We start from the raw sequence: 57,671 nt of genomic DNA on the forward strand, positions 1-57,671 counted from the left end.
GTCGTCCTCCATCTCGACCTGAATCTGGCGGAGGTGCAACTCGTGCGGCGCGCGTATGTCGGGGTGGGCGTTCAGGATGGACCGCAGAAGTGTCGAGCCCGACCGGGGCGCGGAGATGATGAACGTCGGCGTGACCAGAGTCGTTTTCATGTCATTGTCCTGATGTCCTGACGCGCCACCTCGATCAGCCGGGTCGTCGAGCGTCCCGGAACGTAGGGGACCGTGAGCGTCTGTCCTCCCCAGGAGGCCAGCAGGTGGGCCTCGGGAAGTTCGGACACCGTGTAGTCCCCGCCCTTGACCCAGATGTCCGGGCGCAGTGCCGTCAGTGGCGCCTCCGGGGTGTCCTCGTCGAACACCGTCACCGCGTCGACGCACTCCAGTGCCTCCAGCAGGGCGCGCCGGTCGGCGCAGCCGTTGACCGGACGGTCACGGCCCTTGAGCCGCCGGATCGAGGCGTCGGAGTTCAGGCAGACGACCAGGCAGTCGCCGAGGACGCGGGCGGCGCGCAGCATGGCGATATGGCCGAGGTGCAGGATGTCGAAGCAGCCTCCCGTCGCCACCACGGTTCCGCCGGTGGCGCGCGTGGCGGCCACGACCTCCTCGGCGAGGCGGGGCGGGGCGGGCGACCACGAGGCCCGGCGGCCCGGCATTCCGATCGCCTTGCCGGACGGTGTGGTGAAGGGGATTCGCACACGGGAGTCGGTCACGTAAGTGGCGTGCTCTCGTCCACCCACTGTCGGACGGTCCGTCGTTGGCTCGCCGGTCGGCGCCGTGGCCAGACCCGCGGCGCCGCCCGCCGCGACATGGGCACCGGCGTGGCCGACGGCGGCCGTCACCGCCTCGGACGGGAGCGCGCCGCCGCCGAGTTCCAGTGCGACCGAGGCAGCGAAGGCGTCTCCCGCGCCGCAGGTGTCGGTTTCGGGGTGCGCGGTGCCTGGGACGATGAGCGGAATGTCCTCCCCGAGCGACAGCAGGGCGCCGAGACGTCCCATCGTCACCGCGACGGCGGTCGACGACCAGTGCCGGATGAGCGCGGACGCACACCGCGCGGCCAGCGAGAGGACGTTGCCCTCGCCCGGCTTCTCTGCGGCCGTCACCGCCGGGTGCGCGGCGTGCAGGGCCTCCGTGAGGTTCGGCGTCGCGATACGGGTGCCTGCCACGGGTGCGCGATACCGGGTGAAATCCTTATTCTGGTGGCCTTGGGCCGCTTCTGGTCCGCCGCCGCGCCGGTCAAGAGTCGGCACCGACGGAAGCGTCGTCCTCGGGCATCGAAGTGGCCTCGGACGCGGGGACCGCCGTCGTCCACGGATCTCCCGCCGCCTGGCCGGAGAACCAGGCGATCGTCCGTCCCAACCCTTCGTTGGCGGGCACCCGCGGCCTCCAGTCCAGCAAAGAATCAATGATCGGTGTCTACAAGCGCTGCGTCCGGGTGGGAACGGCGCTGGCCGAACGCGGGCACGAGGTTCTGCTCGCACCCCATGGCATGAAGTTGCCCGCGGAGGAGCCGCCGGGTATCACCTTCGTGGAACTGCCGTTCACCCCACCGCAGGACAAGGACGATTGCTTCGGCCTCGCCGAGGAAGGGCCGAACAGGTTGCGAGATTCTTCGCGGCGGGAAAGACAATGGGCCTCGCGGCGTATGGGCGCGCGGCCCGGCTCCAGGTGCCCGAGCTGACGACGTTCGACGACGCCGAATACCGACCAGTCGTGGTGGACGACCCCGTGGTCGCAGGCCATGACCCGGCCGACATCCGCGCGCCCAGGGCCCGGCGGGAACCGTTCGTCCCCTTCACCGGTCGGACGCCCGGCCCATCGCCCGAGCACCTGGACGGGCTGGAGTTCCGCGATTTCCACCCCGACGAGGTCGCGACGCTGCTCCTGGACGGACGCATCGGTGCGATCGTGACCGGACGTTCCGAGGCCGGTCCGAGAGCCCTGTGCAACCGGTCGATCATCGCGAGGCCCGCGCCCGCGCAGCTGCGAACGCGGCTGAACTCGATCAAGGACAGGGAGCAGTGGCGCCCCTTCGGCCCGGTGGCGAGCGCCACCACGGACCGGCGCCTGTGGGACGACGTGGGCGAACTGAGCCGCTACATGCTCGGTGCCGCGCGGATGACGGAAACCGGCCTGGACACGGCCCCGGCCGTGGCGCACGTGGACGGGACGACCCGCCCCCAGGAACTGCGCCCCGGCGAGTCCCCCACCATTTCGGCCGTGCTGGACGCCATGGCGGCCCAAGGCGCCGCTCCCGTCCTCGTCAACACCTCCTTCAATGGCCGTGGCGAACCGATCGTCGACACCGCCGCCGACGCCCTGGCCGCATTCCACCGGCTCGACCTTGACTTCCTCATCCTGGAAGACCGAGTCCTGCGCAAGCTCAGTGCACCTTGATGCCGGGGTCAGTGAGGCCGGGCCGACCGGTTTCGACTCGACCGGCGAGGCGGCGCACGAAATCGCTGCCCGCGTCGCACGTGATGGTGAGGTCGTACCAATGTGACGTGCGCACCGGAAGCACCCAGTGACTCGTCCGCCCCTTCGGCCGGACGCGGAGCGTCCGTCCCCGGGAACTGTGCGAGTTGTAGCCGTCGTCAATGGCGAACCGGACGGTCCGGTCGCCCTTGTTGATCAGCGTCAGCCAAATCATGCCGTTCTTGGCGTGCGCCTCGACTTCGACCAGCGTGTCCGTCGTCCCGGCGAATCGGCGCAGAAAGCCGTTCGGGCCGTGCACCGACAGGTCGTAGCTCTCGCCATTCCATGAACCCGCCAATTCACGGCCGGACTCAACGGTGTAAGTGCGCGGATCCTGACCGGCGGCGGTGACGTAGAAGCAGGCGCCAACCTTCCCGCGGCTGGCGAACTTCAGGGTGATCCGCCCGTCCGCGACCTCACCGGCGACGCTCAGGTCGTACGGCAGCGGACGGGTGTGGCGCCGACCGCGCTCCTGCCTGAACGGCTGCCCCGTGGCCGGGATCGCCGGGACGAACGTCGAGTGCCGCTTGCGGTCCGGCGGCTCGTAGCCGTCGGTGTCGGGCAGCCTCGCCGGGCGCGCCTGCGGTCCGGCGAAGTCGAACGCGCTGGTCAGGTCGCCGCACACCGCGCGGCGCCACGGCGAGATGTTCGGCTCGCGCACCCCGAAGCGCCTCTCCATGAACTGGAGGATCGAGGTGTGGTCGAAGGTCTGCGAGCAGACCCAGCCGCCCTTGCTCCAGGGCGACACGACGAACGCCGGGACGCGCGGCCCGAGCCCGTACGGCCCGGCCACGTACCCGCCGCCGCCCGCGAAGTACTCGGTGGAGGTATCGGCGGTGGAGGCGCTCCCGGTCCCCGGCAACGGCGGATACGGCGGCACGACATGGTCGAAGAAGCCGTCGTTCTCGTCGTAGGTGATGATCAGGGCGGTCCTGCTCCAGACCTCGGGGTCGGCCGTCAGCGCGTCCAGGACCTTGGCGAGGTACCAGGCGCCGAAGTTGGACGGCCAGTTGGAGTGCTCGCTGTACGCCTCCGGCGCCGGAATCCAGGAGATCTGAGGCAGCCGCCCGTTCTTGACATCGCTCTCAAGAATGGAGAAGTAGCTCTCGCCGTCGACGGCCTTCGTGCCGGTGCGGGCCTTCTCGAACAGCGGGTCACCGGGCTTGGCGTTGCGGTAGTTGTTGAAGTACAGCAGCGAGTTGTCGCCGTAGTTGCCGATGAACGCGTCATCCGTCCAGCCCCAGCTTCCGGCGGCGTTCAGGCCATTCCCCTCGTCCTGGTAGACCTTCCAGGAGATGCCCGCCTTCTCCAGCCGCTCCGGATAGGTCGTCCAGCCGTAGCCCTTTTCCTCGTTGCCCAGGACCGGTCCACCGCCCGTGCCGTCGTTTCCGGCGTAACCGGTCAGCATGTAGTAGCGGTTGGGATCGGTGGCACCGAGGTACGAGCAGAAGTACCCGTCACAGATGGTGAACGCGTCGGCCAGCGCGAAATGGAACGGGATGTCGCCCCGATCCAGGTAGGCCATCGTGTACTTCGACTTCGCCGGGACCCACTTGTCGTACCTGCCGTTGTTGAACGCCTGCTGACCGTCGTTGCGGCCGTGCGGCAGCCCGTACAGGTACTGCATGCCCAGGTCGTCGACCTCGGGATGGAACGGCAGGACGTCCGTCGTCCCGTCCGCCTGGTGGTAGATCGGCTTCCCGTCGGGCCGCGTGACCGGCCGGGGGTCGCCCAGGCCGCGCACACCCGACAGCGTGCCGAAATAGTGGTCGAACGAGCGGTTCTCCTGCATCAGCACGACGATGTGCTCCACGTCGCGGATCGTGCCGGTCCGGCGATGCGCGGGAATCTCGGCCGCCCGCGCGATGCTCTGCGGCAGCGCGGCCAGCCCCGCCGTCCCCCCGGCCAACTGCAAGAATCGTCGGCGACTGACCTCGCTCATGCCTGCCTCCCGAATGCGAGACGGTCGGTGATCCTCAAACCCCGACAGATCGTCTTCGCCGCCGGTGGCGCACGCGTGTACGCGGCCGAAACTGCCGCCGAAGCTCTCGCGGCCCACGCCACCACGACGAGAGGTCACGGCATCGGCGACGCCGAACTCGCGTTGTCGAGCAGGAGCCGTGGTCGTCCCGGGCCGGATGCCGGGACGGCCCACGTCTGGTTCGTGCCGTCGCTGAGTTGGAGCGTGTAGCCGACGGTGTGGTCGTCCAGCCAGACGGGTTGATCGTCGACGTTGCGGGTCTCGGCGAGCGATGCCGTCCTCAGCGTGGCGAGGTCGAGCGTCGACAGGCGCCAGCCGCGCTTCGGGTCGCCGCCGATGGCGGACTTGAACGCCAGGCGGGTGCCGTCCGGCGACAGGGACGGGCACTCGACGTTGGGCGCGAGCGCCCGGACCGTCCGGGCCGCGAAGTCGCCTTCGACGAGGTAACGTCCGCCGCCCGTGGACAGCGTCGCGTAGAACCGGTTGTCGTCGGCGGCGAACGTGATGCCCCAGAAGTTGACGTCCCGGTTCCGGTACGGGACGCCCTCCCTGGTGATCGCGAAGTCCTCCAGGGACGTGACGAGGCGCCCGGTCCGCGTGTCGAGGACGCCCGCCCGCGTGGAGAACCCCGTGGTCGCGTAGCTGTGACCGTCGATGAAGAGCGTCCAGGCGACCATCCGTCCGGACGCCGACACCCGCAGCCGGTTCGGGAACCCGGTCAGCGGGACGCGCCGCCGCTGGCGCAGCCCGGCGTCCATGACGACCAGCGCGCCCGCGCTCAAAGCCCCGACCGGGCGCAGGCAGGCGACCGTCCCGGCGGCGGCGTAGGCCCGGTCGCACTCCACCGAGGTCACCCGCCGCGACCCGGGCGGGGACGTGTAGGACAGCCGCCCGTTGGTGAGGAACTGGAGCCGCCGACCGTCGGCCGTCCCACCGCCGGAGGCCCGGCCCTCGGCGGGCGCGGGCTCCGCGCCACGGAACACCGTGTACACGACAGCTACGGCCGAGAGAAGCACGGTAGAAACCAGCAGAACAATGACGCGGGAGCGCACGTTCACGGGGTAGCCCCTTCTGACGGACGGAGGACGACGGCGGTCCCGGCGAGCGAGACGACGCTGACGAAGGCGGCGGCCAGCAGCGCCGGACGTGTGCCCCACACCTGCCACGCCACCCCGAACAGCACCGACGAGAACAGGTACGCCAACGCCTGCCCGCTCTGCACCAGCGCGATGCCGGTCGTCCGCAGGCCCGCCGGGAGCAGCGGCCCGGCCAGCGCGATCAGCCCGCCGTCGGTCGCGGCGTAGAACGTCCCGTGCAGGACGACGGCGGCGCCGACGAGCCAGAGCCCCCCGGACCCGAGCCCCAGCAGCAGGTAGATCGCGGTAAGCGTCAGGTAGCCGCCGAGCACCACGGGCAGCCGTCCGACCCGGTCCGCGAGTATGCCGAAAGGCGTGGCAAGCAGCAGGTAGACGCCGCTGGTGGCGACCGCGAGCAGCGGGAACCAGCCGAGCGCGAGGTCCGCGCGCTCGGCGACCAGCAGGTAGGTGAAGCCGTCCCCGATCGTGGCGAGCCCGAGCAGGAATGAGGCGGGCACCAGCCGCCGGGCGGCGGGCCCGCGCAGCAGCTCCCGCCAGCGCAACTCCTCCCGCTTCGGTTTCGGCCCCGGCCTGTCGCGGACGAACAGCACGAGCACCATGACGCCGAGCAGCGCGACACAGAAACTCGTCATGATGACCGAGTCGAAGGACCCGGGCGCGGCGGCGAGGACGGCGAGCGCGACCAGCGGACCGGCGAACGCCCCGGCGGCGTCCATCGTCCGGTGCACGCCGAACGCGCGTCCGAGCCGGTCGGGCGGCGTGCAGAGGGTGATGAGCGCGTCTCGCGGGGCGGTGCGCAGGCCCTTGCCCGCGCGGTCCGCGGTGAGCGCGAGGCCGATCCCGGCGCCGGAGCCCGCCGCGGCGAGCAGCCCGAGCTTCGCGACCGCGGACGCGCCGTACCCGAGCAACGCCACCGGCTTGCGCCGGTCGACGAGGTCGGCCACGTACCCGCCGACGAGGCGGAGCAGGACGGTCGCCCCGGTGTAGAGCCCGTCGATCGCTCCGTAGGCGGCCGGGCTGAACTGGAGTCCGACGACCAGGTAGAGCGGCAGGATCGCGGTGACCATCTCGGCGGAGACGTCCGTGATCAGGCTGACCGCGCCGAGGGCGACCACGTTGGCGGCGACAGGCCCCGCGCGGCGCTGGCCCCTGGCTGGACGGGTGAGGGTGGAAAGGTACACGCCCGCTCCTTGGGGAGGGCCCGGCGCGCCCCCGCCACGCCGGGTCCCGGACATCAGTGGCAGTTGGTGGTGCCGCTGTCGGCGTAGGTCTTTCCGGCCTGCGGGACGAACTGCCAGTCGTAGCTGTTCGCGTGCAGCGTCAGCTTCAGGACGCCGTACGTGTCGCTGTTACGGGCCTGGCTGTTCGGCTGGATCGTGCCGAACGAGTAGTGGCTCGCCCCGCCCATCCCGGCGACGAACTCGCGGACACCCCGCGTGGAGTCGGCGACGCCGCTCGGGTTCATCGGCGCGAACCGCTCGTACTGGTGGTTGTGTCCGGTCAGGATGACGTCGGCGTTGTTGTCGTAGAGCGCCTGCACCAGCGGACCCACCGCGGTGTTGGGGGAGTGGTTGGCGCCGGACGTCCACCGCGGGTGGTGCCAGTAGGCGACGGTGCACGGCTTCGGATGAGCGGCGAGGTCGGCCCGCAGCCACTGCTCCTGCGCGCCGCCCGCCGCGCAGCCGCCGCTGATCGACCCGCAGTTGGAGTTGATGGCGACGACGTGCCAGTTGGCGCCGATGTCATAGGAGTAGTACCCCTTGGATGGGTCGCCCGCGGCGGCACCGAAGTACCCGTAGTAGCCGCTGGCGCCGGACGTGTTGTAGTCGTGGTTGCCGGGCGACGGCCGGGTGCGCGCCTTGTGCCGTCCCCACGTGGGGTTGTAGTAGGTGTTGAACTCGCTGGCCGTGCCGTTGTCGTAGACGTTGTCGCCGGTGGTGAAGACCGTCCCGTCGATGCCGTCGAGCAACGCCGCCGTCGCGGTGTCGCCGCTGCCGGAGTTGCTGATGTCACCGGCGCCGACCAGCACCGGATCGGCCGCCGCCGAGGCCGCGCCGGGCAGCGCGACCGCCGCGATCGAGGCGGCCCCGAGGACGCCCGCGAGGGCGATCCCGACCACGCTTCTGCTTGGAGCCATGTCCACTCCTTTACGGGGGAATTGGGCACTCCGGACGGTAATTCCACCGTTACAAGTTCTGGCGATGCCACGGCGAGCGCACACCATCTATCAGATGAATGACGCCAGAAAACAAAGATCCGTAAAGACCAAGAGTCACCAGTTTGGGACACCCCGCCACCGAATAACTTCCAAACCCGTAACGCGACCACCGCCGTACTCCAGCCAAGGGGACCGGTGGACGCGGTCAGCTGATCTGGGGTGGCCTACTCGGATGAGCTACCCTGACCGAAGATCAGTGGTCCACATGGACGAAGACACTTTGCTCGAACTCGTAGTCCTCTTGTCGTACCTCGCCGGGCTGGTGAGCACGAGCGCACCGAAACGACCTTCTCCCACGTCCCTGCGTCATGATCTTGGAGTGCGGCCATGACGAAACTTCTCAAGCAGCCCCCGAAGAGCGTCGTCCTAGTGTTGAACGCCCGTTTCGTTCCAGCGGACAGGGATCGCCCGTACCTGTACGGAGCCGTGCAGCACGCGATAAGGACTGCGGATTTACTGAACGCCGAAGGTATTCAGGTAGCTTTCCTTCTGTACCTGCGAGACGAAGAGCGGCAGCTCCCTCGATTAGAAAGGACCATGGTTCTCGGGCAGTTTCCCGCTCTGACGATGCGCTTCAATTTCAGGATGAGCGAGGATGTCCTCTCCAAGACCGCGAGCCTCGCGTCCATCCAGGACGCGGGGCTCGCTGCACTCATGGCACGAGAGACCTACCAGTGCCTGGAGATATCCGGGATTCAGGAGGCGGTTCTCGGCAACGCCGGAATCGCCGAGAACCGAATCCACCGGCTCCCGCAGCCGCTCCAGTCGGATGACACGTCGGCCTCGCTCCCGCCCGCCCGGGTGAAGGACTTCGTGGAAAGCCGCCGGAGTCCGGCCAGCGGGACATTCGCCATCACGGCGGTTTTCCCGCTTCGACTTCTTCAAAAACGTAGACCTGATGATCGAAGGGACGCGGATCGCCGTCGAGTCGGGAGACCTGGACGGAGTGATCGTCATAGGCGGCTCCACCGACGACCCGGACCGGCAACGGCTCCGCAGTTCGTTACCCGCCGAACTCGCGAAGTCGTACCTCTTTTTGGAGAAGCTTCCGCGACAGTTGCTCGTGAACGGGTTGTTTCCCTACCTCGTCAGCAACACAACCGCCACGATCTTCGTTTGCTCGTCCCGCTACGACCTCGTGCCGTACACGGTGCTGGAGGCGGCGCGATCGGGATTGTGCACCATAGTGCCAAGCGGCGGCCTTGTGGGCGCGTCAGAGTATCTGCCAACTGAGTATCAATTCCGTCCAACGCCGAGCGGGCTAGCTTCCAGGATCAGTGCTCTGACCAGCGATGACGATCTTTCTCTGAACTTCCGGCCGGTCGCTGAATCAATCCACAGAGACACTGGCGACGACGCCTTCATGAAAGCGTTCTTCGCCCACTGCCTCAGTGCTTGATGGCGTCCTGCGACGACTGGCATGCGATCGCTTCACTGCGGAGCCGCTGTGCGCCGTGCTCGGGCCATCGGCCCCGTGGACGGCGGGTGGCGAGGCCCAGGACGTCCAGGAGAAAGTTCTCACGGGGGGTGTAACGCGGGCTCTGGTCTGGACATCTGCTGGGGTGGAGGCCGAAGGAGGACCGTGTGGGCCAAGGCGCGAGCGACAGGCAGCGCTTGGAGGAGATGTACGCGGCGCACTTCGACGCTGTGGCGCGCTACGCGTCGCGCCGGACGAACTCGCCGGACGACGCCGTCGACGTTCTCGGCGAGACGTTCCTGACGGCCTGGCGCCGTCTGGACGACGTCCCTCAAGGCGACGAGGCCAGGCTGTGGCTCTACGCGGTGGCCCGCCGGGTGCTGGCCAACCATCGCCGGGGCGCCGCCCGGCGGGAGCTGCTGGTCACCAGGCTTCGCCGGGAGTTCGCCGAGGTGACCGGCGTGCAGCGGCCCTCGGACACCGGCGCGGTCCAGGCCGCCTTCGGGCAGCTGTCGGACGATGACCGGGAGCTGCTGTCGCTGACCGGCTGGGAGGGACTCTCGCCCGGCGAGATCGCGCAGGTCCTGGGCTGCAAGGCGGGTACGGCGCGCGCTCGCCTGCACCGGGCGCGCAAACGGTTCGCTCGCGCGCTGGCGCGTGAGGGCGTGGACGTGGAGCGGTACGGGACGCGGGCGGTGGCGATGGCGGAGGGAGTGCTCGGATGAGCATCGACGAGATCATGAAGCACATCGACCCGGTGCCCTCCGTCCCGCCGAGGGGCGCGGGCGCGCGGGAGCTGCTCGACGAGATCACCGCCGTCCCCCGGGACACCGCCGGACGGAGCCACCGGCGTGGGGTCCGGTTCCGCCAGTCGGCCGGGCCGCCGCGCCGGTGGTTCGCAGTGGCGGTGGCCGCGGGGCTGGCGGCGGTCGTGATTCCCGTGAGCTGGCTGTTGCCGGGTGTCTTCGGGGCAGCCCCGGCCGCCGCGCTCGACATCAGGATGGAGGGCGGTTACTACATCGTCACCGTGAAGGACGCCTTCGCCGATCCCGACCGTTATGAGGCGCAGCTCCGGAAGGCCGGTCTCGACGTCTCGCTGCGCGTCGTGCCCGTGTCGCCGAGCCTGGAGGGAACCATCTTCCAGCCGTACGACCCGCGCGAGAACGGGCTGAGCACCGCGCAGTTGTCCCGGCGCAAGGATGTCGTCCAGTCCATCGAGAAAGCGGGGGCGTGCGCGTCCTCCTACTACTGCACGATCGGGGTGAAGATTCCCGTCGGTTACCGCGCCTACAAGGGTCCGGAACATCGGGGGCCCGCCGTCATCAGCCTCGGGCGCGAGGCCCGTCCGGCAGAGCACTACACGGCCTTCGCCGGAATCAACAACCCTGGCGAGCCTCTTCAGTGCTTGCGGATCGTGGACAAGACCGTCGACGAGGTGCGTTCGATGATGCGCGCGCGGGGCGTCACCGCCGCCGACTTCGCCGTTCCGTTGCGCGGAACGCGCGCCTCGGTGCCGGGGTCCTGGTACGTCCACGAAGGCTGGCTGAGCCAGCCGGGTAAGGCGTTGCTCGTCGCCGCCGAGACCAAGATCGGCCCGCCGTATCCTCCGCTGGCCAAGGGGTGCCCTGGCGCGCCCTAGCCGCCCGGCCTCCCGGCCACTGACACCACAGGTTCCGCGCCATTCGGCCATCTCCGGGTGCCGTCATGCCCGAAAACGACAGAGGAAGAGATTCATGAAGCGCGTCCGACTACTTTTCGTGGCCATTCTGCTGCTTTCGGTGGCGGCCTGCGGGAACGGCTCCGGTTCGCCTGACGCCGCCACCGCCACGTCCGGCGCCCCGATGCCGCGCGGCTGAAATGGGCCAGATGCCTGCGTGAGCATGGCGTCAACATGCCGGACGACCCCAAGGACCTGCCTCCGGAGGGCATGGCGGTCTCCGACAAGGCGGACAAGGCGTGCGCGGCCCTCCAACCGCCGGGCAAGACGATCGACATGAACGACCCCGAGACCCGTGACCGGATGGCCCGGTTCGCCAAGTGCATGCGGGCCAACGGCTACGACATGCCGGACAACGCGCCGCCGAACATCCAGCAGAAGAACCCGCCGCTGTGGGAGAAGGCGTCGAAGGTCTGTGCCCCCATCCTCGATGGGAAGCGCGGGTGAGGCGTCGGCGGTTCGTGATCGCCGGGGCCGTGGCCGTCGCGGCCGTGGCGGCCGGGGGCGCGGTGCTGTCCGCACGCGACGGGACCGGAACGGCGGCCGCCGAGCGGCGGCCACTCGACACCGTCCAGGTCTCCCGTGGTGACCTGGTCGACACGAAGTCGGTCGACGGCACGCTCACCTACGCGGGCGAACGCGAGGTGACCGGGGCCGCCGCCGGGGTCGTCACGTCCATGCCACGGCCCGGCCAGGTGATCGAGCAGGGCGCGGCCCTCTACCGGGTGGCGCGCCGCCCGGTCGTGCTCATGTACGGAAAACTGCCCCTTTACCGGACGCTGCGCGCGGGCGTCACCGACGGCCCCGACGTCGAGCAGCTCGAACGGTCGCTGCGCGCGCTGGGCCATGCCGACGGCGTGACCGTCGACGACCATCTCTCCGCCTCCACCGCGCGGGCCGTGCGCGCCTGGCAGCATTCCGCGGGTTTGCCGGAGACCGGATCCGTCGACGCCGCGCAGCTGATCTTCCTGCCCACGGCGGTGCGGGTCACCGAGACCAAGACGGCCGTCGGCGACCGGATCGGCCCCGGCACCGCCGTGCTCGTCGTGACGGGCACCGAACATGTCGTCCACGTCGACCTGAAGGTGACCGACCAGCCCCTGGCCAGGCGGAACACCCGGGTGACCGTCGAACTGCCGAACGGCACCACGGTCCAGGGGAAGATCGCCTCCGTGGGCGCCGTCGCCCAGCGGAAGGGCTCCGGCCAGGGTTCACCGGGCGGCGAGAACACCGCCGAGCCCACCATCGACGTCGCGATCGCGCTGCCCAGGAGCACCGACACCGGCGGGCTCGACCGGATGCCGGTGACGGTGACGCTGGTGAGCGAACGCCACGCGGGGGTGCTGACCGTGCCGGTCGAGGCGCTCCTCGCGCTCCGCGAGGGCGGCCTCGGCGTGGAACTGGTCGCCCCGGACGGCGGCCGCCGCGTCGTCCGCGTCCGGACCGGTGCGTTCGGCGGCGGCCGGGTGGAGATCTCCGGGCCGGACGTGCGCGAGGGCGTGCGGGTCGGGGTGTCGAGATCACCGACGTCACGAAACGCTACAACGAGCAAGTGTGGGCTCTGCGGGGCATCGACCTCGGCATCGCGGCGGGTGAACTCGTCGCCATCGTGGGGCCGTCCGGTTCGGGAAAGTCGACGCTGCTGCATCTGATCGGCACGCTGGACCGCCCCTCGTCCGGGCGGGTGCGCATCGCCGGGTACGACACCGGACGCCTCTCCGACCGCGCGCTGTCGGCGTTGCGCGCCACGCACATCGGCTTCGTGTTCCAGCAGTTCCACTTGGACCCCGGCACGTCCGCGCTGGACAACGTCGCCGACGGGCTCCTGTACACGGCGTGCCCACCGTCCGAACGCCGCGAGCGGGCCCGCGCGGCCCTCCACCGCGTCGGGCTCGGGCACCGGCTGTCCCATCGTCCGCACCAACTGTCCGGGGGCGAGCGGCAGCGGGTCGCGATCGCCCGCGCCGTGCTCGGTGACCCGCCACTGCTGCTGGCGGACGAGCCGACCGGGAACCTCGACTCGACCTCCGGCGCCGAGGTGCTCGACCTGCTCGGCGACCTGCACGCCGCGGGCACCACCGTCGTCGTGATCACTCATGACGCCGAGATCGCCGGATGGTGCCCGCGGCGCGTCCACATGCGCGACGGCGCCGTCGTCACCGACGAACGCACCGGCCACGACCAGGGAGCCACCCGATGACGCTCAAGCCCGCCCGCCTGCGTCCCCGGGACGTCGTCCGGGTCGGCGCGGCGGGCCTGCGCGCCCGCCGTGCCCGGGTGGCGCTGTCGGCGCTCGGCGTCGCCCTCGGCATCGCCACGATGGTCGCGGTGATCGGGATCTCCGCGTCCGGCCAGGCCGGGCTGCTGCGCCGCCTGGACGCGCTCGGCACCAACCTGCTGCGTGTCCAGCCCGGCGAGTCGATCACCGGGGAGCGGGCGGTGCTGCCGCCCGACGCCGAGGCCAGGGCACGGCGGATCGGGGACGTCCTGTCGGCGAGCGCGACCGGCGAGGTCAGGGCGACCGTCCGCCGCACCGACCACATCCCCGTGGTGGAGACAAGCGGAATCACCGTGCAGGCCACCGGGCTCGGCCTCCTCCACACGCTGGACGGCTCCGTCCGGTCCGGGACGTGGCTCAACGACGGAACCGCCCGCTACCCGGCGGTGGTGCTCGGCGCCGTCGCCGCCGACCGGCTCGGCATCGACCACATCGGGCTGCGGGTGTTCGTCGGCGACCGCTGGTTCACCGTGACCGGCATCCTGCGGCCCCTGCCGCTGGCCCCCGAAATCGACCGGACGGCGCTCGTCGGGATCCCGGCCGCCCGAGCACATCTCGGTTTCGACGGCCACCCGACCACGCTGTACGAGCGATCGACCGAGGAGTCGGTGCGGACCGTCCGGCAACTCCTGCCCCGAACCATCAACCCCGAAAACCCGGAGAAAGTGGCGGTGTCGCGTCCCTCCGACGCCTTGGCCGCCCGCGCCGCCGCGGCGGGAACCTTCACCGGCCTCCTCCTGGGCCTGGGCGCCGTGGCCCTCCTGGTCGGCGGCGTCGGAATCGCCAACACCATGATCATCTCCGTGCTGGAGCGCCGCCGCGAGATCGGCCTGCGGCGGGCCCTCGGCGCCACCCGCGGCCAGATCCGCGTCCAGTTCCTGGCCGAATCGTTCCTGCTCTCGACCCTCGGCGGCGTCGCGGGCCTGGCCATCGGCGCCCTGGTCACCATGGCCTACGCCATCCTCCAGGACCACCCCCCGGTCCTCCCCATCTGGACGCTCGCCGGAACGGGAGCCGCGACCCTCCTCGTCGGCATGCTCGCGGGCTTCTACCCGGCCGTCCGAGCGTCCCGGCTGCCCCCGACAATCGCCCTCTCCGCCCCATAACGCCGAAGTTATCGGCGTCAGGCGGCGGCGCGCAGGGAGTCCAGGGCGGTGGACCAGGTGACGACCTGGTCCAGGACGGTGGTGAGCGCGGCGGACTGGTGTTCGGCGGGAGTGAACTCGGTGAAGCCGGTGAAGTCGTTGTGGAAACTCAGCGCGACCTGCGCGGACACGTCGGCGACCCGCAACGCTCCCAGGACGGGGCGCAGCGCCTCGACTGCACGAACACCTCCGTCGAAACCATAAGAGACGAAGGCGGCGGCCTTGTCGTTCCACTCGGCGTAGACGCGGTCCAGGGCGTTCTTCAACACCCCGGGGTAGGAGTGGTTGTACTCGGGGGTGACGAACACGAAACCGTCGTAACCGGCGACGGTCTCGGCCCACGACCTGGTGTGCCCGTGGGTGTACCGGCCAGTGGCGGGCGGCATCGGCTCGTCCAGGTGGGGCAGGTCGACTTCGGCGAGGTCGACCAGCTCGAAACTGGCGTCGGAGCGCTGGATGGCGTGCTTGAGAACCCAGTCGGCGACGGCCTCGCCGCGGCGGCCGGGACGGGTGCTGGCCAGAACGACAGCGATCTTGATCATGCGCGGATGCCTTTCGCGTGAAATAGGGGACGGGCGTCAGTGCTGCTCGTGCTCGGTGAACATCTCGACCAGGCGGGCGACGGGATCGGGGCCGAACAGCATGTCCAGCGAGGCGGCCGATGTGACCGCCGAAGTCTCGCTGCGCGGGAAAAGGTCCTTTTCGTAGGCCGCCAGGGCGGCTTCGGGGTCGCCGGGATGGTCGGCGATGGCCAGGCCGAGTTCGGCGCCGTCCAGCATGGCGAGGTTGGCGCCCTCCCCGGCGAACGGTGACATGACGTGCGCGGCGTCGCCGAGCAGGGTGACGCCGGGGACGCGGTCCCACCGGTGGCCGATCGGCAGGGCGTTGATGCGGCGCGGCACCGGGGGACCGTCGGCGTCGGTGATCAGGGCGTGGAAGGCGGGGGCCCAGTCCGCGAAGTGGGACAGTAGCGCGGCCTTCGCGGCCGGGACGTCGGTGAAGTCGATGCCGTCCAGCCAGGTCTCGGGGGCCCGCAACGCGGTGTGGACGTGCAGGCTGCCGTCGGTTTCGAGGTGGCCGAGGAACCCTCGTTCGCCGTCCAGGGCGATCAGGAAGCCGCTGCCCGCCAGCTCGGCGGACTTCGGGTGCCGGACGACGGCGTCCAGCAGATCGAGTTCGACGAAGGAGATGCCCGTGTAGGACGGGCGCGCGGAGGAGACCAGCGGCCGGATCTTCGACCAGGCGCCGTCGGCCCCGACGAGCAGATCGGTGGTGATGACGGAGCCGTCGGCGAAGGTCACCTCATGACGGCCACGCTGAGGATCGTCCAGCGGGCGAACACCGATGGCCTTGGCGTTCCACCGGACCGTGTCCTCGGGCAGGGAGTCCAGGAGCAGGTCACGCAGGTCGCCGCGGTCGACCTCGGGACGCTCACCGGTGCCGTCGTCCCGCTGCCGCAGCGCGACGGTCGCGTCGCGGTTCAGCAGCCGCAGCCCCTGCCCGCCCGGATGGATGATCTTTTCGAAGCCCTCGTGGAGGTCGGCGGCGCGCAACGCGACTTGCCCGGAGTCATCGTGGATGTCGAGCATGCCGCCCTGGGTGCGGACATGCCGCCCGGCTTCCAGGTCGAACACGTCCGCCCCGATGCCGCGCGTGCGCAGAACTCGGGCCAGCGTCAGGCCGCCCAAACCGGCGCCGATGATCGCGATGGGGTGATGCGTGGTGGTCATGACCACTCCTCAGAACAGAACGAGCATACAAGTGTTGTTGCTCCAAAAACATAACAGCTCTACTTTAGGAGTTGTTCCGGTCGGCGGTAGGCTGGACTCATGACCGACGCCACCGTGGGACGTAGAGAGCGCAAGAAGGCTCGTACCAGGCAGGCGATCGCCGACGCCGCGCTGGACCTGTTCCTGGAACGCGGCTTCGACCAGGTCACGGTCAAGGACGTCGCCGAGGCCGCCGACGTGTCGATGAGCGGCTTGTTCAAGCACTTCCCGACCAAGGAGTCGCTGGCCTTCGACGAGGATGACGACGTCCGGGCGGGCATCGTCTCCGCCGTCCGCAGCCGTCCAGAGGGAACACCCGTCCTGGAGGCCCTGCGAACCTGGCTACGCGACCACCTGTGCGACAGGTCCACCTCGCCGCGCGCCGCCGTGTTCCAGGAGCTGGTGGCGCGAACCCCCGCGCTGAACGAGTACGCGCGCCAGATGTGGCTACGCCATGAGCAAGCACTGGCCGAGGCGATCTACGAGGAGGGCCCGGACGCCCCCGGCGCCGACATCGCCGCCCGCACCGTGGCCCGATTCGTCCTGGACCGCACCCAACCCTGGCACTGCGAAGACCTCGACGCCGCCTTCACCCTGCTGGCCGAAGGCTGGCCCGCCCCAGAGCTCCGCGCCAGGGCCGACCACGCGCGAAACGACCCGACCCCCACACCTCCGGCGCACCCACCGGGACTTCGTGAACGCAAGAAGGCCCAGACCCGCCGAGCCATCACCCAGGCGGCCCTGGACCTGTTCACCACACGCGGCTACGACGAGGTCGGGGTCCGCGAGATCGCCGACGCCGCCGGGACCTCGATCGCGACCCTGTTCACCTACTTCCCGGACGGCAAGGCCAGCCTGGTCTTTCCCGGCGACCAGGCGGACCGTGCCGCCGCCCTGATCGACGTCGTCCGCCATCGCTCTCCGGACCAGAACATCGTCCGGGCACTCCACGACCACATGGCACAGCGCGGCCCGTTCAAGCCCGACCTCACCCCCGACGAACAACGGGTGATCGACCTAGCCCACGCCACCCCGGCCCTCAGCGACTACGCGCTAAGGGCTTGGACCGCAGCCCAACCCTCCCTGGCCGCAGCCATAACCCAGGAAGCCGGACTCGCGGCCGACGATGTCACCACCAGGCTCCTGACCCACTACATCCTTCAAATCCCCGACCTCGCCCGCGCCGCCACCGACCCCCGCCAGGCCTTGGACGTCATCACCAACCTCCTGGACAAGGGCTGGCCAACGTCCCTGACCAACGACCACCCCTGAACCGCCTACTCAGCCGACCGCTGCTGTCGGACACGCCATATTCGTCGCGTGTGCAGGCGTACTTCGAGCGCAGCGTCGGGCTTCGGGTGGACGTCCCGTCCGGGCCGCGGTCGGTGTGGACGCCCGATCGCCCCGGAGATCGTCTTCGGCGCGGTGGCCCGGCGTCGTCGGCCGGTCAGGGTGCTCGGCCGTGGTCGAGGTCGCGGAGGGCGGTAGTCGCATCGGGATGGTTTGGGGACCATTTCAGGGTCGCCCGCAGAAAATGCCGGGCTTCGGGGCGTTTTCCAGCCCGTAGAAAGTCCTTCGCCTGTAGATAGTTTCGTTCGGCCAGGAGGTCACGGATACGGGCGCTCGTGGGGTCGTGGTGCAGCGCGCACTTCAACCATTGCTCGTCGGTTTCGAAGCTCGTGATCCTTGGGTTGGCCATCGCGGCGGTGCAGTGCAGGTCGAGCATCTTCTCGAACACGTCCACATCGTGTCGATCCTTCTGCCAGGCCCGGTGGGACAGGGCGATCGCGTTCCGGTGATTTCCCTCGTCCAGCAGTTTCCGGGCCGCGGCGATCAGATCCTTCGCGGGCGTTGTCGCGGTGCTTTCCTGTCTTGGGGCGTCCAGGTCGTCCAGCATGGATCGGGCCTCGGTGATCAGTGCCCGCAGTTCGGTTCGCGCCACGCCGGTCCGGCCCTCGTTGATCAGACGACGAATCTCGTCAAGGGCGGCCTCCCGGGTGCCGTCGGGGAGTTGAGCGGCTTTCAGGACGGTCGCGTTGAGCGGCGGGGGCCGCGCCGCCGGCTCGCTTCGACGGGGGCCCGATTCCGGCGGATGGGCGTCGTACGGCGGCGGTGGGCGGTGGCCCAGCTCCTGCGCGTGGCGCAGGGCACCGCGGGCGAGGTCGTCGGAGGGGGCGGTGGACGTGGGACGCCCCAGCCCTTCGACGGCGTCGCGGATCGCCGGCATGCCGGTGCTGCCGCCGGTCAGCACCACCAGGTCGATCGCGTCCGCGTCCAGCTCCGCGCGGGTCAGCAGCGTGGCCACCCCGGCGAGCGTGCCGGCGGCCAGGGCCCTGACCTGCCGGTTGAACGATGACTGCTCGAACTCCACATGTCCTGTGCCGCCGGGGGTCGGAACCGGGTTCGGGAACAGCACGGACTCGGCGGCCCCCAGCCGCCACTTGACCTGTTCGGCGAGCCGCCGCAGCCACGACCAGTTCGTGCCTTCCCTCGGCGTGGCTCCGTAGCTGGCGAGTGCGGTCAGCCAACTGCCCAGGACCTGCGTGTCCAGGGTGTCGCCGCTCGGCGCCGCGTCGCCGTCGTAGCCGAGTACGCGGTAGGTGCCGCGTTCGGCCCGGACGAGGCCGAGCTCGTAGCCGCTGTGTCCCATGCCGTACACCAGATACGTGCCGCTCCCCTCACCGGCGGTCTGGCTGATGACCGACGCGGCCGAATCGGTGATCAGGCTGACGTCGGTCAGACCCGCCCGTGCCGCGGCGGCCAGCAGCGCGGCCCGCCGCGTGCTGGGGAATCGTGCCGGCACGCTGATCACCGTCTGGCCGACACTCTGGCCGGGCCCCCGGACGATCTCGGCGCGCACCAGGTCCAGCGCCTTCGCCACGACGTCCGTCGGCTCGACGTGGACGCCGTTCGGGGTGATCGGGGACGTGACGCCGAGCCTGCTCTTCAGGCTGGGGAACGACACCGGGACCGTACCTCCGGCGGCGGGCTCGCACAGAAGCCACGGCCATTCCGCGCCCGCCATCGACACGACTTTTGGGGCGGCACCCCGAGCGGCGTACGCGGCACGCAGTTTCGTACTTCCCAGGTCGATACCTATGTGGATGACCGCCACCGCCGTCCTCCTGCCCTACGAGTCGAGCAGCCTCAGCAACCCGGCATAGTCCTCCGCGTCGGGGATCTCGGGCACGTCCTGGTTCCGGATCGCGCTGACCAGGACCCGCAGGTACCGCACCTGCTCGTCGACCACGCTCCTTCTCCCTTCGCGGTGCGCGTTCTTGACACTCGCGATCGTCTGGTTGAGCCGTATCGCTTCGTCCCCGGTCGCCCGCTCGGCGGCGTGGTCGGCGAGCAGCAGCGCGGACGCGGGACCGGAGTTGAACAGATCCGACTCCAGCACGGACAGCATCCGCCGGCGTTCCGCCGGTTCGGCGAACAGAATCGTCTGCTGGGCGAGATCGAGGTCCGCCCGGATCTTCATCGCCTGCGGCGGGTCGAGATACTGTTCGTAGTCGCAGAGGAATTCCGTGGTCATTTCCTGCGCGAAGATCAGATCGGTGGAGTCGGCCGTGTCCCGGTTCTCGGGCGGGGGTGGCACGGGGGGCGTGCGCGGGGCGTCGAATCGCAGTTTCTCATGGAGCTCGAAGTCGGTTCCCGGCACCGTGATCGTCACGTGCAGGACCCGGTTCCGGTCGAACATGAACGCGACGTCGACCCGGGAGTGCACATCGATCTCCTGCGGCAGCTCGTACTCGATCACCCCCTGCTCGCGGTTCTCGCTGGCGCGCATGCTGTCACCTTCGTAGACCGGCACCCGGATCCGTTTGCCGTCCGTCAGAGCGAAGCTGTGCCGGATCGGCTCACCCATCGGATAAGCGGTGTTGCGTGGGATGATCGGCACGAACGTGTCCCGGTGTGAGCCCTTCACCGCGTTGATGCCGAGCGCCATGCCGGTGACGTCGTGGACGTGGGTGTCGCCCGCCGACCTCGCGTTCACCAGCGAGTGCTCGCATTCGGCGCAGGCGTCCGCCGACTCGTCGTTCACCGTGCCGCACGACTGGCACCGCACCCCGTGCAGGGTGTTCGCCAGGATCGCGGCGCCGATCGCGACGCACTCCATCGGATCGACGTCGCGGCGGACCTTGTCCTTGCCGAAGAACTCCTCGACGGTCTCGTACACCTTGGGGATGAGCGTCGCGCCGCCGACCAGCAGCACGTCGGTGATGTCGTACGAGGTGAGGTTCTGCTCGTCGAGGACCGTGCGGATCAGCTTGATGGTCCTGTCGACGCGCGGCTCGATCATCGCTTCGAACTCGGCCCTGGTCAGGGACATCGCCACATCGCCCCTGGTGCCCTCCGCGGTCTCGTACGCGTACTTGAGCAGGATGTCCGCCGAATCGTGCTCGCTGAGCCACCGCTTCGCCTCTTCCGCGGCCTCCTTGGCGCGGAACATGAACTCGGGGTCGCCGCTGGGGTCGGTCTCGGCGTTCGTCCGCACCCAGTCGATGATCCGCTCGACGATGAGCGCGTCGAAGTCGTCACCGCCGAGCCAGGTGTCGCCGTTGAACTCGATGACCTGGAAATGTGGCTGGCCCTGCCTGTCCCTGGTGGCGTTGAGGAGGGAGATGTCGAACGTGCCGCCGCCCAGGTCGTACACCAGCACGCGCCGCCGGTCCAGGTCGGTGGCCTCGTAGCCGAACGCGATGGCGGCCGCGGTCGGTTCGTCGATGATTCGCTTGACCACGAGCCCGGCTCGTTCGCCCGCCTCCTGGGTGGCCTTGCGCTGCGCCTCCTCGAAGTAGGCGGGCACGGTGATCACGGCGTGGGTGACGGGCGCGTTGAGCGTCTGCGCCGCGCCGCCCGCCAGGTACTCGAGGATGAACGCGGACACCGCGGCGGGGGCGTGGACCTCGTCGAGCAGCATCACATGCGCACGCGGATCGTCGTCGGGGCCGGGGACGATCCGGTAGCTGCGCTGACGCCGTGTCTCCTGGACCGCCGGGTCGGTGAAGTCGCGTCCCATCAGCCGCTTCACCGACAGGATCGTGTTCTCCGGATCGTTCATCGCCCAGCGGAGCGCGTTCCGGCCGACCAGGAGCTCGTCCCTCCCGTCCCGGCGGTGGACGCTCACCACGGACGGCACCTTCCGCTCGCCGCCGACGGTCAGCAACCGTGATCTCTTCCGCTCCGGGTCGTAGGTGGCGACGACGGAGTTCGTGGTGCCGAGGTCGATCCCGATCGCGGTCACGCTTGCGCTCCCTTCCCGGAGGAGACGACGACCGCCGCGGGACGCAGCTGGGTCCCCCGGTAGCGGACGCCGCGTTTGACGACCTTGACCACGGTGTCGGCCTCAAGGCCCGCGGCATCGGTCACGTCGACGACATGGTGGGTGTCCGGCGCCGCCCGTTCACCGCGCGCGCCGATCAGCTCGACGGCGCCGTGGGCGGCCAGCGCGCTGCTGAGCTGGGCCGTGATGGCGCGCACCTCGCTCGTCTCGCGGGCGCCCGCGTCAAGGTGCCGGTCGAGCAGGTCGAGCCGGTCGAGCGCCTCGACGAGGGTCTCGACCAGCGTCTCGGTGTCCAGGTCGAGCCGGGTGAGCTCGCTGAGGAGCCGCCGCTCGGTGCCGGCCAGATGTGGTTCCATATCGGCTCCTCGGCTCAGCGGTCGAACCGGATCAGCCCGTCGAGGAAGGACGGGGACGGGAAGGGGAACAGATCGTCCGGCACCGCCGCGGGGCGCGGCGATCCGGCTGGAAGCGTGCCGGGCGCCCCGGCTTCCTGGGCCGATTCCGCCAGTTCGCGGGTGATCTCCTCGTGTAGCCGGCCGATGGTCGCGTCATCGATGTCGTAGAGCAGAAGATCCATCAGCAGGCGGCTGGGCACGTCGCGCAACCGGCTCCATGCCTGCTGGGTGGTGGGGTTCATCATGCCCTCGGCCATCAGCGTGAACGCGGCGGCCTCGACGTCGGCCCGGGTCGATCGCGGCGTGATCCCGGCGTCGGCGAGGACGCGGTAGGGGAAACCGCCCGGCCAGGTGGTCAGCGGATCCTCGATCATGTGCCACTCCCTTCGTCGCGCAGCTCGGCGAGCGCGGCGAGCAACCCGGTGCGGTACCGCTCGTCCCGCGGCTCCGCGCGTACCGCCTCGACCAGGTGGTAGGCGCGACCGGCGAGGTCCCCCGGCCTCCGGAGGCGTTCGGCTTCACGGGCGTGCGCGCGCGCCTTGGCCGTCCCCGTCAGGTCCGCGGCCGGGTCGGCGGGCAGCTCCTGGATGCGCCGGTGCAGATCAATGCTCGGGAGACGGGCGAGCAGGATGTCGTCGGTCTCATCGAGCGTCACGTTGAGCACCTCGACCAGGTGATCGCTGATGCCCGCCAGGTCGAAGCCGGCGAAGATGACGTGCAGGGCCTCGATCAGCGGGCCGAGGCGATCGGCGGAGTTCCGGACCGGGCGCTCGCCGGAATCGCGGATCAGCGCCCAGGCCAGGTGGGACCGCGTCCACGGGGAGTCCGGGCCGAGCTCCAGGGCCCGGCGCAGATCGCGGACGGCACGCGCGAGGTCGACCGGTAGCCCGAACTGCTGGCACGTCGCGCCGTGCCAGATGGCGCGTGCTACCAGCAGATCTGCCAGCTTCGGCCGGAGCCTCCAGTTGATCGGCGCACCGAGCGCGGCCCCAGCCCTTTCCACCAGCTCGATCGCCTCGTCAAGGCCCGCGGAGCCCTGCTCGCCGGTCTCCGCGAGCGCGTCCACCCGGCCGACCAGCACCCGGATCACGGCATCCTGGGCGCGCACCCCCATCAGCGCGTTCGCCGCGACCTTGATCGCCTCGGCCAGCTCGGCCAGCGCGGGGTCGGGCCGGTGGCCCGCGAGCAGGTCTCGCGCGATCGACAACCGGGCCCGTACGGCGAGCTCGGCGGCGTCCCCCAGCAGGCGAACCCGGCGGTTGGGCAGGTACATGTACGCCGGATCGTTCTCGACGAACTCCCGGCAGTGCGCGCAGCCGTCGACGTCGCCGTGCCGCGCCGGCCCGCCGCAGTCGTCCGGTAGCTCCCGCCGCCGCTTGCGGTGGTAGTCGGGCAACGCGCGCAGGGCCGACTCGAACCGGTGGTGGTCCAGGCAGTTCGCGGCCGCCGACAGGTTGGAGAACGCGCAGCGCAGCCTGCGCAGCAGCCCCTGGCGCGGGTCGGCGTCGGCCAGTCCGGGCTGGTCCTCGGCCGCGACGAACTCACCGAACGTACGGGCGAGGCCGAACATCCGCAGGTACTCGCGGCCGCAGCTCAACCGGCCTTCGCCGCCGCGCAGCGGCAGCCCGCCCGCCTCCTTGAGGCATTGCGCCGCCTTGAGCTCGGCCTCGAAGAAGGACACCAGCTCCCGGTACCGCCCGGCCTCGGGCCGCCGTCCCGCGTCGGCGTGGCGCTCCGCGTGCGCGTTGAGGACGCCGATCAGGTACCGGCCGAGTTCGACGCGCACCAGCTGGCTGTCCGCCGGGGTCACCGTGTGGCGGTAGCACGACGCTCGGCCCTGCCGCCAGCCGATCCAGAACCCGTCGTTGGCGAGCGTCATCGCCAGACACGCCAGCGCGGTCCGCCATTCCTCCGCGGCCTGCTCCCACGCGCCTGTCTCCTCAAGGCCTTGGGCGTGCCAGAACGAGGCCACGCCGAGGCAGTGCGCGTCATCCTGATCGTCCAGACGGGTGGCGAGGCGGTCCCGCCACAGCCGGACGGCCTGGGCTTGGTCACCGGCGAGCAGGGTCAGCAGCGGGCCGTCGGCGGGCAGCCGTTCGCACAGACGGTCCAGCGTGTGCTCTTCGTCCGCCGGGTCCAGTCCGGCCAGCGCTCGGCGGAGCGCGGCCGGCTCGCGCAGCGGGTACATCCGCGTTTCGAGCAGGAGCCGCTTCGCGGGCGTGCGCAGCTGGTCCCAGGCGACGCGTTCCCGCCAGCTGATGTCGCCACTCTCCATGAGGGTGAACGCGGCGTCGGCGACCACCTCGGTAGGCGACGCCGGGGTGATGCCGGCCTCGCGCAGCGCGAGATACGGGAAGGTGGACTCGCGCAGCGCCACCGGGTCGGCGGCGAGGGTCGCGTCGGCGAGCCCCTCCAGGAACGGCACCTCGGCGAGCAGTCGGCGGAGCCGCTCCGTACGCCGCCGGATGTCGGCGCCGACGACGGCGTCGATCCCGGTGGCCTGCTCGTACGCGGCCACGGCCGCCGACCAGTGACCGGTGACGTCCAGGTGACGGCCGTGTGTGTACGCGGCACGGCCCGCGGCGTCGGCATGGTCGCCGCAGGAGCGGTACTGGGCGGCCGCCTCGGCCCAGGACCCGCGCTGTTCGGCGCGGCGGCCGCGCGCGTACGCGGCCAGGATCGGGGCGTCCAGGTAGCCACCGCAGCGCTTCGATTCCTGTACGGCCAGGGCCCATTCCCGATTCGCGAGCAGCATGCGCAGCCGAGCGTAGCTCGCCCGGACCGGCGCGTCGGAGAACTCGCCCGGCAGCCTGCCGTACAGCTCGGCGGCGCGGGGCCAGTCCAGATCGAGCTCTGCCATGCGCGCCCTGGCGTGGACGATGCGCCACGACGCGTCCCGGTGGTCGTCCGGCAGCGCGGCGTACGTGTCGATGGCCCCGGCCCAGTCTCCGTCCAGCTCCTGCTTACGGCCGGTCGCGTAGCGGTGTGCCGAACCGAGGTCGCCAGCCAAGGCGTAGCACTCCGCCGCCCGCGCCCAGTCGTCGTCGGCTTCGGCCAGCCGGCCTCGCGCCGTCCAGCGCAGCATGCCCACCGACCCGCCACGGTCGTCGTCGCGCAGCGCGCCGAGCAAGGTGAGCACGGCGCGCCAGTCCGTCCGCCCCTCCCGCAGCTTGGCCCGGGCGTACTGCCGCCGCCGCCCGACCTCTCCGCCGGCGAAACAGTCGGGGAGGCCGCCGAACCGGTCGATGACACCGGTCCAGTCGGCGCGGTCGTCGGCGATCCTGCCATCCGCGTAACGCTTGCGCGCGCCCGTGTCGCGGACGTCTTCCGGCAGGCCGGCGTACTGCCGCCGCGCCGCCACCCAGTCGTCGGCGTCCTCGGCGACCCGACCGGCGGCGTAGCCGGTGAGGTGATCGGCGATGCCGAGTTCCGCCGCGGCGCGGAGATGTCCTTCGGCCGCCGCCCAGTCGCCTTCGTCGGCGGTGACGTTGCCGCGTGCGTACGCCTCCCGGGCCGGTGCGTCGGCGAATCCGCCGCAGCGTTCGTACGCGCGGACGGCGTCGGCCCAGCGCGCCTCGGCTTCCGCGGACCGGCCGGCCAGGTAGCCGGCCCGGGCGGCGGTGTCGCGGTAGCCGCCCGGCCGGACGGCGAGGATCTTCTCCCCCTCGGTGAGCGCGGCCTCCCACTGCCCGGCTTCGTGATACGCGCACAGGTTCGCGTAGTGCTCGGCCAGCGCGACCTCCTCACGCGCGGTGGCCAGCGCCGCCGTGACGTCGACGACGCCGGGCGGCTGCTCACCGTCGAGCCGTTCGTACCGGTCGACGGCGGAGACCCAATGCCCGTCCGCCGCCGCCCTCCGTGCCTGCTCCACCTTCTCGCTGACCGTGCGCGCCGCCGCGATCTCCATCCTCAGCAGGCTGAGCACCGGCTCGGGCAGCATGTCGCGCACGCGGCGGCCGTCCGGCAGATCGCCGTCGAGACGCTCCTGCGCGCGGACGTGGTCGGCCTCGGCCAGCGCCTCGCAGAGGCGTTCGACCTCCGGCCATGCCTGCTCGAGCTCGGCCTCGGCGATCAGTCCCGCCGACTCCTCCGTAGTCGGCCGGGTGGCCTTCGCGATCGACTCCACCTGATCCCACTCGCGCCTGAGCCGCAGGAACCGTGCGGCCGCCAGCGCGGTGGCGGGCTTGACATTGCCGCTGGCGTCGTTGACCTGACGGAGCGCGTCCTCGCCCGCCTTCAGGGGATCGGCCGACTCGTCGTCGTCGCGTACCTCACGCACCTTGAACAGCCAGCCGTGGGCGCACGCCTCGTTCAGGAACAGCATCGGCGTGGCCCACTCGATCGCGGTGTGCCCCGGCACGGGGTTGAGATGGTGCCGGGCCAGCGTCACCGCCTCGTCCACCGGCTTGTTCTCGCAGACACGGGCGAGCAGCTTCGGGCCGAAGGCGCTCGCCGCGCGGTCGGTGACCAGGCCGTGCATGGCGACGACGGCCGGGATCCCCCTGCCGATCATCGCCTGTGCCAGCCCGGCGAACGGTTCGCGTTCGGAGTTGCGCGCGCTGAAGCACAGGTTCAGCACGACCAGCCGCAGGTGCGGCGCTCGGATGAACATGCCGCTCAGGACATCGCCCGGGACCGCGTCGGCCGTGCCGTCCTCGGCCTCCAGCAGGACCATGCCGTCATTGCCGTCCGCGGCCCCTCGGCCGTGGGCGATCAGCAGCACCGCGGTCGGTTGGGCGGCACGGCTCAGCCAGTCCTCGATCTTCGCGAGAGTGGCGTTGTACATGGTCTCGACGCGAAGGGCGATGACAGGCACCTCGCGCAGCTCCGCCAGCTCCGCCGTGGCGTCGATCCGCGGCAGACCGTCCTCGGCCGGAGTCGCGACGGCGATGAGCAGATTCAGTTTCTCCGGGACGCAGTCGCCGGTGGGCAGCCGGTGGCCGAAGGGCCCGCCGGGCAGCGACCGCACGATGGAGAGGTTCCCGTCGGGACCAAAGGTCTGTAGCGAGTGCTCCGGCGGCGCGCGCATCGTTTCGACCGGCAGCGCGTGGAGGTCCGACGGCAGGTCGAAGCGCAGCCGCAAACCGCGGCCGTGCCGGTCCGCCTCGGCGCGGGCCCCGACCACGCAGGCGGCGAGTTCGTCGCCGATCAGCGCGTCGAACACCGACCGACCGAGTACGCGCATGCCCTCCAGGGTGTTCGTCGAGCCGGACGGCGCGTTGCCGCTTTCGATTTCCAGGAGGCGGTCGAACCTCGCGCGCAGCTCCGCGGCCGGGCCGATCCTGTTCGCGCGCGCTCCCTGCGCCGTGCCGTTGGCCAGGATGAGGTAGCGTTCCGCACCGATCCGGCGAACGCGGACACGGAGTTCCTCGTTGTCCCGCACGGCGCTCACGCCTCCGCACCCGGTTCCGGCGTGTCTGGTTCCTGCCCGGGAAGCTCGGCCAGCCGGGCCGCCAGCTCACCGCGTGTATCCTCCAGCTCCTCACGGAACTTGTCCGTCTTGTGCTTGTCGTGGCCGATCTCGAACTGGTCGACGGATCCGACCAGCAACCGGATGCCGTCCTCAAGGCTGCTGTCGTACGCCATTTCGCGGAGCAACCTGCCGAAATTGAGCCGCGGCCGCGGCAGCTCCGGACTCAGTGCCACCGCCCGCCGCATGTCCTCATGCGCACTCTCGGCGTCGCCGCCGCGATTGAAGCTCCGCACGCCCCGGCGGTCGAGCAGGTCGCTGAGCCTGGTGGTCACCCGCTCGCGTTCGCCGGTGTCCCTGGCGGGCACGGCCACGAGCACCGCCTCCAGCACCGCGATGGCATCCGTCAGGTCACGGCGGCCGGCGAGGGCGCGGGCCCGGCCGAGAGCATCATCGACCGCCTCCCGCGTGACGGCGCGGCTGTCGCCGAACCGCTTGGACAATGTGATGGCGCCACGCCAGCACGTTCTGGCGTCGGCGAGGTCCATCTCCGCCTTCGTGATATGGCCGCGCGCGATACCGAGCAGCAGTTCCGCGGCCAGTTCCGCGCCCGCCTTGGCGAGTTCCTCGCGCTTGTCGGTGAAGGTACAGAACGCGGGGTTGAGGTCGTCGAACTCCGCGCAGCCCGCCTCGCACAGCAGCGGCTCGGAGATCATCGCCGGATGGGTCCGGCCGCCGGTCCGCGCGCACGACGGGCAGCGCATGTCCAGTGCCGCCAGCGCGGCGGCCCACGGCCGGTCGGTGGCGACCCGCGCCTCGGCGAGACCGATCTGCGAGAACTGCCGGAACAGGGCCACCGTTTCGGCGTCGGCGGGCCGCGCGCGAAGGTGATCGCCGAGCCGCCGGTGCAGGCCGAGTTCGGTGACGCGCAGCGGCCCGCACACGATCGGGGCGCCATCGGGGTCGGCTGCCGGGAGGCCGCCGGCCCGGGCCAGTAACGCCGCGGCGGTACGTTCGCGGCGCAGCAGTAGCGCCAGCTCATCGGTGGGGAGCCGCTGCTCCAGAAGGTCGTCCAGCGCGGTCCGCGCCTTGTCGGTCATGGCCGCCGACACGACACCGCCGTACCGCCGGTGCGCCCGGTGCCGCCAGCCGACCCAGAAGTCCTCATCGTGCAGCAGGCGAACCCATGCGCCGATGCAGGCGGACCAGGCGGCGTCGTCCGCCTGTTCCGCCGCGCCGAGCGTGTGCAAGCGCAGCACCGCCTCGGCGTGGGCGACACGGTGATCGGCCGGCATCCGCACCGCGACATCCAGCATCTGCGCGACCGCGTCGTCGCGGCGGCCGCCCAGCGCGCAGGCCACCGCCCTGACCAGCGCCAGATCGGCGGTCAGGCCCTCGACGTCGCCGGGGAACAGGTCCGCGGCCGCGCCCCAGTCGCCGCGGCGCGCGGCGGTGAGGGCATCCGCGGTGTGCCGTAGCTCGCGTTCCCGCGTGTCCCCGGCGGCGGCGCGCGGGGCGGTCGGCTCGGCGCCGGGCAGGTGGCCGAGGACGGTGACCGCCGCGGCACTGTCCGGGAGCCCGGCGCCGATGGCCGACGCCCGTTCGGTGTCGCCGCTCCGCAGCAGCAGCGCGGCGGTCAGCAACCGGGCGTCGTCGTCGGTGACGTGCCGGTCGGCCGCCGCGAGCAGATCGGACAGCGCCAGGTCGAACTCGCGCCGTCGCAGCCGGACGTACGCGCGTTGCAGGTATGCCCGGCCGTGTTCGCCGTCCCGTTCCAGCGCGGCGCTCAGCAGCCATTCCGCGCGCTCGTACCCGGCATGGTGCGCGGCGGCGCAGCCCGCCCAGTAGAAGCCGTCAGGCCAGGCCGGGCACAACCGTTGCGCCCGGTCGAATCGCAGGTCCGCGCGCCGGATGTCGCCGCCGGCCAGGTGGACGCGGCCGAGCCCGATGTGCGCGGCGACCGCGAGGCGCGTGGCCGTCTCCCCGGCACCGGTCACGTCGCCGAGGCGGTCCAGCGCGGCCGTGAACGCCGACGTCGCGGCGGGCAGGTCGCCGTCCGACAGTGCCCGTTCGCCATCGGTGTTCGCCGCCCGGACCACGTCAACGGCGGTGGGCGGCGGCTCGTCCCGCGCTTCGCGCATGGCGCCGGCTCAGTGTTCGGGTTCGTCGGGTTCGTCGGGTTCGGGCCGCCACCTCTGGCCGGCGCGGTCGTAGCGCAGCGGGCCGGTCTCGTGCGCGCCGAGTTCGAGCCCGATGAGCTGGGAGATCGCCTCGGGTGGCAGATCGGCTTCGAGGATCACCTTCAGCCCGCTCTCCGCATCCTGCAGAATCAGTGGCACGCGGCCGTTGCTCCCGGCCCCCTTCTTTCCGGCCGTGGCCAACGTCTTGGCCTTGGCGTACAGGTCGCCGGCCACTTCGGAGCTGATACTGGACAGAAAGGCATGAAGGGGCAGTGCGGCGAGCATCAGCCAGGTGATTTCGTCCGGTCCGCGATGGGCATGCCGCGTACGTCTTTCCGTGGCGAAGCCGATCCGCCGGAACTCGGCTTCCAATCCGGCGGCCAGATCGGTGTCCACGCTGTAATCGAAGATCAGTTCGGCGTGCGGCACCGGATTTCCCATCGTCACGATTCCCTTCTCATCATCACTCGCCTTTTATCCTGCGCTGGCGTCCGTGTGCTTGTAGGCTCGACTATGCACAGCGCGGCCGACGTGAACGAGTTTCCTGGAAGTGGCGCTCTGTGTCGTAGACTACTCGTCGCAGCGAGATTCGGTGGATCCTTTGGTAGACACGACCGATGAAAGCTCTACTGACCTTCCGGGTGTGGCGAAACTCGGCGGCGGCGCGGCCAAAATCGCGGCCGAGAAGTTGATCATTGTCGCGGCGGAGCTGGCGAAATCCGGTGTCACCACAGCCGAACGCCGAATCCGCGACATCGACGCGGTTGTCGACTCCCTGCCGTTCCCGGTGGTCGAGCGCCTTGTCGCACCGGACCGGGTGCTGGCCGAACTGGACGACGTCCAGGCACGACCGGTGCGCGAGCTGCACTCCCTGCGCAACCAGACCGCGCTGCTGCCCCTCGTGCTGACGTGGTTGTCGATCGGGTTCGCGGTGATGATCCACGGCACCTCGCTGCTGGTGCCCGTCTACAGCACGGTCGCCGTCGTGGACGCCGTGCTCATCGGCACGGTCGTGGCGCTGACCCGGGCGGTGCACTCCAAGGAGCAGGCCGCCGCCGCCGAGTACTACCGCATCGCCGAGCAGGTCGACGCGGCGATGAAGGCGCTCGCCATCGCCATGGCCGGCCACGCGGCGAGTACGCCGGAGAACCCCGAAGACTGGGCCGTCGCGGCACGCGAGGTGCTGGAGGAGACTCGGAAGCAGACCGCCGAGCTGTTCGAGTCGACCACGGCCGCGGTCGACAAGGCGAGCGAGAATCTCGCGTCGGTGCACACCGAGACCGAGAAGCTCGTCGGACTGTTAGCGGAACAGAGCGGGAAGACACTGGACTCGCTACGGCAGGCCAACGAGCAGATGGTCGCGCGGGTGGCCAAGGAAGCGGTCGACGTCCTGAACTCCGCCGTCGCCGAAGACCGGGCGCTGGTCAGCGAACATCTGGCGCCCCTGATCGAACAGTTCCAGGCCAACGTGGAGTCCTTCACCCGCGGCTTCGACGCCTACCAGGAGGACATCTCCGCGTTCGTCGCCGTCACCTCGGACGTCGGGGTGGCCACGAAGGCGCTGGGTGAGAGCGCCGCGTCCTACACCGACACCGCCGAGTCGATCGACACGCACCTGCGCAGCATCGAGAGCTCACAGCAGGCGTTCATCGAGAACGTGACAGAGAGCGCGCGCAACATGGGCACCGCCGCCGGCGCGATGGAGACCATGAGCAAGCTGCTCAGCGACCGGTTGCGGGCCGACCTGGAGACGATCACCCGGCAGTTGACGTCGTCGAGCGCAGGGCTGGCCGCCGTCGACACGAACCTCGTCCAGACGACCGACGCCCTGGGCATGGCCGCCGACCGGTTGCAGGCCGCGGCCGCCGCCATCGGCGGCGCGAGCGCAGAGGGCCGCCGATGGTTCCGGCGGCGTTGACGACATGCGCGGCCTGAGATCACGCCAGACGGGCGAAATGATGTTCGGCAGTGCGGGATGGCTGTTCGCCGACCTGATGCTGGCGCTCGTGGTGATGCTGGTGCTGGCCACTGGGATCGCTCTGCCCGACGAGCCGGACCACCCGCGGCCGAAGCCGACGCCCACGCCGACGCCCACGCCCACCCTCACACCGGCACGGCCGCCACGGCTGCTCCCGACTCCCGTCAAGCGCGACGTATCGGTGGACGCCGACGCCCTGCTCCGCAATGACAAAGGCGCGGTGGACGCATTGCGGAAAAGGGTGCGCGACATGCTCGACAAGCCCCTGGGCGGGCGCCGCGCCGGCATCGTTCTCACCTTCGGGCCGGGATCCGGCGACATTGCTCGCGGTGTCAAGATCGCGAAGAGCTTCAACGAGAAGGTCCTGGGGGCCCTTGGCGGCGGGCAGTTCACCCGTGATACGGCGTACCGCAGCTATTTCCAGGGCGGCGACAAGGTCACCTTTGAGATCTTCGTTTTCGAGAGCTGAGCCGCCCCTCAACCGCGCCTGCGCTGCGGCCGGCGTGATCGGTGTTGCTTCTTCGGGGTGAACCGGGCCTCGGCGCGGGTGCCACCGGCGACGAACAACTCGCCGTCGCGACGTTCCGCCGCCGCGACGAGGAAATGGAACGCCTGCTCGCGTCCGGGCGTGGTGCCGTCGGCGTCGTAGTCGCCGGTGCGGTCGTCGCCGTCCCGTTCGACCAGCACCCGGTGCGGTGCGACGGTCGGGTCCGTGGGCGGCCCGTCGTGATCCCAGGCCACCAGCGCCGCGGTGCACCCCTCTGGCCACGTCCACGTGAGCCGGAGCGTGTCTCCCTGCTTCCGCGCCGCGACCTCGCCGATCTCCTCGCGCGCGGCGTAGCGGCGGACCGCACCGAGATGGCCGGTGCCGTGCCTGACCACCACCTGCGCGAAGTAGTAGAGACCCTGCCTCGGCAGGGCGAAGCCGCGGGCCTCGGTCTCGGTCAGCAGTGACCCGTACGCGGCCAGCTCGGTGATCGGGCGCTGCTCGCCGGGCTGGAGGTCGAGCCGATCCTGCGTCCACAGCACCCGGGCCGTTCCCGGCTCCGCGCCCTGGGGCAGCAGGTCGACGAACCGGTAGCACAGGCCGAGGTTCCGGGTGACCGTGCGGACGTGGACGGGCCCCGGCGACGCGGGCAGGCGGCCGGGAACCAGCGTCACCGCCGTCCCCGCGGACAGCTCGTCGGTGCCCGCGTAGTGGGCCCGTACGGTGTAGGTGTACGACTCCTCGTTCGTGACGGTGACGTCGCGCAGCCGACCCGGCTCCGTCACGTGGACGTCCGTGGTCTCACCGCCCGCAGTGCGCCGTACAGTCACGCCGGTGGCGTTGGCGGGCAGCCGCCACTCCAGCTCCACCACGCCGTCGTCGACGCGCTGCGCCGTGATCTCGACCCGACCCGTACGGAACACCGGCCGCCGCGAGGTGGCGGCCTGTTCGGAGACGGTCCCCGTCGGACGGCGGGCGAACACGGCGTAGTACAGCGGGACACCCGTCTCCGGGCGAGTGTCCTCATAGACGGTCTGGCGAACCGTCGCGACCCGCGTGCCGTCCGATACCGAGGCCGGTGGCACGGCGCCTTCCTTCCGCACGACGACGTAGCGGACATCGTCGGAGACCGACGGCTCCCACGCCAGCCGTACGCCCCTGCCGACCGGCTCGGCACTCAGCTCGCACGGTGGCTCCGGAGGCAGCGCGGCGAGGCCGCGCCGGGCGCGGGCGTGGTCCGCGCAGTGAGTCAGCGCCAGGGTGTAGTAGTCCACCTGCTGTCGTGTGCTTGTGTCGTGCCGGTTCGCGGCGTCGCACAGGCTGTCGGCCTTACCGATGTTGTCCTTCGATTCCTGGATCACGGACTCGCGGTCCGGGACGGTCGGGCGCGTGCTGTTCGCCTTGTTGAGCGCCGCCTGGTAGTTCCGCTGCCGGACCAGCGAGCGCAGCTGGCGCGCCGTCGCGTCGTTCTCGGCGTCCCGCTCGCCGCGGAGCCGCTCGACCCGTGTCCGGCAGTGCCGGATCGACACGGCCAGCGGCTCGTCCTCGCCGTCGGACGGCCAGGCCCGCGCGGCCTCGGTGAGCTTCTCCTCTGCGCCGTCGAGGTCGTCCCGGTCGAGCGACTCCGCGCACTCGCGGATGAGCAGCCTCGCCCAGTCGTGGTCGCCGACCACGAAGCCGCACGTGGCGCAGGCGCCGTGCCCCGGCACCGTCGTGCCGCACCCCGGGCAGACGATCCGCAGCCGGGCGCCGCAGACCGCGCAGAACTCGTTCGCCTGGACGTTGCGCGCCTGGCACGCCCCGCAGCTCACGTGCTCGTCCGGCGTGCTCCATGGCGCCTCCGGCGGCAGCGCCACCGTCCACCCCTGGTCTTCGAAATGCTTCAGCAACATCGCGCGGGCGATTTTGGAGTCGGCGCCCTTGGCCGCCGCCTCCGCGATGAACTGCTCGACCTGGCTGGTCTCCAGCCGCCTGGTCTGGCTGAGCGCCGTCCTGTATCTCGCGATCAGGTTGGTCACGGGCGTCAGGGCGAGCGTGTTGTCGTACCGGGCCCGGTTCTCAGCCGTGCTGAAGACCTGAAGTGCGTGGCCGGCGAGCGCCTGTTTCGCGTGCAGCCGCGGGTCGTGCTTGTTCATGTCCCGCTGCGTTTGGTCGTACAACGCCCTCGCGGCGTCGTACAGCCGTTCGCGCGTGGCCCTCTCGACACTTCCCGAGCTCACGGTCGCCAGCAAGGTGTAGAGGGACGCCTCACCGAGGGAGTCGAGCAGGTCGCGGATCTCGTTCGTCAGGGATGAGGCGAGCTGATCGGGTACGGCCCGCAGCTCGGCGAAGCTGTGCTGAGGCGCGGTCTCGATCCGCTCCGCCACCGTGACGTCGGCCATCAGGTCGGCGTAGTCGCGGCGCAGGACGTCGGCTTCGGCCTCCCAGAGGAACCCCTTGATCATCATGATCCGCAGGTCGCCCTCGAAGGCGGCGAGCCGGTCCGAGCTTTCGGCGGCCCGTCGTTCGCGCGCGTCCTTGCGCTCCCGCTCTCGCCGCGCGGGGTCGCTCATCGTGGATCTGATGTCCGTGAGGCGGTGGCGCGCGTCCTCCGCCGTCAGTACCTTCCGGCTCCCCTGCACGCCGTTGAGGACGGCTCTGCTCCACTCCGCCCGCCGGGCCCGCAAGCGCGATTCGAACGCCGCCTGGTCCCACTCGTCGTCCGGGTCGATACCCAGCAGCAAGAAGTAGTTCGGACGGTTCTCGCCGCGCATCAGCAGTTCACCTCACGCCTCGTCCCTGGTCAGCGAGCCGATCTTGCCGCCGTGGCCCTGGGTCAGCTCGCGTGCGATCGTGCTGAACGACTCGGTGAGCCCGGTCAGATCGGTGCACAGGTTCCGCCCCGACGCCGACGCGATGCGACGTGGGGAGCCCTCATCGGCGTCGTCGAGGCCGACGGAGATCATCTCGATGCCGGCGGCACGACACCGGGCGGCCCGCGCGATCACGTGTGCCTGCCGGCTCCATTCGCCGTTGGCCAGCACGACGGCGTAGCGGGGGCCGGGCCCGTCTCCGAGCAGGTCGTGCAGCTCGTCGAACGGGTGTCCGGCGTTCCCCACACCGGTGGCACAGGCATGCAGGTCGTCGATCGCCCGTCCGATGTGCTCCGCGTTCCGGGTGGCCTTCTGCTTGACCTGCACGGTGTCGGAGAAGCCGATCAGGCCGACCGAGGTCGCGGCCAGGTCGCACTGCTCGACGAAGGCGTGCGCGGCGCGCCGTGCCTCGGCCAGCGGGGACCCGGCCATGGCGCCGGACAGGTCGATCGCCAGATACACCGTGACGCCGCCGGGTCGGCCGATGTTCGCGGGCCTGGCCAGAAAGCGATCAGGTATGTCCGCCGGTGCCTCGTCGACGGTGACCAGCAGCGGCCTGCCCGTCCCGCGGTCCTTCCCCGAGACGTGCGCGACACCGTTGTGATCATAGGCGTACTCGATGTCCACGACCGTTTCGCCGGCACCGGGCCCGAATCCGGTGAAGACGTGACGACCCAGGTAGACGCAGTCGCGCGGATCGTCGGTCTCACCCTGGGTCAGGAAGACCTCGAGCAGGTTCTCATCGGTCTTGTGTAGGACGAACTGGTGCGCCCTGCTCTCCCGCGCGGGGATCGGCACGTTCCTTCCGATCAGCACGCTGTTGACGTGGCGGGAGCGGTCGGTGCTCTCGACGATCACGCCGAGGCTGTGCGCGATCACATCGTGGACGAGCCGTGCCCCCCGCGATGGCCGCTCGGTACGGGCGGCGACCTGTCCGGACCGCGTGCGCCGCGACCCCGCCGCCGCGAGGGCGGCACCGATCGCGACCGCCTGGTCGGGATGCGCGCCGCCGAGGGGTGCGCGCCCGGAGACGCGGGCGATGCGCTCCCGGATCATCGGCATGCGGGTCGAGCCGCCGACCGGGATGATGCCGTCGATCCGTTCCCAGCCGAGCCCGGCGTCCGCGACCGCCTGCCGGGTGAGCCGTTCGGTACGGTCGAGCAGGTCACGGGTCAGGTCCTCGAACACCTGCCGCGTCATCTCGTAGCGTGCGTCGTGCCCGGCGAAATCGACCCGGATGTCTCCGTGTCGCCGCTGGGAAAGCGTGTGCTTGAGCTGCTCCGCGCGCACCAGCAGGGTGAGCGCGTCGTCCGGGCCGACCTCGGAGCCGAACTCGTTGGTGAAGCGCTCGCGCACGTGGGCGACGATCCGGTCGTCCCAGTCCCGGCCGCCGAGCCGGGGGTCGCCGTGGGTGCCGACCACGGTGATGCCGTCCCCGGTGACGCGCACGACGGAGACGTCGAACGTGCCGCCCCCGAGGTCGTACGCCAGCATCGTCCGCTCCTCGCCGCCACGGTCGCCGTAGGCGAGCGCCGCGGCGGTCGGTTCGCTGATGACCTGCGAGACCTCCAGCCCGGCGCGCTCGCCCGCGGTGATCGTGGCGGCGCGCTGCGGGTGGGTGAAGCACGCGGGAACCGTGATCACCGCTTCCGTCACGGGCGCCCCGGTGAACGCCTCCGCCTGTGCCTTGAGGCCGGCCAGGAGGATCGCCGACAGGTCGGTGGCGGTGAACTCCCCGCCGGTGAACGACAGGAGGAATCGCGGGTCGCCCATATGCCGTTTGAAACCGGCCGCGACCTCGGTTTCTCCGTCGACCTGCCCGGTCATCGCCGCCGCGCCGATCGACGGCGGATCCGTGGCGAAGCTGATTACCGATGGGACGAGCGGGCTGCCGGTTTCATCCGGGATGACTTCCGGCCTGCCATTGACGTCGACGCGGGCGACGGCGGAATAGGTGGTGCCAAGATCAATACCGATCGCCACGGTCACCGAAGCCTCCACAGGTCCGCCAGTCAGCGATCTCCCCACCGCATGGGACGCGTTCAGAGTAATCTACCGGTCACAATGGAGTGAGTTCAGTCGTTCGCTTGGTCAGCGGGAGGTTAGGCGTGCCGTCCGAGGATAAGCAGTGCCCGGCGGAAGCGAACATGGCCGAAACCGGTCAGGAAGGAGGGCCGGCGCCAATCGACGACGAACCGGACGCCGGACCGGACATTTTCGAGGACGGCGCCGCGATCAGCGAAAAGCGGCACCTCATCTCGCTCACCGAGCGGCTGACCGCCGAAATCGCCGACCTCCGGGCGGAGTTCGCCGCCAAGATCCGTTACGACGAGGTGAAGGAACGGCAGATCGCGAGTATGCACGAGGAATTGCAGGATCTGCGCGCGGGCCTGCATCTCCGGCTGCTCCAGCCGTTGTTCACCGACCTCATCTCCATGTACGACGATCTCTGCGGCGTGGAGGCCTCCGGCACCGCGGCGCCGGAGCTCGCGTCGTTCAAGGACGACGTGCTCGAGACGCTGGCACGTAACGGCGTGTCCAAGTTCTCCGTCGACTCGCACGAGGTCGACCGGGCGCGACAGCGGGTCATTCGCACGGCCCCGACCAGTGACGAGAAACTCGACCGGACCATCCGGGGCAGGCTCCGAGCCGGTTTCGAGTACGAGGCCGGGAAAGTGCTGCGACCGGAATGGGTGGTCGCCTACCGATACGCGCCAAATGCGGAGGAACCGGACGCGGCTCCGACCACCAGAGGGGAACCCGGTAATGAGTGACTCCACGATATTCGGTATCGACCTCGGCACCACCCACTCGTGCATCGCCTACATCGACGAAGCATCCGGCAAGCCGATCGTCGTCGCGAACGCGGAAGGCGATCTGACCACACCGTCGGTGGTGCTTTTCGACGACACGGAGACCCGGGTCGTCGGGAAGGAAGCGAAGAACGCCGCCGTCATGTACGCCGATCGGGTCGTCTCGATGGTCAAACGGCAGATGGGCGTGGCCAATTGGCGGTTCCCCATCTTCGAGCAGGATTACACGGCCGAAGAGATCTCCTCCTACATCCTTCGCAAGCTCGCCGCCGACGCCGAAGCCCTGCTCGCGGCGGAGGTCGAGAAGGTCGTGATCACTTGCCCGGCCTATTTTGGGATCTCCGAGCGCGAGGCGACCGCCAAGGCCGGCAAGATCGCGGGGCTGGACGTCCAGGCGGTGCTCAACGAGCCGACCGCGGCGGCGATCGCGTTCGGAATGCACAACGACAGCGACCAGACGGTCCTGGTGTACGACCTGGGCGGCGGCACGTTCGACGTGACGATGATCGAGGTCAGGGACGGCTCGGTCCGCGTCGTCGCCACCGGCGGCGACCACCGGCTGGGCGGGCGCGACTGGGACGAGGCCGTGGTGAACTACCTCGCCGAACGGTGGCAGCAGGACACCGATTCCGCGGAGGACCCGAGAGACTCCGAGGAGACCCTGCAAGACCTGTGGCAGCACGCGGAGGACGGCAAACGGTCGCTCAGCGCTCGGGCGGAGGCCAGGATCATGGCCAGTCACGCCGGTCACCGCGTCGCGGTCCCCTTGACGCGGGAGAAGTTCGATGAGCTGACCGCACACCTGCTCGAACGCACCGTGGAGTACACCAGGACGGTCATCGGCGTGGCCGCGGAGCGCGGCATCGGCTCGTTCGACAAGCTGCTCCTGGTCGGCGGGTCGACCAAGATGCCCCAGGTCGCCGCCCGCCTCAACGAGGTGTTCGGAGTGACGCCGCAGTCGTACGACCCGGACCAGTCGGTGGCGAAGGGGGCGGCGGTCTACGGGCAGAAGCTCATGATCGGCGAGCGGATCAAGGTCGAGATCGCCAAGATCATGGGTGCGCCGGACGCCGGGGCCGATGACGAACAGGTGCCCAGCGAGGTGAAGAAGCAGGCCGTCGGGGAGGTCGCCGCGCAGGCCGGGCTGCGCGACGAGGACGTGGAGAAGTTCGACAAGATGGAGGTGACCAACGTGGCCAGCCACAGCTTCGGCATCGTCGTGCTCAGCGACAGCGAGGGCAGGGATCAGGAGGTCATCTCCAACCTGGTGGTGGCGCAGGACCCGGTGCCGGCCAGCAAGACCCGGACGTACGCCACGGTCACAGCCGGCCAGTCGAGGGTCGACATCCGTGTCATGGAGAACTCCAGCGGTGACGTCACCGTGCCGCTCGCCGAGGGCCGGCCGATCGGCAAGGCGACACTGAAGCTGAGCAGGGGCCTGCCCGGCGGCTCCCCGGTCGACATCACCTTCGAGCTGGAGGCCGACGGGCGCCTCAAGGTCACGGGCCAGGACGTGGCCGACCCGAGTACGGAGATCTCCGCGGTCATCAAGACCGACCGTGGCCTGTCAGAGGAGGAGCTGCGCCTGGCCACGGCACGCGCCCAGGGAATCAGGGTGAACGGCTAGCCCGGCCACCGTGCCGGCACGTACCCCGGCAAGCGCACCCGCGAGCAACGGCCCACAGAAGCACAGTCATCCGCCCCGCTACTGCGCCACGTCCCAGAAAGTCACTGCCTCTCACTCCCGCCATGGAACACCCATTCCAGGGCCGCATCGCTCTACGCTTCGGGTCCAACATCGCTTTGTCCGTGAGACCACAACCTGAATACGCGGCCCCATTGATTACCCCGAAAAGAGGCCCCCCGAGGGGTCTGGGGGAGACCCCAGATCGGGGGGTTTGGGGGGTCGTCCCCCCAAGGGAAAGGCAGAACGCCGGGAAGCAGCCCCAAAGGGCTGCGAACAGGAGGAGGCGAGTGCGCCGTCAGGGACTTGAACCCCGAACCCGCGGATTAAGAGTCCGCTGCTCTGCCAATTGAGCTAACGGCGCGTGTCGGTGGGCCTCTGGCCCTTGCGACAGGAAGAACAGTATCAGGAGCGTCGGACCTGTGCGAATCGGTTTAGTCGCGGGCCGGGAGGACGCTGACCATGCCGCGCCAGAGGGCGATGGCGGTGGCTCGGGAGCTGACGCCGAGCTTGGAGTAGATGCGGTTGACGTGGTTCTTGACGGTCTTCTCGCTGAGGAAGAGCTGGCGGGCGATCTCGCCGTTGGAGCGGCCGGTGGCGATGAGGTCCATGACCTCGGACTCGCGGGCGGACAGGCCGAGGGAGGTGCGGGACGCGTCGCGGACGCTGCGGATGAGGTCGGGGACGGTGAAGGCGCCGGGGACGAGGTGCCCGCAGGCGCCGGCGCGGAGGGCGTCCTGGACGGCGGGGTGGTCGTGTCCGGCGAGGACGAAGACGCGGGACGTGTGGCTGAGCGGGGTGGCGTGCCCGGCGGACGCGGCGTCCAGCAGCACGATGTCGGGGCGCAGGCGTGCGGCCAGGGAGAGAGCAGCGGTGGGGTCCGGGGTCTGGCCGATGACGTGGAGCTCGTCGCTGGCGTCGAGCAGGGAGGTCACGTCAGCGCGGACCTGGGGGTCACCGTCCACCACGAGGACACGCAGTGGGGCGGTCTCGTCGACAGTCATCCGTTGCCCTTGGGTTGGCATGTATAGGGTCGGAGCATAACGGGCCGATCTTCTGGAGTCGATGCGTCCGCCACGTGAAAGGGCCCCGGCCAGATGACCGGGGCCCTTGCGACGAGGGTGAGTGACGGGACTTGAACCCGCGACATCTTGGACCACAACCAAGTGCTCTACCAGCTGAGCTACACCCACCGTGGCCGGGGTCGAGACCCGGCTTTCTGTAGTGTAGCGGTTCCGTGAGGCTGGGTCAGCCTGAGGTGATCCGGGCGGCGACGGCGCGCGCGGTCTCGGAGTCGGGGCCGGGCTGCGGGACGAAGACGGCCGCGCGGTAGTAGCGCAGTTCCTGGATGCTCTCGGTGATGTCGGCGAGGGCACGGTGGCCGCCCTTCTTCTCGGGGCTGGCGAAGTAGGCGCGCGGGTACCAGCGGCGGGCGAGTTCCTTGATGGACGAGACGTCCACCATGCGGTAGTGCAGGTGGGCGTCGAGCGCGGGCATGTCGCGGGCGAGGAACGAGCGGTCGGTGGCGATGGAGTTGCCGCACAGGGGCGTCTTGTTGGCGTCCTTGACGTGGCCCTTGATGTAGTTGAGGACGACGTCCTCGGCCTCGGCGAGAGTGATCCCGGACGGGAGCGCTTCGAGGAGGCCGGAGGTCGTGTGCATGTCCCGGACGACCTGTGTCATCTGCGCGAGCGCCTCGGGCGGGGGCTTGATGACGACGTCGACGCCCTCGTCGAGGATGGTGAGTTCGCTGTCGGTGACCAGGGCGGCTATCTCGATCAGCGCGTCGTTGCGGAGGTCGAGCCCGGTCATTTCACAGTCGATCCAGCACAACCGCTCGTTCATGTGTTCACCCTACGACCATGTACGGCCGCGTGGGTCACCAAGTTGGAACGAATTAACTGGTCACACGGCGGGCGATGTGCTTGGGGACGGCGATTCCCGGACGCAGGACGGGGTCGGGCGAGGGAGTGCCGATCGTCTGCCGGACGGGCAGCGTACCGGCCCAGACATCGAGCGCGTAGTCCTCGTCATCGTCACTGGGGCCGCCCTGGCGGATCTTGACGGACGCCTCGTCCAGGGAAAGGGCCAGGACGGAGGTCGCGGCCATTTCCTTGCGGGTGGGTTGGCGGGCCGTGTCCCATTGGCCGGGGGTCAGGTTCTCGACGACGGCGCGGAGACCGGCCAGCTTCTCGTCGGGGTCGTCCACCAGGCGGGGCGTGCCGAAGATGACGGCGCTGCGGTAGTTGATGGAGTGGTGGAACAGCGACCGGGCGATGATGAGGCCGTCCAGGTGGGTGACGGTGACGCAGACGTCCTGGGACGGCCCGTCCCGCAGGCTGGTCGCTCCGGTGGAGCCGTGGATGTAGAGCGTGTCGTCCAGGCGTCCGTAGGCGGTGGGCAGGACGCGCGGGGTGCCGTCCACGACGATTCCGAGGTGGCAGATCATGCCGTCGTCGAGGATCTCGTGGAGGGCGGCGCGGTCGTCGGAGCCGCGTTCGGGGTGCCTGCCGAGCCGGGTCCTGGGCGTCGAGGAGAGTGTGGTCATGGCCGTTTACGCTAGAAAGGGAAGTGGCCTGGTCGGAAGAGCCACTCACGGCACATAGCGGGAGACCACTTTGTCGATCGACCTGCCCCTCGCCGTCGACCGGGACGGGGACGAGCCGTTGAGCGCCCAGATCGTCCGCCAGTTGCGGGCGGCGATGGGGGAGGGGCGGCTGGCGGCGGGGGAGCGGCTGCCCGCGAGCAGGGCGCTCGCGGAGCTGCTCGGTGTCAGCCGGACGGTGGTGACGGGGGCGTACGAGCAGCTGTACGCGGAGGGCTGGCTGGAGGGCCGCCACGGGTCGGGGACGTTCGTGACCGACGGCGTCGCCGCCCCGCGCCCGGCCAGGCCGCGACCGGTGGAGGCGCGGCCGGCCGCGCCGACGGCCCCGCACGTGATCGACCTGAAGCCGGGGCTGGCCTGGGTCGGGGCGCTCGACACCCCGGCGTGGCGGCGGGCGTGGCGGCTCGCGTCCCGGCTGCCGCCCCAGCAGCGCCAGGATCCGCACGGCCTGCCGGGGCTGCGGGTCGCGCTGGCCGACTACGTCCGGCGCAGCCGGGGCGTGGTGTGTCCGGTGGACGGGCTCCTGATCACGCGCGGCGCGACGAACGGGCTCGACCTGCTGGCCGCGACGGTGCTGCGTCCGGGCGACCGGGTCGGGGTGGAGGAGCCCGGCTACCGGCGTGCGCACGTGGTCCTGGCGGGACGGGGCGCCACGGTGGTGCCGTGCCCGGTCGACGAGCAGGGCCTGGTCGTCGACGGCCTGCCGGACGATCTGCGGCTGGTCTACACGACGCCGTCGCACCAGTACCCGATGGGCGGCGTGCTTCCCGTCCCGAGGCGGCGGGCGCTGGTGGCGTGGGCGCGGCGCTCCGGGGCGATCATCGCGGAGGACGACTACGACGGCGAGTTCCGCTACGACGTGGCGCCGCTGCCCGCGCTCTACGGCCTGGACCCGGACGTGGTCGTCCTGCTCGGCACGACGGCGAAGATCCTCACGGCGGACATGGGGGTCGGCTGGCTGGTGGCGCGGCCCGAGCTGGTGGCGGAGGTCGCGGCGCGCCGGGAGAGCCTCAACGACCGGACGGCGGTCGTCCCGCAGGACGCGCTGCGGCGCCTGCTCGAACGCGGCGATCTCGACCGTCATGTGCGGCGGATGCGCGGGGAGTACGCGCGGCGCCGGGACGTGGTCGTCCGGGCGCTGGACGGGCTGCCCCTGCGCGGCGACACGGCGGGGCTGCATCTCGTCGTGGACGTCCCGGCGGCGGTGGCCGAACAAGTCGTGCGGGTGGCGGCGGAACGCGGCGTCCTGGTGGAGACCCTGGACCGGCACCACATGGGGCCGTGCCGGGAGTCGGGCCTGGTCATCGGGTACGGCACGGCAGCGAGCGCGGCGGAGCTCCGGACCGGCTGCGAGATCGTCCGGACGGTCGTACGGGAGACGGTACGGGAGGTCGCCGAGTCAGTTGGACATCGCTGACCGGCCGACCGAGACGGGTTCGGCGACGGGCTGGATCCGTGCGGGGGGCGGCGGCGCGTCACCCTGCGGCGAGCGCACGGGTTCGGCGTTGCGCGGGACGCGGCGCGACGCGGGCGCGGCGTCCGGGTGGAGCGTGCGGGGTTTCGGGAAGGGCGCGACCGGGGTGTCCGGCCCGGTGATGCGGCGGATGTCGATGCCGCCCGGGTCGGGACGGTCGACGAGCGGCACCTGCGACGCCCCGTAGTGCCCGCCGCGCGCCCACTCCTTGCGGCTACGGCTCGTGTGGTAGGACTGCGGCGACGGCAGCGGCGGCCCGGCGGGCCAGCGGCGCGCGACGCCCCAGGCGTCCAGCCACTGGACGATCGCCTCGATGCCGGTGAGCGGCGCCCCCGTGAACGGCACCCGGGACTGCCCCACCACCATGATCTGCATGCAGACCCGGCCCTCGCGGCCGACGCGGTCACCGAGCAGCCGGGCGGCGCGGGTGGCGGGCAGCAGCTGGACGATCTCGCCGGTGCCGGGATGCCAGACCAGGTGCGACGGCCGATCCTCCTTGATCAGGTCGGCGGCCACCGAGCGGGCGGAGACGGTGCGCGGATCGTATTCGTCGGCACACCACACGGCTCGTGGAGCGCCCCCTCCCAGAGCCCCGCCGTCCTGTCTCGCCGGCATGCGACCGGCTCTCGGCAGCCATGCGTCTGCCACGGTGCGTCCCCCCAATCGGGCGGTCTAGCCCCCGAATGGTCTAGTCCTCGTCGCTGGCCCGGCGGGACCGCAAGAGTCCAGCTCGCCGTCATGGGCCGGTTATGACGGCTATTGACCTCCGCGCCGGGTAGAGACCACTCTGCTCGGGTGTCGTCGCAGATGCGTACCCCGGGTGTCTCTCGAATCCACCTGGCATCCCCCTTTTCCTGAGAGATTCTCGGGGCACCGTCCGGCCGGTACTGGCCTTCCCCATGTTTCCGCAGGTCAGAGCCTACTCTGGAGACCAGGTGAAGCCTTCCTGTAAGTCGGCCGGAAGTGGCCGATGTGTCACAGACAGCACGAACCAGCACGTGACAGGACAGAACAAGGGGTGCGGTCCGAATCGGACCGCACCCCTCGTCAAGGACGCGCGAAGCCGCAGCTCAGCAGTAGTAGGCCACCGACCCGGACCGACCGGGCGACACGGAGACGGATCCGCTCTGACGGCCCAGGCAGATGGTCGGCTCGTCGCGCGACACTGTCACCGTGGCGGTCTGCCCCGCGGCGAGATGCCCGGCCCCACCCGCCTGGACGGGCCCGGACGTGCCGGTCACACGCCAGTTCACGGGGCCGCCGACCGCCGTGATCGTGATCGGGCAGGAGTCGCTCCGGCCCATGTCGCACCCGCTCACGCTGAGGCTGCCGGGCTTCGGCGGTTGGGGCGTGTCGGTGTCGGGCGGCGGCGCCTTGGTGGTCGGCGACTTCGACGGCGACTTGGACGGTGACTTCGACGGCGTCTTCGACTGGGACGGCGTCGGCAGGCTGACCGTGGGCGACGGGTCGGTCGGCGACGCCTCCGCGCCGCTCGAACTCGCTCCGCTGCCCGGCGCCGTCGGGTCGTTCGCCGCGCTGTTCGAGGCGTCGCCGCCGCCGAGCCACGACATCGCCCCGACGAACAGCGCCACCGCGCCGACGGCCACGACGACCGCGCCGATCAGCGGGCCGCGGCGGCGCGGGGAGCGGTCGCGGGAGCGCGCGGGCGACGGCTCGTAGGGGAGCGGCCACCCGTACTCGTCGAATGGCTCGGTCCACGCGGCGATGGCGCGGCGGTTCCCCGCGCGGTCCTCGGCGGTGGCGGCGGTCAGCACGTCCAGCCGCAGGTCGGCGGGGATCGCCGCGATCGGCAGGACGGACAGCAGCCGGTCGGCGGGCAGCGGCGGCGTCTCGCGCTCGCCGCACACCGGGCAGCTCGCGACATGCCGGACGAGCGACGCCGACGTCTGCGGGGACAGCGGCCACGACTCGGTCAGCGCGGAGACGCTCGGGCAGTCCTTCCAGTGGTTCTGCGCGATGAGGGCGGCGTGCAGCGCGGCGGCGAGGTCCTCGCGGGCACGCTCCACCAGCGCGAGCGTCTCTTCCAGCGGCATGCCGAAGACGCCGGACAGGTCGACCTCGTCCAGCTCGTGCCGCACCGACAGGTCGATCGCCTCGCGCTGCCGCCCGTTCAGCGCGGCGAGCGCGCTGTGCGCGAGCAGCCGCCGCTCCTCGCGGCGGGCGAGCTGCTCGTCGGTCAGCTCGTCGTCGGCCTCGGGCGCCTCCTGCCCGGTGTGCCGGTTCGGGCTGTCGCGGCGGCGCATGCACTCCTTGCGGGCGATCGCGTACAGCCAGCCGCGCAGCCGGTCCGGCTCGGTGAGCCGGTCGACGTGCTCGCGGGCGGCGATCACGACGTTGCGCAGCGCCCCGGCGGCCTCCACCCGGTCGCGGAGCAGCCCATGGCAGTAGTCGTAGAGGAACGGCGCGTAGGTGTCGTAGACCTCGGTCAGCGCGATGACGTCCCCGGCCCGCAGCGCGTTCGCGAGCCTGAGGTCGTCGTCCCGGCCGGGCCCTGGCTCTCCGGCCACGGGAACCCTCCCAGTCGAACTCGGTGTTTTCGATCATGCCCCCGTGGGCGCCGACGACGGTCGGCCCACTCTTGGTTGCCTGATCTTGCCACCAAGCCGCTGAGATTTCTCCCTTATGAGTGGATATCAGTGACCATGGCGGTACACGCCGTGGCCGTCTCTCCTAGTGAGACGGGCCCTCCGGACCGAAAATGTGATCTGGGACACGTCTAATTCGGCTCTCCGTTGTTGGGGGTCCCGCTTCCCGGGCACCGCCAGGTGACGTCCGCCGTCTGCTCGCCGGGAAGGAAGGTCACGCGCCCGGACCCGGAATCCGGGCCGTCGCAGTCAGTGGGAAGGGTGACCACCGCGGTGACCGTCCCGCCATTGGGAATCATGCCGCCACTGTTGCCGTAGAGGGGCGGCGGGACCGACACCAACCAGGCTTCGACCGGCCCGCCGACCGCCCTCACCTGGAACCGGCAGGTGTCGCCGGGGCCGAGCTCCCGGCACCGTGAGAAGTCCACCTTCAGGGTTCCGGGCCCGGTCTGCTGCGGCTGCGAGGTGCTGGGCGTCGGCGCCTTCGTGCGGTGTGTCGGCGTCGTCGGCGTCGCCGGGGACGACGTGCTCCGCGACGGCGTCGGGCTGCCGCTCTTCGAGGACGTCGGCGACTGCGACGGCACCTCGGTCTCGCCGCTCGGCAGGCCCGACTCGGGTGCGGGCAACGACGGGTCGCCCTGCGTGCCCTCCGCGATCGGCGAGGTCGCGGGCGAGTCGGACATGACGTAGTACGCCCCCGCCACGATCACGATGACGGCGGCGACGGCGGCCAGGACCGGGAACACCGCCCGCGAGGCGCCCCGTCCGGACGAGGCGAGCGAGGCCGTCGAGTCGACGATGACGGGCCAGCCCCAGGTGTCGAACGGCTCGGCCCGCCGCGCGATCCCCGCGCGGTCGGACGCGAGCGAGGGGTCCGTCGCGGTGACCATGACCAGCCCGCGCAGGTCGGTCGGCATCATCGCGACCGGCAGCACCTGGAGCAGCCGCGCCGCCGACAGCGTGCGGTCGCGCCGCGCGATGCAGGTCGGGCATGTCTCGATGTGGTGGACGAGCTTGCGGATCGTCGGCCCCGGCAGCGGCCAGCCGCCGTCGTCGGCGAGCGCGGAGACGCTCGGGCAGTCGCGCCCGTTGCGCGCGATGGAGGCGGCGGCGAGCGCGTCGTCGAGCCGGACGCGGGCCTCGCTCGTCAGATCCGTCGCGGCCTCGGCGTTCATCCCGAGGACGCCGCCGATCTCCACGACGTCCAGGCCGTGCCGCATCATGAGATCGAGGGACTCACGTTCACGTCCGCGAAGGCCGGCCAGGGCACCGTGCACGAATTGGCGGGTTTCGCGCCGCTGCGCCAGCTCCGCCTCGTCGAGGAAACCGTCCTCGACTTCGGGGGCCTCATGGCGTTCGGTCGGACGGCGCGGGCTGCGCAGCCGTCGCGTGCATTCGTTGCGGACGAGCGCGTACAACCAACTGCGGAACCGGTCCGGTTCGCGGAGGAGGGACACGTGCGCGTAGGCGGCGATGAGCGCGTCGTGCAACGCCCCGGCCGCCTGTTCCTGATCGCGCAACAGCGCGTGACAGTAGTCGTACATACGTGCCGCGTAACGATCCATGACCTGGATGAGGGCGCTTGGATCGCCTGCGGCCAGCGACCGGGCCAGGCGCTCGTCGTCGGCACGATCGAGATTGGGCCATCCGGACACAAGGTCCTCCTGCGGGCTGAGTCAGAATCCTCGCGCGTCAGGGACGGGCTTGAAGATCCGATGGGGAGCAACGCGCTTCCCGGCCGCGGCTTCTGGCCTGCGGCCCGAGAACCGTCCCATCCGGTGCGCCGCGGATCTCGTGCCCGCCGGCCCTCCGGGAATGAGGACGGTTCGCTCTCCCCGTGTACGGGACCGGGGGGAAGCGGGTCGGAGGCCCGACGGCCCCGCTCCCCGTCGGGCCTCCACCTAGATTGACGATCGACCGCCGCGCCCGGTTGACACGGATCGAAGGGAAAAATCAGGAACTACCTGGCGCGGTCGGATGATCACAAAATCGGACGTTCGGGGCATTCTCCCTGGATCTCACTGGATGCGGCGCGACAGCATCCGCAGGAAGATCCTCTGGATCTCGCCGGGGGTCATGGCGATCTGCACGCTGCCACCCGTGACCTGGGCGATCTGCTCCAGCTCACCCCGGTCCACGCCCTTGCCGAACCCGATCATGTTGACCTGGATCGGCTTGTTCGGGTCCTGCGCCTCCTTGAGCTGCTTCAGGGTCGCCTGGAGCGTCGGGCCGCCCGGGTCGTCGTTCTTCCCGTCCGTCAGCAGCAGGATCGAGTTGCCGAACTCCGGTTTGTAGGTGTCGTTCATCATCCGGTACGCGGCCAGCATCGTCCGGTACAGGCCCGTGTCGCCGTTCGGCTTCGGCCGCATCTGGTTCAGCGTCGACAGGACGAGCTGACGCCGCGTGTTCGACCCGACGCGCTCGCCGAGCGGCCCCATCGGCACGACTTCCTTGTACGGTTCGTCGCCGTTCATGTTCGTCGAGAACAGCCATTGACCGAGCTCGGTGTCGTTCGACATCATGCTCAGCCCTCCCTGCGACACCTGCGCGATGGCCTGCAACCGGTTCACGTTCGGCCCGACCTGTTCGGCCATCGACCCGGACACGTCGATCAGCGTGAGCATGCGCAGGCCGAGCGTCAGCTTCGACCAGGCCTGCATGGTCCTCGACACGTCCGCGCCCTTCGGCGCCGGAAGCCGCCGTGGCCGGGCCGGGTTGACCCCGGTCTTCTCGCCGAAACCGTTCGGCGCCTTGCCGTCCGGTGTGCGGAACCCCTGCGCGAGGACGTCGCCGCGCGTGGCCTCGGTCGTCATCGCCTTCTCCAGCAGGCGCGCACCCGCTTGCTTGGACGCGTCCTCGGTGGCGACGGTGAACGGGTAGTCCATCGACAGCGTGCCTTCGAGCGGATACAGCGCGACCGCGGGTTCCTCCGGCCCGCCCCGGTTGTAGCTCCACAGCGCCTGCTCGGACGACAGCGAGATCGGCTGCTTCCCGGTGCGGTCCCGGCGGAACTGCGCGAACTCGTCCTTCACCGAGGAGACGGTGCTCTCCCGGACGGTGCGGACGATGCCGGTGAAGATCGCGTCCCGGTTCGGGTCGTTGGCCAGCAGCGTGCTGGTGATCATCAGCGAGCCCATGCCCGCCGCGTTCCGCGTCGGGTCGGGCACGATCAGCCGCACCGTCCCCGCCGGGATCATCTGGTTCTTGGTCACCGCCCCGCCCGCGACGCCGCCCGCCGCCTTGAGCAGGTTGTCCCAGGACGGGGTGGCGGTGATGCCCTGCTGCTTCAGCTGTGACGCCAGCGTCCGCGGCAGCCCGACGACGATCGGGCTGGACGCGACCGACGTCCCGGCGGACAGGGCGGCGCCGTCGTTCCCGCCGCCGCCGCTCGGCCGGGCCATCGAGAGCCAGAGCGAGGAGTCGGGGATCCACACGTCGGGACGCTCGTTGGACGAGTTCGCGACGCTCTGCCCCGACAGCAGCGTCGACACCGCCGACGGCTCCGCGCTCTTCACCGTGGCCTTGACGCACCTGCCGTCCGCCACGCGCCTGCTGTCGTTGAAGCGTACGGCGGCCTTCCGCACGACCGGCGCGATGTCCGGCGCCGCCGCGACGGTCAGGTTGATCGCGTCGCTGCCCGCGCAGCCGCCCCCGCTCTCCGCGAAGGCGTACACGCCGACGCCGAGGAGCACCGCCAGCCCCACGGCCCCCGCCATCGGCCCGATCAGCGCGGTCACGCTGCGCTTGCGCCTGCGCCGCCCGTACTCGTAACCACCGGACCCGCCCGAACCGCCACCATGACCGCCCGACCCGCCGCTGCCACCGCCACCGCTGCCGCCACCGCCGTACGCCCCGTAGCCACCGGACCCACCGATGGGGTCGTACTCGCCATAGGTCGTCGGAGCGGGCGGCGGCGGACGCTCGGGCGGCGGCGGACCCTGCCGTCCCGCGGGCGCCGCCGTCTCTTCGCTTCCCGGCCCGTAGATCGGATACCCGCCAGGCTCGTATCCACCAGGTTCGTATCCACCGGGCTCGTACCCGCCGGAGCCGTACACGGGCTGCTCGCCCGACGCCATCGGCGTGAACCACTCCGGTGTCGCACCGGACGGCGCGGACGGATACGGGGCCGGGTTCGGCGGGGACGGGCCCGTCGGCGGCTGGCTCGGCGGGGGTTGCGGGCCCTGGCCGTCCCTCGTCCCGAACCAGTCGGAGGACCCGTCGTTGGCGGGGCCGAAGACGGGCGTGGACGGGTCGTGGCCCCCCTCGTCCGCCCCCTCGGGGAAGCCGTCGCGACGTCCGCTCATGCCCCTGCCCTCGATTCACCCGAAACCAGCCGATATTTCTCGGCACTGTAGTAGTACGAGTAGAGGTTACAAAGAACTCAAAGGTGATAATGACGCAGGTCATCAGCGCTTTGCGGGACGATCACGGCACCGTGGCCGCTCCGTTATTCGATCAAGGAAGGTCCGGTCCGGCACGACCCGGCCGCTGCGGGAGACTTGGGGGATGGCCAGCCTGGTTCCCGTCTCCGACCCCGCCGATCCGCGCCTCGCCGACTATGTGCGGCTCCGCGACGTGAACCTGCGCAGAAGCCTGGAGGCCGAACACGGCCTCTTCCTCGCCGAGGGGGAGAAGGTGATCCGCCGCGCGGTCGCCGCCGGTCACCCCGTCCGGTCCCTGCTGATGGCCAAGCGCTGGTCCGAGCCGCTCGCCGACGTCCTGGACGGCCTGGACGCGCCCGTCTACATCGCCGACGAGGCCGTACTGGAGTCGATCACCGGGTTCCCGGTGCACCGCGGCGCGCTGGCGTCCCTCGAACGCCTCCCGCTCCCCACCGTGGACGCCGTCCTCACCGGTGCCCGCCGCGTCATCGTCTGCGAGGACATCGTCGACCACACCAACGTAGACGTCCCTGTGCAACACACACAGACACCTCGGCGCATCCTCGTCCTAGAGGATCTTGTCGACCACGCGAACGTGGGCTCTATATATAGGTGTGCCGCAGCGCTCGGGATAGACGCGATCATCCTGTCCCCGAGGTGCGCCGATCCCCTCTACCGCCGCGCGGTCAAGGTGTCCATGGGCGCGGTCTTCGCGATCCCCTACGCCCGCATGACCAACCGGCACGATGACCTGGCCAAACTCCGCACCGCTGGCTTCACCCTCCTGGCCCTCACTCCCGACCAGACGGCCACACCTATATATAGGGCATCGAGGGGCGACCGCGTTGCCCTCATGCTGGGCTCGGAGGGCGACGGCCTCTCGTCCCACTGGCTAGGCGAGGCGGACGAGGCTGTGTGCATCCCCATGAGTCCAGACGCCATGTCCGCCGGAGTCGACTCCCTCAACGTCACCGCAGCAGCCGCCATCGCCTGCCACACCCTTATGCGATAGCAGCGGCGACGCCGGATTAGTCTCCGCTATGTCACCATGCCACGAACACGTGCTGTGAGCTGTCGACCGAGACCAAGGCCCGTCGAGAACGCAGGGTGCTGCCATCTGGCAGGGGCACCACTCGTCTGGGAACCGGTGATGGAAACCGAGGGGGCCGACCGTTCCTGTCGCTCAAGTAGCCGTCGCGTTGGGTGACGATGACCCTGACGAAGGTTCAGGATCAGGCCGGGGTCGACTCCCTCAACGCCGCAGCCGCCGCCCATCGCCTGCCACCTCCTGTGTGCTACCGACCCTACCTTTAGGAAAACTGTGCACTGGGCAACTTCTTGTCATACGATTACTTGGTGGCCAAGCTTAGAAGTGTATGGATTGAAGATTTCCGTGCCTACCGTGAAGCACTAATCCCTCTTGAGTCGTCGGGGCTTATCTTGGTGGCGGGTCCTAACAATGCTGGAAAAAGCGCTCTACTGTCAGCTCTTGATGTAGTTGGTGTTGGCGCGACACCACCAAACTTGCCGCACGGCCTTAAGGGGAGTCCAAAGGTGCGCGCTCGATTTGAGCTGAGCCAAAAAGAGCGGTTGGGCTTGCTGGGGCTTCCATTTGTTCGAGACCTCTCCTCGCCTCATACTCAGCGGTTGCTGACCGGGGTTGTCCGGTGGATTGAATGGGAATATTCTTACGTTGATGGTGTCATGGTCGAAACGACTTTGCGCGTGGCCTGGCCAATTGAAGAGGAAGACGAAAGCGTAGTAGTCGCCGCTGTGCAACCCGAAGGGAAGCACCTAGTAACTGTTGTTGCGGCCAATGAAAAACTCCACAAATGGAGTGCGACGGACGGCTATGCGGAACTGGCGAAGTTGCCGATCGGATCGTCTGGTAATTCTCTCCTAGAGGCTCTAAAAAATAGTAGGGGAGGCTTGGCGACTGCCGCACAAGTCTTGTTTGATTTTCGAGCGGCATATTTTCATTTCACTCCTTTGCGGCAAAGCCCATATCGAATTGGACAAACTACAGGGATAGCGCCGAATCTGGCAAACGACGGAACCAACTTGCAAGCAGTACTCTTGCATATGAGCACCAATTGGCCAGAAAAATGGAGGGAATTGAATAGACTCCTGGAGAGCATTGTCCCGGGTATTGGTCAGCTCATGACCCCCATCAATGGCAACAACTTCGAAGTGTTGAGTAAATTCGAATACAGGCGGGGCGATCCAGACAGACTTGTTCAAGATTTTTACCTCAATCTAAAAGATCTCGGCACCGGAGTTGAACAACTTCTCATGACTCTGGTGGTTGGCCTGACCCAAGACGCACGAGTTGTGCTGATTGAGGAGCCCGAGACGGGGCTTCATCCCGCTGCTCAGCGAGCATTGCTGGCACAGTTGCGTCAATGGTCGAGGAATCGCCTGTTTGTTGCTTCGACACATTCTCCAGCTATGCTCGACTGGTCCGGAAGTGGAGCCAGAGTGTTTTCAGTTAGCAGAAGCGGCTATAGGTCGACAATTAGCGAAGTAACGACTGAACGTGTCAGCCTGCTTAAAGACCTTGGAGTGAGACTAAGTGATGTCCTATCGGCAGACCGAATTCTTATCGTCGAAGGCCCAAGTGAACAAGCCGTTTTGGATATATGGTTCCCAGACGTTGTCCGTAGTCCAAGGGTGGCGCTAATATCAGGTGAGGGTGGAGACAACGCACGTCATACCGGCATGCTTCAAAGCTGGCTGAATCTAGCTGATCAACTTGAGCAACGAAAGCTGCTTTATGTTCGTGATCGCGACGAGTTGCCGAAGAGACTACTCGAAAAGCTTGAGGAAGCCACAAGTGTCTGCGTACTTCCGGTACGCGAGCTAGAGAATCTCCTGCTAAACTTTGATGCCATCGCGATAGTAATGAATAGTCGGCGGGGAAAGAACGAGCCGAGGCTGAACGCTGAGTCGCTTGCTCAAGATTCCCGAGAAGTTGCCAACGGCCTTAAACAGGCAATTATTCTCAAACGCACAATTTGGGATCTTGAACCCCTGCGTTACGTGGACAACCGCCTGAAAGCTAAACTGGCGAAAGAGAATGCGGATAGCGGGACTCTGATTTCCTTTGTGCTAGATCGACTTCCTAGTGAGCCTCAATTGCGCCAGCGTATCCTTGAATCCTGGAAACGCAATAGTGATGACCTTGAGGCTAATTGGGAGCGCGATTGGCTAAATCTCGTCCCTGGCGCCGATTTGCTTGAAAAGCTTTGGGTGAAGCATTTGGGCTGCAAGTACAACAAGCAAATAGACTGTGAATCTATTGCGCGTGTCATGAAACCACCCCAGGTCTTGGTGGAAACCCTCAAGAATTTTATGGCGGACTGAGCATCACCTCTCTATCGGTTGACGCAGGGACTCTCAACAGTGGCAGAAGCCCGTCGGCAGTGCCCGAAATTTTCAGTGCCTGAATTGAAGTTTCTTCGACCGGACCTGTCGATCTGGCACTAAGAGTAGTCGCCTCTATCATCCGTCCTTTTTCTCCCATTGGGCGCATTCTGCCCATTCCATCCATTTACTGGCAAAGCAAGGCAAGGCGTCACATATGCCCTGTAGTCAGAGGCGTAGTCGTGGAGATTCGAGTGTGGCGTACTTGAGTCGATCTTCAATGAAGTGGCATGATCTAACAGGTCGACAATGGTTTTCATCTCCAGGATGGGGGATTTGTGAAGGTTGCGTTCGTGGGTAAGGGCGGTAGCGGGAAGACCACCACGTCATCGCTGTTCATTCGGCATCTGGTGGCGGAGGGGTTGCCTGTGGTCGCGATCGATGCGGACATCAATCAGCACCTCGGCGCGGCCCTGGGGCTTAGCGATGAGGCTGTGGCGAGCGTCCCGGCGCTGGGGGCCCACCTCGACGTGATCAAGGAGTACCTCAGGGGTGAGAACCCTCGGATCCCATCCGCAGCGCAGATGGTGAAGACCACGCCACCAGGGCGCGGTTCCAGGCTCCTACGGATCGGTGATGACGATCCGGTCCATGCCTTCTCGCGTCGACTCGGCGACGTGACCTTCATGGCCGCTGGCCAGTTCGATGACAAGGACCTTGGGGTGTCTTGCTATCACGGCAAGACCGGAGCGGTTGAGCTGTACCTCAATCACCTCGTCGACGGCCCTGGAGAGTACGTCGTAGTGGACATGACGGCAGGGGCGGACACGTTCGCGTCGGGACTCTTCACGCGCTTCGACATGATGTTCCTCGTCGTAGAGCCGACCAGGAAGGGCGTTGCTGTCTACCAGCAGTACACCGACCATGCACGAGATTATGGGGTCAATATCTCAGTCGTGGGAAACAAGGTTCAGACGGCTGATGACGAGACGTTCCTACGCGATCAGGTGGGGGACGACCTCTTGACCTGCATGGGGCACCAGTCGGCAATTCGAGCGATGGAGCAGGGGTTCCCGTTCAATCTCGATGCGCTCGACGACGCTGCCCGTCAAGTTCTGCGGCGGCTTCAAGAGGAGGTAGACGCTCAACCCAAGGATTGGGAGAAGTTCTCCCGGCAAGCCGTTGAGTTCCACATCAAAAACGCGGAGAGTTGGGGGAATCGCAGCGTTGGAGTGGATCTGTCACAGCAGATCGACCCTGATTTCGCAATGGGTCCGGGTGCACTCACCGTAGCCTGAGACCACAGAAGCGAGTAGCAGGGTAGGCCGTTAGTCATCGGCCTACCCTGCTACATTCCGGGTGAAGGTTCGGTATCAGACGGACGGGACGGGCAAGATGCTGCCCGTGCGGGCTCCGTTTCTCCTGCCCCAATTCGTTGAAGTCTGCGGGTCAGACAGTTATCGGCTGGTTGGTGCGGCCTCGGCGCTGACTGCCAGAGCGGTCAGATGCTCGGCGAGCTTGCGTGCCTCAGCCGGAGCGAGCGGGTATTCCTCGGGCCGGTCCTCGTGGGACAGGACGACTTGCGGGCCGGTGCCAGGATCTTGGCGCAGTGCTAAGAGCAAGTCCCCCGGGCGTGACTCGCCGGAGGGGACGGGTCCGGCAGGCTGAACGGTGAAGACTGTTCCGGCGTGCTCGTCCGGGTCAGTATGGCCACCTCCGCACCACAGCGGACAGCGTTCGGCATCGTGTGAGAAAGCCTTCAGATATCCGCCGATGATGGCGGCTGCGCTAGTCACCTCCTCTGCTGGAGCGATCGGCTCGCCTAAGGACGACCAGAACCACATGCCGCCATCGACAGCAGACCGTGCCCTGCACGTCACCGTGTCTGCCAGCCGTGGTCCGTCTCCAGACGCGATCACGATAATGTTCGACGCGCCAAGCCTGGTTACGAACCCCCGTTCGTCTAGCGTTGTCTGGAGTCTCGCGAGGAGGCTGTAGGCGGGCACCCTGCGAGGGCGCCCGCCGTTCGTATGGTCAGCCGCCACGGGACACCTTCCGAATCTCCTCGGCGAGGTCCTGAGGAGAGGCAGCGTCCACGGAAGCCTGCCGATTGATGTCCTCTCGGGTCAGCGGACCGCGCGTTGCCCACCATCGGCCCTGGTCGGACTGAATGATCGACCAGCGCGGAAATGCTTCGCGAAGTCGGGCCTTGACGGTGTCGACGTCGCCCGTCAGGTCGAGCTCGTTCGCAGCCGGTTCCGATCGGGGTGTGGGGTCACTCATGCCGCACGGTCCCAGTTCCAGCGGACAACGCGCGATGGTTCGGCGCCCTCATGCATCTCGCCCAGAATCGCTAGGTTCCGCCGCGCCGCACTGACCACGCGCGTAGCGCGTGCGACTTCGGCGCGCGAGACCCATGAAACGCCGCGCGTCCAAGCCTCGTACACGTTCACTACGGCTTGGTTGTAGAGGGCTTCGACGAACCGCTCATCCGGCGTCATTGTTGCGACGTGACTCGCCTCGCTCAGGTTGAGCGAACCGCTCACGTGCGGTCTTTCGACAGTCATCCGCACTCCCGGTTTGGTTGCTCCTCTTGGTTTGTGGACTGTGCTCCGTGCCACAGGGGGCACGGGCACGGAGCACAGACCGCCCCAGGGCGCGCTGGGCGAAGACGCACCCCGATCGAGGTCAGGCCAGCATCCAGACACCGAAAGTGATCATCCAAGGACGCTCCGTCAACCTCGTATACGAGGTACGCTAGCCTCGTATACGAGGTTCATGCAATATGTTGAGCAACATTTTTTAGAGGACGGGCCGATGGCGTACGTGCCGACGATCCGAGGTCGCAGGCTGGCTAGGGAGCTACGGCAAGCACGCGAGAGATGTGGTCTCACCGGCGGGACGGCTGCTGAGCTGCTCGGCTGGACACAAGCCAAGATCAGCCGAGTCGAGACCGCAAAGGCACGCGTGACGGTAGGCGAGGTGATGGAGCTGTGCGAGGCATACGAGATCGCCGGTGCCCGACGCACAGCTCTGATCACCCTCGCACGAGAGGCTAAGAAGCAAGGATGGTGGCACACATACCTATCGGTACTGAAAAACGGATTCAGCGACTACCTTGAGTTTGAGTCAGAAGCCGATCAGTACCAGTCACACGATGTCCACCTTATCCCCGGCCTATTCCAGACGGCAGCGTACGCGCGAGCAGTCTTCCATACTTCAGCCATTCTGAGGACGTCCGAGGAGATTGATCGCGCCGTGGAGGCCCGTCTCGCCCGGCAAGAACGGCTTACCAACTCGGAAAGAGCGCTGCATGTTCGTCAGATCATCGAAGAAGGGGCGTTGAGGCGCGTCATCGGTGACAATCGCGTCATGCGTGACCAACTGCATCACCTGATCAAACTCGGAGAACTGTCGAACGTAGAACTTCAGATTGCTCCCTATCTGTCGACGAACCATGTCGCTTCAGATGGACCTTTCACGCTCCTGAACTTCGCAGACTATCCCGATGTGCTATACGTAGAGCACTTCATGGGATGTCAGTACTACGAGAGGCCGGAGGAAACCGCACACGGTAACGTAGTACTCGAACGCCTCCGTGGATCAGCGCTGAGTCCCCCCGACAGTATCGCGTTGATCCGTCAAGTGACTAGGGAGATGCCTGATGAAACAGAAGGGCACACAGGGGACACCTGAATCACCGGTTAGCCACCTCAGGTGGCGCACGAGTAGCTACAGCGGCAACGGTGGTGGTCAGTGCGTTGAGGTTGGCGCGTTTGCCGGGATGTCGCTGGTCCGCGACTCCAGGAACCCAGATGGACCCGTGCTGCTCTTCAAGTCCGAGACTTGGCGGGCCACGCTCGACGAGATCAAGCGCGGTGCCTTGGACCTCCACTGAGGTCGATCGGCAACATCCGGGTTTCTAGGTATCCGCGTGTCTTGCGGTCTTGCCACCTACAAGGGGCCCTGACAAGCGTCGGGCCCCTTGTCCCATTCCGGAACTATTTCCACTCAACCGGTGATGATGCCCAATTCGCAACGAATGGGGTGGCATCAACCATGTC

The 57,671-nt window shown here is 69.1% G+C and carries 46 protein-coding genes and 2 tRNA genes (1 of these 48 only partly in view); 21 read left to right on the plus strand and 27 right to left on the minus strand.

The window, feature by feature from the left end; all coding sequences use genetic code 11:
* A protein-coding gene (locus ABD808_RS15965) for a sulfotransferase family protein (RefSeq protein WP_344896858.1) crosses the window boundary here: on the minus strand, nucleotides 1-150 show its 5' portion. It extends 573 nt beyond the left edge of the window; 150 of the gene's 723 nt are visible here — the first part of the coding sequence; it begins with the start codon at nucleotides 148-150; its stop codon lies off the left edge, out of view.
* A complete protein-coding gene (gene rfaE2, locus ABD808_RS15970; RefSeq protein WP_425548929.1) occupies nucleotides 147-1,160 on the minus strand; it encodes a D-glycero-beta-D-manno-heptose 1-phosphate adenylyltransferase in 1,014 nt (337 codons plus the stop codon). Before rfaE2 ends, ABD808_RS15965 begins: the two co-directional genes overlap by 4 nt.
* 113 nt (nucleotides 1,161-1,273) lie before the next feature.
* Here rfaE2 and ABD808_RS15975 point away from each other — a divergent pair, with 113 nt between their 5' ends.
* A complete protein-coding gene (locus ABD808_RS15975) occupies nucleotides 1,274-1,675 on the plus strand; it encodes a hypothetical protein (RefSeq protein WP_344896864.1) in 402 nt (133 codons plus the stop codon).
* A complete protein-coding gene (locus ABD808_RS15980; RefSeq protein ID WP_344896867.1) occupies nucleotides 1,624-2,391 on the plus strand; it encodes a carbamoyltransferase C-terminal domain-containing protein in 768 nt (255 codons plus the stop codon). The genes ABD808_RS15975 and ABD808_RS15980 overlap by 52 nt, the downstream gene beginning before the upstream one ends.
* Here the strand turns inward: ABD808_RS15980 and ABD808_RS15985 are convergent.
* The 4 genes from ABD808_RS15985 to ABD808_RS16000 form a co-directional block, all read right to left on the minus strand.
* Nucleotides 2,378-4,411: a phosphocholine-specific phospholipase C gene (locus ABD808_RS15985; RefSeq protein WP_344896870.1), complete on the minus strand. Its 2,034-nt coding sequence runs from the start codon at nucleotides 4,409-4,411 to the stop codon at nucleotides 2,378-2,380. The genes ABD808_RS15980 and ABD808_RS15985 overlap by 14 nt on opposite strands.
* A 134-nt stretch (nucleotides 4,412-4,545) precedes the next feature.
* Nucleotides 4,546-5,508 (minus strand): TolB-like translocation protein, encoded by a 963-nt coding sequence (locus ABD808_RS15990; RefSeq protein WP_344896872.1) that lies wholly within the window; start codon nucleotides 5,506-5,508, stop codon nucleotides 4,546-4,548.
* Nucleotides 5,505-6,728, minus strand: coding sequence for an MFS transporter (locus tag ABD808_RS15995; protein ID WP_344896875.1), 1,224 nt, complete (start codon nucleotides 6,726-6,728; stop codon nucleotides 5,505-5,507). Before ABD808_RS15995 ends, ABD808_RS15990 begins: the two co-directional genes overlap by 4 nt.
* Before the next feature lie 53 nt (nucleotides 6,729-6,781).
* Entirely contained in the window at nucleotides 6,782-7,684 is a 903-nt protein-coding gene (locus tag ABD808_RS16000; RefSeq protein WP_344896878.1) for a metallophosphoesterase family protein, read from the minus strand.
* Nucleotides 7,685-8,663: 979 nt separating this feature from the next.
* Between ABD808_RS16000 and ABD808_RS16005 the strand changes: the two genes are divergently transcribed.
* From ABD808_RS16005 to ABD808_RS16040, 8 genes are all read left to right on the plus strand, one after another.
* The gene (locus ABD808_RS16005; protein ID WP_344896881.1) at nucleotides 8,664-9,164 is read left to right on the plus strand and encodes a glycosyltransferase family protein; all 501 of its coding nucleotides are present in this window, start codon (nucleotides 8,664-8,666) and stop codon (nucleotides 9,162-9,164) included.
* A 185-nt stretch (nucleotides 9,165-9,349) separates the two neighbouring features.
* On the plus strand, nucleotides 9,350-9,907 hold the full coding sequence (locus ABD808_RS16010) for an RNA polymerase sigma factor (RefSeq protein WP_344896884.1): 558 nt from the start codon (nucleotides 9,350-9,352) through the stop codon (nucleotides 9,905-9,907).
* Nucleotides 9,904-10,821: a hypothetical protein gene (locus ABD808_RS16015; RefSeq protein WP_344896887.1), complete on the plus strand. Its 918-nt coding sequence runs from the start codon at nucleotides 9,904-9,906 to the stop codon at nucleotides 10,819-10,821. Before ABD808_RS16010 ends, ABD808_RS16015 begins: the two co-directional genes overlap by 4 nt.
* A gap of 94 nt (nucleotides 10,822-10,915) precedes the next feature.
* Nucleotides 10,916-11,038 carry a hypothetical protein gene (locus tag ABD808_RS16020; RefSeq protein ID WP_344896890.1) on the plus strand — a complete coding sequence of 41 codons (123 nt, stop codon included), beginning with the start codon at nucleotides 10,916-10,918 and terminating at the stop codon, nucleotides 11,036-11,038.
* Nucleotides 11,039-11,073: 35 nt separating this feature from the next.
* Nucleotides 11,074-11,346, plus strand: coding sequence for a hypothetical protein (locus tag ABD808_RS16025; RefSeq protein ID WP_344896893.1), 273 nt, complete (start codon nucleotides 11,074-11,076; stop codon nucleotides 11,344-11,346).
* Nucleotides 11,343-12,551 (plus strand): peptidoglycan-binding protein, encoded by a 1,209-nt coding sequence (locus ABD808_RS16030; RefSeq protein ID WP_344896895.1) that lies wholly within the window; start codon nucleotides 11,343-11,345, stop codon nucleotides 12,549-12,551. Before ABD808_RS16025 ends, ABD808_RS16030 begins: the two co-directional genes overlap by 4 nt.
* Nucleotides 12,452-13,099, plus strand: a complete 648-nt coding sequence (locus ABD808_RS16035) for an ABC transporter ATP-binding protein (protein ID WP_344896898.1) — start codon at nucleotides 12,452-12,454, stop codon at nucleotides 13,097-13,099. The genes ABD808_RS16030 and ABD808_RS16035 overlap by 100 nt, the downstream gene beginning before the upstream one ends.
* Complete coding sequence (locus tag ABD808_RS16040; protein WP_344896901.1) at nucleotides 13,096-14,283, plus strand: ABC transporter permease; 1,188 nt, start codon at nucleotides 13,096-13,098, stop codon at nucleotides 14,281-14,283. The genes ABD808_RS16035 and ABD808_RS16040 overlap by 4 nt, the downstream gene beginning before the upstream one ends.
* Nucleotides 14,284-14,300: 17 nt before the next feature.
* Here ABD808_RS16040 and ABD808_RS16045 read toward each other — a convergent pair whose 3' ends face one another.
* Together ABD808_RS16045 and ABD808_RS16050 are read right to left on the minus strand one after the other, a co-directional pair.
* The gene (locus ABD808_RS16045; RefSeq protein WP_344896904.1) at nucleotides 14,301-14,864 is read right to left on the minus strand and encodes an NADPH-dependent FMN reductase; all 564 of its coding nucleotides are present in this window, start codon (nucleotides 14,862-14,864) and stop codon (nucleotides 14,301-14,303) included.
* A gap of 36 nt (nucleotides 14,865-14,900) precedes the next feature.
* Nucleotides 14,901-16,052, minus strand: a complete 1,152-nt coding sequence (locus ABD808_RS16050) for an FAD-dependent oxidoreductase (protein WP_344896907.1) — start codon at nucleotides 16,050-16,052, stop codon at nucleotides 14,901-14,903.
* A 99-nt stretch (nucleotides 16,053-16,151) separates the two neighbouring features.
* Here ABD808_RS16050 and ABD808_RS16055 point away from each other — a divergent pair, with 99 nt between their 5' ends.
* Nucleotides 16,152-17,363, plus strand: coding sequence for a TetR/AcrR family transcriptional regulator (locus ABD808_RS16055; RefSeq protein ID WP_344896910.1), 1,212 nt, complete (start codon nucleotides 16,152-16,154; stop codon nucleotides 17,361-17,363).
* Nucleotides 17,364-17,538: 175 nt separating this feature from the next.
* Here ABD808_RS16055 and ABD808_RS16060 read toward each other — a convergent pair whose 3' ends face one another.
* From ABD808_RS16060 to ABD808_RS16090, 7 genes are read right to left on the minus strand one after another with little or no spacing between them, the layout of a single operon-like run.
* Nucleotides 17,539-19,206 (minus strand): Hsp70 family protein, encoded by a 1,668-nt coding sequence (locus ABD808_RS16060; protein ID WP_344896913.1) that lies wholly within the window; start codon nucleotides 19,204-19,206, stop codon nucleotides 17,539-17,541.
* 15 nt (nucleotides 19,207-19,221) lie between these two features.
* A complete protein-coding gene (locus tag ABD808_RS16065) occupies nucleotides 19,222-21,339 on the minus strand; it encodes an Hsp70 family protein (RefSeq protein WP_344896916.1) in 2,118 nt (705 codons plus the stop codon).
* The gene (grpE, locus tag ABD808_RS16070) at nucleotides 21,336-21,734 is read right to left on the minus strand and encodes a nucleotide exchange factor GrpE (RefSeq protein ID WP_344896919.1); all 399 of its coding nucleotides are present in this window, start codon (nucleotides 21,732-21,734) and stop codon (nucleotides 21,336-21,338) included. The genes ABD808_RS16065 and grpE overlap by 4 nt, the downstream gene beginning before the upstream one ends.
* A 14-nt stretch (nucleotides 21,735-21,748) precedes the next feature.
* Complete coding sequence (locus ABD808_RS16075; protein ID WP_344896921.1) at nucleotides 21,749-22,147, minus strand: hypothetical protein; 399 nt, start codon at nucleotides 22,145-22,147, stop codon at nucleotides 21,749-21,751.
* The gene (locus ABD808_RS16080) at nucleotides 22,144-27,165 is read right to left on the minus strand and encodes a CHAT domain-containing protein (RefSeq protein WP_344896924.1); all 5,022 of its coding nucleotides are present in this window, start codon (nucleotides 27,163-27,165) and stop codon (nucleotides 22,144-22,146) included. The genes ABD808_RS16075 and ABD808_RS16080 overlap by 4 nt, the downstream gene beginning before the upstream one ends.
* Nucleotides 27,162-29,324, minus strand: a complete 2,163-nt coding sequence (locus ABD808_RS16085; RefSeq protein WP_344896927.1) for a hypothetical protein — start codon at nucleotides 29,322-29,324, stop codon at nucleotides 27,162-27,164. The genes ABD808_RS16080 and ABD808_RS16085 overlap by 4 nt, the downstream gene beginning before the upstream one ends.
* A 9-nt stretch (nucleotides 29,325-29,333) precedes the next feature.
* Nucleotides 29,334-29,810: a hypothetical protein gene (locus ABD808_RS16090; protein ID WP_344896929.1), complete on the minus strand. Its 477-nt coding sequence runs from the start codon at nucleotides 29,808-29,810 to the stop codon at nucleotides 29,334-29,336.
* Nucleotides 29,811-30,006: 196 nt separating this feature from the next.
* On the opposite strand from ABD808_RS16090, the gene ABD808_RS16095 reads away from it, so the two are divergent.
* Together ABD808_RS16095 and ABD808_RS16100 are read left to right on the plus strand one after the other, a co-directional pair.
* Nucleotides 30,007-31,281: a hypothetical protein gene (locus ABD808_RS16095; protein ID WP_344896932.1), complete on the plus strand. Its 1,275-nt coding sequence runs from the start codon at nucleotides 30,007-30,009 to the stop codon at nucleotides 31,279-31,281.
* Nucleotides 31,282-31,285: 4 nt separating this feature from the next.
* Nucleotides 31,286-31,810, plus strand: a complete 525-nt coding sequence (locus ABD808_RS16100; protein WP_344896935.1) for a hypothetical protein — start codon at nucleotides 31,286-31,288, stop codon at nucleotides 31,808-31,810.
* Nucleotides 31,811-31,818: 8 nt separating this feature from the next.
* Here ABD808_RS16100 and ABD808_RS16105 read toward each other — a convergent pair whose 3' ends face one another.
* Both ABD808_RS16105 and ABD808_RS16110 read right to left on the minus strand, forming a co-directional pair.
* Nucleotides 31,819-34,581: a zinc ribbon domain-containing protein gene (locus ABD808_RS16105; RefSeq protein ID WP_344896937.1), complete on the minus strand. Its 2,763-nt coding sequence runs from the start codon at nucleotides 34,579-34,581 to the stop codon at nucleotides 31,819-31,821.
* A gap of 12 nt (nucleotides 34,582-34,593) precedes the next feature.
* A complete protein-coding gene (locus ABD808_RS16110) occupies nucleotides 34,594-36,669 on the minus strand; it encodes an Hsp70 family protein (RefSeq protein WP_344896939.1) in 2,076 nt (691 codons plus the stop codon).
* 119 nt (nucleotides 36,670-36,788) lie between these two features.
* Here ABD808_RS16110 and ABD808_RS16115 point away from each other — a divergent pair, with 119 nt between their 5' ends.
* Both ABD808_RS16115 and ABD808_RS16120 read left to right on the plus strand, forming a co-directional pair.
* Nucleotides 36,789-37,454: a hypothetical protein gene (locus ABD808_RS16115; protein ID WP_344896941.1), complete on the plus strand. Its 666-nt coding sequence runs from the start codon at nucleotides 36,789-36,791 to the stop codon at nucleotides 37,452-37,454.
* Nucleotides 37,447-39,120 carry an Hsp70 family protein gene (locus ABD808_RS16120; RefSeq protein WP_344896944.1) on the plus strand — a complete coding sequence of 558 codons (1,674 nt, stop codon included), beginning with the start codon at nucleotides 37,447-37,449 and terminating at the stop codon, nucleotides 39,118-39,120. The genes ABD808_RS16115 and ABD808_RS16120 overlap by 8 nt, the downstream gene beginning before the upstream one ends.
* A gap of 348 nt (nucleotides 39,121-39,468) precedes the next feature.
* On the opposite strand, the gene ABD808_RS16125 is transcribed toward ABD808_RS16120, so the two are convergent.
* From ABD808_RS16125 to ABD808_RS16145, 5 genes are all read right to left on the minus strand, one after another.
* Nucleotides 39,469-39,541 (minus strand) — tRNA-Lys (locus ABD808_RS16125).
* A gap of 70 nt (nucleotides 39,542-39,611) precedes the next feature.
* Nucleotides 39,612-40,181 carry a response regulator transcription factor gene (locus ABD808_RS16130; RefSeq protein WP_344896947.1) on the minus strand — a complete coding sequence of 190 codons (570 nt, stop codon included), beginning with the start codon at nucleotides 40,179-40,181 and terminating at the stop codon, nucleotides 39,612-39,614.
* Nucleotides 40,182-40,297: 116 nt separating this feature from the next.
* Nucleotides 40,298-40,370, minus strand: a tRNA-His gene (locus ABD808_RS16135).
* Between the two features lie 55 nt (nucleotides 40,371-40,425).
* Entirely contained in the window at nucleotides 40,426-41,022 is a 597-nt protein-coding gene (orn, locus tag ABD808_RS16140) for an oligoribonuclease (RefSeq protein WP_344896950.1), read from the minus strand.
* A 52-nt stretch (nucleotides 41,023-41,074) separates the two neighbouring features.
* Nucleotides 41,075-41,725 (minus strand): pyridoxamine 5'-phosphate oxidase family protein, encoded by a 651-nt coding sequence (locus tag ABD808_RS16145; protein WP_344896952.1) that lies wholly within the window; start codon nucleotides 41,723-41,725, stop codon nucleotides 41,075-41,077.
* Between the two features lie 70 nt (nucleotides 41,726-41,795).
* Between ABD808_RS16145 and pdxR the strand changes: the two genes are divergently transcribed.
* Nucleotides 41,796-43,199: a MocR-like pyridoxine biosynthesis transcription factor PdxR gene (gene pdxR, locus ABD808_RS16150; protein ID WP_425548930.1), complete on the plus strand. Its 1,404-nt coding sequence runs from the start codon at nucleotides 41,796-41,798 to the stop codon at nucleotides 43,197-43,199.
* Here the strand turns inward: pdxR and ABD808_RS16155 are convergent.
* From ABD808_RS16155 to ABD808_RS16170, 4 genes are all read right to left on the minus strand, one after another.
* The gene (locus tag ABD808_RS16155) at nucleotides 43,182-43,820 is read right to left on the minus strand and encodes a hypothetical protein (protein WP_344896955.1); all 639 of its coding nucleotides are present in this window, start codon (nucleotides 43,818-43,820) and stop codon (nucleotides 43,182-43,184) included. The two genes, pdxR and ABD808_RS16155, sit on opposite strands and share 18 nt — an antisense overlap.
* 506 nt (nucleotides 43,821-44,326) lie before the next feature.
* Complete coding sequence (locus ABD808_RS16160) at nucleotides 44,327-45,784, minus strand: RNA polymerase sigma factor (RefSeq protein WP_344896958.1); 1,458 nt, start codon at nucleotides 45,782-45,784, stop codon at nucleotides 44,327-44,329.
* Nucleotides 45,785-45,993: 209 nt separating this feature from the next.
* Nucleotides 45,994-47,517, minus strand: coding sequence for an RNA polymerase sigma factor (locus tag ABD808_RS16165; RefSeq protein ID WP_344896961.1), 1,524 nt, complete (start codon nucleotides 47,515-47,517; stop codon nucleotides 45,994-45,996).
* A gap of 363 nt (nucleotides 47,518-47,880) precedes the next feature.
* The gene (locus ABD808_RS16170) at nucleotides 47,881-50,166 is read right to left on the minus strand and encodes a substrate-binding domain-containing protein (protein ID WP_344896966.1); all 2,286 of its coding nucleotides are present in this window, start codon (nucleotides 50,164-50,166) and stop codon (nucleotides 47,881-47,883) included.
* A gap of 202 nt (nucleotides 50,167-50,368) precedes the next feature.
* Between ABD808_RS16170 and ABD808_RS16175 the strand changes: the two genes are divergently transcribed.
* The 3 genes from ABD808_RS16175 (at nucleotide 50,369) to ABD808_RS16185 (ending at nucleotide 54,905) form a co-directional block, all read left to right on the plus strand.
* A complete protein-coding gene (locus ABD808_RS16175) occupies nucleotides 50,369-51,256 on the plus strand; it encodes a TrmH family RNA methyltransferase (protein ID WP_344896969.1) in 888 nt (295 codons plus the stop codon).
* 344 nt (nucleotides 51,257-51,600) lie between these two features.
* Nucleotides 51,601-53,607 carry an AAA family ATPase gene (locus tag ABD808_RS16180; RefSeq protein WP_344896972.1) on the plus strand — a complete coding sequence of 669 codons (2,007 nt, stop codon included), beginning with the start codon at nucleotides 51,601-51,603 and terminating at the stop codon, nucleotides 53,605-53,607.
* A 338-nt stretch (nucleotides 53,608-53,945) separates the two neighbouring features.
* Complete coding sequence (locus ABD808_RS16185; protein ID WP_344896974.1) at nucleotides 53,946-54,905, plus strand: ATP-binding protein; 960 nt, start codon at nucleotides 53,946-53,948, stop codon at nucleotides 54,903-54,905.
* Nucleotides 54,906-55,886: 981 nt separating this feature from the next.
* Here the strand turns inward: ABD808_RS16185 and ABD808_RS16190 are convergent.
* Entirely contained in the window at nucleotides 55,887-56,174 is a 288-nt protein-coding gene (locus tag ABD808_RS16190; RefSeq protein ID WP_344896977.1) for a hypothetical protein, read from the minus strand.
* A gap of 250 nt (nucleotides 56,175-56,424) precedes the next feature.
* On the opposite strand from ABD808_RS16190, the gene ABD808_RS16195 reads away from it, so the two are divergent.
* Complete coding sequence (locus ABD808_RS16195) at nucleotides 56,425-57,303, plus strand: helix-turn-helix domain-containing protein (RefSeq protein ID WP_344896979.1); 879 nt, start codon at nucleotides 56,425-56,427, stop codon at nucleotides 57,301-57,303.
* A complete protein-coding gene (locus tag ABD808_RS16200; protein WP_344896982.1) occupies nucleotides 57,272-57,505 on the plus strand; it encodes a DUF397 domain-containing protein in 234 nt (77 codons plus the stop codon). The genes ABD808_RS16195 and ABD808_RS16200 overlap by 32 nt, the downstream gene beginning before the upstream one ends.
* Nucleotides 57,506-57,671: the final 166 nt, after the last annotated feature.

This window comes from Actinomadura meridiana (assembly GCF_039537545.1).
Taxonomy (GTDB): Bacteria; Actinomycetota; Actinomycetes; order Streptosporangiales; family Streptosporangiaceae; genus Spirillospora; species Spirillospora meridiana.

What these genes read in the sequence shown, in the direction of transcription:
- ABD808_RS16105 (WP_344896937.1), bottom strand. Translation starts at nt 34,581, where the DNA reads ATGCGCGGCGAGAACCGTCCGAACTACTTCTTGCTGCTGGGTATCGAC.
- ABD808_RS16055 (WP_344896910.1), top strand. Translation starts at nt 16,152, where the DNA reads ATGACCGACGCCACCGTGGGACGTAGAGAGCGCAAGAAGGCTCGTACC.
- ABD808_RS16015 (WP_344896887.1), top strand. Translation starts at nt 9,904, where the DNA reads ATGAGCATCGACGAGATCATGAAGCACATCGACCCGGTGCCCTCCGTC.
- ABD808_RS16145 (WP_344896952.1), bottom strand. Translation starts at nt 41,725, where the DNA reads ATGACCACACTCTCCTCGACGCCCAGGACCCGGCTCGGCAGGCACCCC.
- ABD808_RS16195 (WP_344896979.1), top strand. Translation starts at nt 56,425, where the DNA reads ATGGCGTACGTGCCGACGATCCGAGGTCGCAGGCTGGCTAGGGAGCTA.
- ABD808_RS16075 (WP_344896921.1), bottom strand. Translation starts at nt 22,147, where the DNA reads ATGATCGAGGATCCGCTGACCACCTGGCCGGGCGGTTTCCCCTACCGC.
- ABD808_RS16120 (WP_344896944.1), top strand. Translation starts at nt 37,447, where the DNA reads ATGAGTGACTCCACGATATTCGGTATCGACCTCGGCACCACCCACTCG.
- ABD808_RS16045 (WP_344896904.1), bottom strand. Translation starts at nt 14,864, where the DNA reads ATGATCAAGATCGCTGTCGTTCTGGCCAGCACCCGTCCCGGCCGCCGC.
- ABD808_RS16025 (WP_344896893.1), top strand. Translation starts at nt 11,074, where the DNA reads ATGCCGGACGACCCCAAGGACCTGCCTCCGGAGGGCATGGCGGTCTCC.
- ABD808_RS15980 (WP_344896867.1), top strand. Translation starts at nt 1,624, where the DNA reads ATGGGCCTCGCGGCGTATGGGCGCGCGGCCCGGCTCCAGGTGCCCGAG.
- ABD808_RS16190 (WP_344896977.1), bottom strand. Translation starts at nt 56,174, where the DNA reads ATGACTGTCGAAAGACCGCACGTGAGCGGTTCGCTCAACCTGAGCGAG.
- ABD808_RS16000 (WP_344896878.1), bottom strand. Translation starts at nt 7,684, where the DNA reads ATGGCTCCAAGCAGAAGCGTGGTCGGGATCGCCCTCGCGGGCGTCCTC.
- ABD808_RS16170 (WP_344896966.1), bottom strand. Translation starts at nt 50,166, where the DNA reads ATGAGCGGACGTCGCGACGGCTTCCCCGAGGGGGCGGACGAGGGGGGC.
- orn (WP_344896950.1), bottom strand. Translation starts at nt 41,022, where the DNA reads ATGAACGAGCGGTTGTGCTGGATCGACTGTGAAATGACCGGGCTCGAC.
- ABD808_RS16050 (WP_344896907.1), bottom strand. Translation starts at nt 16,052, where the DNA reads ATGACCACCACGCATCACCCCATCGCGATCATCGGCGCCGGTTTGGGC.
- ABD808_RS16005 (WP_344896881.1), top strand. Translation starts at nt 8,664, where the DNA reads ATGATCGAAGGGACGCGGATCGCCGTCGAGTCGGGAGACCTGGACGGA.
- grpE (WP_344896919.1), bottom strand. Translation starts at nt 21,734, where the DNA reads ATGGAACCACATCTGGCCGGCACCGAGCGGCGGCTCCTCAGCGAGCTC.
- ABD808_RS16130 (WP_344896947.1), bottom strand. Translation starts at nt 40,181, where the DNA reads ATGACTGTCGACGAGACCGCCCCACTGCGTGTCCTCGTGGTGGACGGT.
- ABD808_RS15985 (WP_344896870.1), bottom strand. Translation starts at nt 4,411, where the DNA reads ATGAGCGAGGTCAGTCGCCGACGATTCTTGCAGTTGGCCGGGGGGACG.
- ABD808_RS16200 (WP_344896982.1), top strand. Translation starts at nt 57,272, where the DNA reads ATGAAACAGAAGGGCACACAGGGGACACCTGAATCACCGGTTAGCCAC.
- ABD808_RS16020 (WP_344896890.1), top strand. Translation starts at nt 10,916, where the DNA reads ATGAAGCGCGTCCGACTACTTTTCGTGGCCATTCTGCTGCTTTCGGTG.
- ABD808_RS16175 (WP_344896969.1), top strand. Translation starts at nt 50,369, where the DNA reads ATGGCCAGCCTGGTTCCCGTCTCCGACCCCGCCGATCCGCGCCTCGCC.
- ABD808_RS16040 (WP_344896901.1), top strand. Translation starts at nt 13,096, where the DNA reads ATGACGCTCAAGCCCGCCCGCCTGCGTCCCCGGGACGTCGTCCGGGTC.
- ABD808_RS16100 (WP_344896935.1), top strand. Translation starts at nt 31,286, where the DNA reads ATGCGCGGCCTGAGATCACGCCAGACGGGCGAAATGATGTTCGGCAGT.
- ABD808_RS16085 (WP_344896927.1), bottom strand. Translation starts at nt 29,324, where the DNA reads ATGCGCGAAGCGCGGGACGAGCCGCCGCCCACCGCCGTTGACGTGGTC.